This window comes from Paenibacillus sp. Dod16 (assembly GCF_049893405.1).
In the GTDB taxonomy this organism is placed as follows: domain Bacteria; phylum Bacillota; class Bacilli; order Paenibacillales; family Paenibacillaceae; genus Paenibacillus_AQ.
The window spans coordinates 57,672-115,342 of sequence record NZ_JBNDYG010000032.1 but is presented as its reverse complement, the minus strand read 5'-3'; the positions used below and the strand labels follow the sequence as shown (position 1 = coordinate 115,342).

The window sequence follows — 57,671 nt, the reverse complement described above, 5'->3', positions numbered from 1 at the left end:
CAAGCCACGAGATAAGCCCTATTTGGCTAACGTAGATTTCGTTTTGCACCACAATATAAGGAAACGACACCTCCTCGGAGTCACCCTGCGCTCTTAGCGCATTCTCGGATGAGATGATACTTTTCACCTGAGACTCGGTAAGGTTCAAGAATTCGGCCGTTTGTTCAAGGGTCATTAATGGGCTATCCGTTTGCATCGAATAGGCTTCATCCGTTACAGCTGGCACAGACTTTACACCCTCAGTCCTCTGAAGTATAAAACTTGCCATTACGATGGATATCCCGATAATCAAAGAGCAGATCAATGCGCTATAATTCAATGGCTTCAAACCATATCACCTCGATTCCTAAATGGTATATTCCGGATATAMTCATCCATTTCCTCCACGATTACCCAAAAGGAAAGCAAAAACCTAAAATATTGTAAATACGCAGCCAACTAAAAATAAGATATGATATGGGCAAATCAGGAAGGGAGGACAGGATACATCTACTTAACGTCCAATTTAGAAGGAATCACTTCTTGCACATGACAAAGGAGGAACTTTAATGAGAATCCCCAAAATCACCAGCCTGTTCATGATGCTAACATTTCTGACGACGGCGTCGCTCTCCCCTTCCGGCGAGTTGGGGAGTACCGCGGAAGCAACGCCTGGGCCTTTGCGTGTTATGAGCTTCAACCTGCGTTATGCCGCCAATGACAGTCAACCTTGGGAGAAACGCCGCCCTGTCACCAAGAATCTCATCCTGGAGCATAAACCGGACGTCATCGGAACGCAGGAAGGGCTTCACCGGCAAATCCTCGATCTGGAGAATGATCTGCCGGGATATGGTCGGATTGGAGTCGGACGTGAAGGCGGGAGCTTAGGCGAGTATATGGCGATCTTTTATAATACGGAACGACTGAAGCCATTGGAACAGTCTCACTTCTGGCTGTCCGATACGCCGCAGACGATCAGCTCCGCCAGCTGGGGGAACCAGATTCCGCGGATGGCAACCTGGGTTCGCTTCCAGGATCTTCAGAACGGCAAAACCTTTTATATAGTCAACACGCATCTGGATCACCAATCCGAGGTTTCCCGGCAGAAGAGCGCCGAACTCATTGTCGACAAAATGAAGGCTTTTGCCTCGGATATCCCCGTTGTCGTAACCGGCGATTTCAATACCCGGCCGGGAAGCGATACGTATTCAATTTTTACAAGCAACGGGATGTCGGATGGACATGTCACCGCCAAGAAACGCACCAACGATGACCTGGGAACCTTTCATAATTACAAGGACCCTACGGGCGGCGGCGGCGGAAACCGGATCGACTGGATTCTGCACAGCCAGAGCTGGAATGTCCTGCACAGCGAGATTATTAATTACAATGAAATCGGCCAATACCCTAGCGATCATTATCCCGTCATGATGGAAGGTACCCTGCAAAAATCCGATAAAACCACCGAAGAAACGGTACCTAAGCTGCCCTTGACCACCGCCCTGCACATCACCGAGGTGGTCGCTAACTCGAACGAGCAAGGTAATTACAATTATGTGGAGATTTACAACCCCACGGATCGGGAAATCGACCTGGAAGGATATCAAATCTACTATTATTACGACCCTGCTCTTCCGTTTGACAAATCCAAGTCCAACCGCTGGACCATTACGAAGGATCGCTACAGCACGGACACCATCATCCGTCCTAATGAAACCAAGGTGATCTGGATCAAGAAGCAGCCTTGCTGTTACGACCTGAGCATGGAGCAGTTCCTTGCCAACTATAATGCTGATGGCGAAGATTTCTCACCGTCTCAACTGCTGGCCGTCTTCACGCCGGGCAACAATCAGGGCCTGAACGGAACCTCCACCAGCGGACGCTCTTTGGGCATTTCAGCGCCATCCGGCACGCATCTTATCGGCGTACAGTTCAATAACGGGCAGCTGGATGCCGGGGTTAATGAATCGATCACGTATCGAGAGCCCGAGCCGCTGACGAGCATGATGCAGAAAAAAGAAACCCACCAGGTCCCTTCCCCAGGTCAACCGTAAAATAAAAGTCCCCCTTGATCGCTGGATACCCCAGCTAAGGGGGACTTGCTTATTAGATCGATGTAGCTTTATATTGAACCGCCAAACACTGCTTCGCGATATAAAAAATTTGACCCATATGCTCCGAATAATGCGTGGCGCATTGATGCAGTATGTCGAGATTGCTTCGTTCTTTACCGCGTACCTGTTGAACCTGTTCAAAGTCCGCACTCGACATGGATTTTACCGTATCGATCAGGAACTGAAACCGATTCTTTACAATCTGAATCAGATCATCCCGGCTGACAAAAACCTGCGTCAGCTCTTCCTCCCGGTTTCGCGTGATGTCTTTGTGCAGAATCCCTTTCATGACCCGCTCTTGAATGTTGCCTTCGATGTGCCTGATCAACGTCGAAATGCTCAGACTGGAATGGTTGGGCCGCCAATTGACTTGCTCATCGTTTAACTGCACCAGCACTTTTAAGGTACGGCTGCGGATGTTTTCAAATTTGTCCTCCAGCCACTTCCGGTTGAACTCATGATCCATAACGCAACACTCCTTTTTCGGTATGATAAACGACTTGACGTCACTTCTTCATGGCTTTCCAGATGTATTTGTGTTCACGGACTCCAAGCTGCCCGTCGATCTGATTCTCCCGTATCTTGGCCTCGAGTTCACCCTTCATTTCCGGCAAAGTGAAATCGGGATTACCCGGCACATCCGACAGAAACAATGCAAATTCGCGGGCATTCGGGAAGTAAGTAATCGCTTCATTATACTCCTCAATCTCGACATTCATGTAGCCATTCTCCGACAATCGCCTTCGTACGGCAGTCACATCATTATGTATGCCGATAATGGTGCCGCCTGAAGCTAATATCCTGGGATGTTCGAGGATCGAGGTGGGACCTCTGCGGTCATAGATGAGATCAAACTGGGCGTGTTGAAAGGGCAACTCGGTCTTCGTTGTGGCAAACACAAATTCCACATTACCGATTCCGCTGCTTTCGAGTAAGGATTGGGAGATTCGGATCATCTCCGCGGAGTTGTCAAAACCAATGATGTTCTTAGCATGTCTGGACATCCGGAGCGTGAACTCGCCATGCCCGCAGCCTGCATCCAGCACCGATTGAAACTGCGGCAGCATCTCCACTAACCGCTCCTCAAACACCTCTTCCGCCGACCGGCCGACGACGGTACACACCGCTCTTCCTTTGTAGCCGCCATTTCTTCGTGCGATCATGTCATACCAGTCTATTCCCATACATACCTCCTCCGTCATAGGCTGCATTGCATCCACTATCCAAGATAGCCGAAATCTGTTATTACATGGTCATGAAAGAAGCCAATAGGCACCAATTTAACCGCTATATATCTAATGACTTAAAATATTACCATTTTGTTCCGTAATGTCAACGGTTACATTGAAAAAAATCCGTCAAAATCATACCTTTCATGGTCGATATTCCGATATTCTTCTCCTCTTCATCCAATACGTTCAAACCAGAGCTGTGCGCAGGTCAACTCTTTATTGCTGTGTAAATATTCATAAAACATTGCTCCTGTCATAATTTGTCGTCTACAATGGAGGAATATTAATCCAATACATAGATACATACAGGAGGATTTCATGATTCTAAAAAGGTGGCGTCGATTATTATCTTTTACCCTCATTCTATCGTTGTGCATGACATCCATGGCAAGCGCGGCGGAAACCAGTCAAGCCAAATATGGCTGGGCCAATGAATCCGTAGATTTCCTTAGATCTCATGGTGTTTTTGAAAATATGGAGCATCGGACAAAAACTTTAGGCAGGATGGTAACCAAATCCGATCTCACGCTCATGGTTCATCGGCTGTTTACCGATTTACGGGTCGAAAGCGATAAGAACATCAAGATACCCGGGGTCCCAAATGGACATCCCTCCTACCAGATGTTTAAAGATGTATACGGCAGCATACCGTCGGCGCCGAGCGGATTAATTGCCGCCGCCGACAAAATCAATTATCATGACGAAACCTTCAAGTTTATACCGGAGAAAGTGTTAACACGCTGGGACTTATTGATTACGCTGAATGCGCTGTTCGATGATATTGGATATTCTGTGGAGGTGTTGGAAAGTGAGGAGATTGCCAGGCTGCGGGAGATCAAAGATCTTCCCAAAAGGTATTTCAATTCCTACAACCAATACGAAAAATGGAAGTACGCCTATCAACCATTGGCACCCGAAATCGGATTGATGCAAGACAAAAAATGGGGGCCTTCCTTAGCCTCCGATCTCGATTACGTTAAAGCTTATGCGCTGCTCGGCTTTGCCGAGGCCGGCATCATGAAACCTGACGCGAAAGGGCATTTTCGTCCGAATCAAAAGGTAACGTTAGCCGAAACCGCGGTCATCCTGCATCGCATATACGATTATTATGATGGCAGCGACTATGTCCGGGAACCATCGGCAGATGATCTCATCCCGAATGGCACTAGAAACTTTATCTATGCGGGATCTCCGTCTGGACACGGAGAAAGTCCGGTTGCTGACTTTGCTTTAGTAAATCCCGATTCCGTACCGGAATTCTATCTGGCCGTGAAGGCTTCAGAGAAAATCGACTTGCAGATCAACATGAACGGGGAGCCATCCTTTTATACTTACGAACAATTAAGCAACCCTAAGCAGCCTGTTCGAATTGCTTTGAATGGCGCATCCTATGCGGAGTTCATTCCCATTATCCGAAGCAAGGGTCAGAAAGCCACCGATGACAATAATAACATTAAGGTTATGTATTATTATTCTGATACATTCCAGGACTTCACCCAATTATTGGGGTTTGAAGCCGATCTCTAGATAGGCTACTAAACGGGAGTGCAGAACTGTCACAAACAGTAGGCACTCCCTTTTTATCGTATGCAAGACAGATTCATGTTCTTAAAATGTTTGCCTTCCCGCTTTGCAGATCCTCAAATACCGGTCTTTGCACAGAGCTGATATCCTCTAGATCAATCTCATGCAATGCCTTGAATTCCAACTGCAACGACTCGTTGTTCACATCGTGATAAATAAGGATTCGGCCTTGCTCCTCCGTCTTCCCTTCCAATTCCACCGTCGCGTTAAAAATAAACATGACAAACACGACCTCGTTTCCGTCCGGGTATCGATACTGCATTCTGGGTCCGCTATAAACACCATAGAGTTCATGATCGCGGACGACCAGCCCCGTTTCTTCGAGCACTTCCCGTCTCATCGTCTCTTCCACGGATTCTCCGGCTTCCATACCGCCACCGGGAAGTCCCCAATTGCCGTAATCCGAGCGTCTCTGAAGCAATATTCGCCCATGATGATCCCGGATGATGGCGCCGCCAGTCACTACGATTTTCATATCAGCATCATCCTCTCCGCACACTTGTAGGCTGAGGGTTTACAGCATTAGCTTTGCTACCGATTCACCCTCCGACCACGGCATGACGCCGATTTCCTCAAAACCCGCTTTGACATAAAGCTGCCTGGCCTGTTCGTTCTTCGGATCAAAGCTTATCATAAGGACATCCGTCCGGTCAGGTTTGTTTCGGATTTCTTCAATTATGTCTCGCAAAGCCGCTTTACCGTAACCCTTCCCTTGAAAATTACCGTCGATCATCAAACGGTAAATCCAGTAGTTCCCGTCATCGGAGTCCAAGCCATATAACGCGAATCCGACCATCGTCTCTTCCTTATAAATGGCCATTGCTTCAAAATGTTCAAGAAATTGAGACTGGGCAATCGAATACAGATTGGAGGCGATAAAGCCTTCTTGCTCCGGCTTCGCTTTCAGTTTAATGCATTCGGTCCAATTATCCTTATCAATGGGCTGCAATCTAATCATATCAAGCTCCTTTGGATGGTTGTTGGTTTTAATACATGCCTACACCAAATGCTTTATCAAATAATAATGCTGATGCCCTCTTGGGGCATCGTCGATACGTGCAATCTCTTGAAATCCATGCTTTTGATAGAACAGTGGCGCTTGAAAGCTGAACGTATTGAGCTTGATGAAGGTGCATTTCTTTTCCCTGGCTATCTTCTCGATCTCCTGTAACAATCTTGAACCGTAGCCCCGCCCCCGGGATCGATCATCCACCCATAGAATATCGACCTCAATCCAATTCCAGCAAAACACGCTATTGATCCCGCCTGCGATATCACCATTCTCATTCTTTATATGTAAGTTGATCTCCTCGTAATTCTGCTGCAAATCTTCTGCAATATGCTGTGCATTATATTGAATCAGGTTCGTCCGTACCGCAAGCGCTTCTTCCGGACTGCTTCGTTTGATGTTGATTTCTGACACTCGCTCACTCCCTTTTCTCAGTACACTAAACCAAATAATACCATGTGGAGGAACCCTATTTCCGGGATTAAACAACTATAGATAAACTCTTCCTGCCTTCCGACCAATACAAGAGGTGGTGCTAATACAGTTTGGAACGATCAACTCAGGTGCACCTGAGTTCCATCTGCTCAATCAACTATGATCCTCTATCACTGCTACCTTATCGTCTCTAAACGCAAATACGGACTTTCCCTTCAGATGAATCTTCTCGCCGGCCTTCATACCGTTGGGGAGATCTTTAGCAAGAATACCCTCGTAGTCGATCTCAACCTGAGTCTTGTCATCTTCGAACGAATAACCAATGATCGTCTGACACCGATAGGAGAATAACGACTTGGACTGTTCGGCGATCTCTCGAAATTCCTCGATTCCTTTGGTCTCCACGTCGATTGATCCGCTTGATATGTTTCTGAACTCGATCTTCTCATGCAGAAGAGCAATCATCCCCTCGATATCAAAAGAATTATAGGCTCTCACATACTCATTAATCATGTCCTTCATTTTCATAGAATTCACACCACATCTCCCCTTCCGTCAGTTTGGGTTGCAACCACGATCTTAAAAAACTCCGCCTTTACTGTGCACACTTCATAGCAGATTATCATTTAATATACTGACTCTACTATAGTAAAAGGAGTGATTCAAATGGGTCGTGTCAGTGCTGTTCCAGAGCCGGATTTAGTATTAATCTACTGGTCAAGAAACCCTCTCGTTGCGGGTTCCCCGCGTAGAATCGTTGCTGCTCGTGTCATTGGCAATGCTTCTCCTTGCCGAGCTGATTTGACGCCGAATGCATTGCTAAGAACTGCCTTAGCCTGTTTGCTGGATAATGATGTAGGTTTCAAAATCGTATTCCGCCAAAGAACATCCAGCATTAGCGGTTACCTGTTATTACAGCGTAATTAATGGATTTCAGAAGGAGCGGCGATCATGCTGCTTCTTTTTTTTAGCTCTTTTCATGAATACTGTTAGAAGCTTGCAAGCAAGCCAATTTCGCCACAACGTAAAGCTGTGAGCATAAGAAAACCAGTTGCTATTGAGCAACTGGTTCAACATAAATACTTAACTTGGGTAGTTGTTTAACCAATTGAGTGCTTGTTTATAATCATCAAAAAATTTAACGGATTCTTTGGTGTTGGATTGCTGCAGGTAATTCATGATCTCCCCTTCTTCAAGAAGAAACGCAATGGCCTTGCTATGATTCAGGAAAGTGTCATTGAAGAACTTTTCTTTCCATACTTTTTGAACGGAGAAGTGGTTTGGGGTATATCCTTTTCTATCCACCAACAATTTGTATTTCAGTCCCTTACCAATAAACTGCTGACATGAATTTTCAAAGCCATTAAACCATTCAATAACATCATCCGTGTTTATCTTCCCTATCAGATGAGTAACAATTAAATCTCCAGTAACAACAGTACTGATATTCTTATCATTCAAAGTGGAATCATCTCCCTTAGTTTCTATTATGCGTAAACTTCCTATAAAATCAATGCAAAACTAAAACTTATTCTTACATATACTGGAAGTTTGGATTGCCCAGGAAATATCAATGCTCGTGACAGCTTTTCGAAATAAAAAAAAGCTCACAGGGCATTCCTTTCACCCTGCAAGCTTCCTCGTACTAACCTCTATTCACCTTTTTCATATCTAAGCCATATCTCTATCTCTTTTATCTCTATATTTATTTCAATTGGGCAACACTTACAGCAACCTTCTCCAGCTGTGCTCTACTTAAGGAATGATCCGGTGAGCTGATTGTCACAAAACGATCATCGATCTGAAAGCCCAGCATGTCCGTATCATCCGGTGTATACCATTTCGCTTTAACCCCATTGGACAATGTAACCGATTTGCTGTCATATCCATGAGAATAGTCTCTTGGGGAGATATATACCGTCATGTGTTTGAATAACATGTTAACGCCATCTTCCGATGCGCCTGTCTTTTGATACACATCGCCTTTTACCATCTGAGTTGGAGCATACGGCGATTGAAAACCATCAAATTTGGCGAATGCGCTTTTGATTTCTTTTCGCTCGGCATCACTGTATTTTACGTTGGTCAGCTCGGTCGTCTGACCGTTTCCAGGATTACTTCCGATCAGCACCTGGTTATTCTTCGCATCGTACTGCACGGGTACATCCAGCACATCGGCCATGGCGCGAACCGGCAGGTATGTCGTATTCTGATACGTGATCGGAGTCAATTTTTTGCCTGTGTTATATACGACTCCGTCCACTTTGATACCGATGCTGTGATTCAGGTAAGCCGAGATTTTCTCCAGGTTGGCTCCCGCATAGACACCTGCTGCTCCCGTTAATGTCATTCCCAGCACGGCAACCGCCACGATTGTTTTTTTCAACGGTTTCATTTCATCCATTCCCCTCGTTGTCTCACCAACCTTCCAAGTCGATGAGTCATAGTATGAAGCTCGATATCTTTATTTAAAATCGATGACATACGTCACTATCAACGCTTCTTTATCGTCAATCGTAATTCCCAGTCTTTTTCCAGATGGACTCCAAGTCAGCGGGTAGACCGGATGGGCCGATGGATGCACCGCCGAATAATAGGGCGCCATCCAGCTTACCTTTCCTGAAGCCGTATCAAATACATACACTCCGTTCATCCCGCTTTCATTCTCTGAATATACATCAAAGGCTAATCTGGCAGAATCCGGTGACCAGGACGGGTAAGAAATCAGATTGCCTTTTCCGATAAGGGATCCTTGCAAGCTGCCGGCTGCGTCATAGATCAGTAAATTGCTGCCTGAGTTCCCTTCCGTGTTGGTCGCTGTGGAGACGGCAATGTACTCTCCATCCGGCGAGATGGTGAAGCTCCATACATTTTCAATAAGCTGTACCGGCTTCGATTGCCCCGGTTCAACGACCTTCAGCACCTGGTTTACATCGATATAATAGATCCGGCCTTTACTCGCTCCGAACTGGTTGTAGACTTCAACATCCTCATCCTCAATGGCTATGGTAGTATAAGTCCCGTCCGTTGAAATGAGACGAATATCGCCTTTGCCGCTCATGGAGCCTGCTGCAAGAACATAGGTGTCTGTATCCAGCCACCCCCCAACCTCCATGTAATTGTCGCCTTCAACCGGTATGCTCTTGCCTGTACTCAGGTCCTTCAGGAAATTATCAGCCGTATACTTATCCCTCCATTTCTGAACAAAGCTATATTTACCGTCCGGCGAGATTTCTTCTTTGACAAGATGTTCGCCTGGATGCGACTCTTCATGATTCGTGAGCTCACGCCGCTCACCTGTACTTACGTTCACTGCTTCGGAGGAATAAGCATATTGCGGTTCTTCCGTTTCGGTCGCTTCCTTGATCAGCTTGGTTGTAAGCACCTTGACCTCATTCTCCGACAGCCATGTCTCAATGTTCGACGAGGCGATCCGGTGCGTCTGATTCACAACGACTTCCTGACTGGATGGACCACTCCCTCCTTCTACAACCGTAAGTTTGCGCTCTCCTGATGCCGTCTCTCCAGCATTCGATACAGGGGGCTGACCGATTATATTGTTGCCTGGCTCCACGATGGTCAGCCGATCCTGGGATTGGCAAGCCGTCAGGGCTGCAGCAATAACAACAGCAGACATCAGCTTGACCCCATACTTACCTACTCTGTTTCTCATAACAGGTTCCTCCCAATGGCATATCCCCCAAGGCGCTTCGGCAGCTGCACAGAATGTGTCTTGGCATTCCGCCTCTTTCCCTGTTGAACTCAGTATAGAATGTGAATATCTCGATACGATATCGAGCTTGTAACGAACTTGTAAACAAAGAGGTAACCTTGAAAAAAGAAAGTCCAGACCTTATTCCAAGTCTGAACTTTCTTCTGTCGAAATAACCTCTGAGGATTGTGGCCGATTCATCGGCAGGGCAATCACAAACGTAGAACCGCCGGGACCCGATTCCGCAAGCTGAACGGAGCCATGCTGTTTCTCTGCCAGATTGCGTACCAGGGATAACCCTAGGCCCGTTCCTCCGTGAACCCTGGAGCGGTCGCTGCTCACCGTATAAAATGGAGCAAAGATCCGTTCTCTGGCACCATCCGGAATTCCGACTCCGGTATCACTTACCTTAATGATCATACGATCTTGACCATAAGGATCCTGGTCCACTTCGTTCGAGAGCGTAACGCTCCCTCCGTGCCTGTTATATTTAATGGCGTTATCCAGCAGATTCAGAACCATATGCATCAGATTCTCCGGATCAGCCCATACCTTACCATCCATTAAGGATGATTGAATCGTAATGTCAGATTGCTCTGCCTTAGCCTCTAACCGGGCTGCCGCCTCTTCCAGAATCGGCATGAGATCTACGTGTTCCGCATGGGTTTCGAATTCATAAATATCCATCGACGATAACTGAAGCGCCTTTTCTACCAAGCGGTATAGACGCTGTGCTTCCTTGCTGATCTGTCCTCTGGCTTCCTCAAGCAGGGCGGGATCATCGCGATACAGTTCAAGCAGATCCGCATAAGCCAATATCGAGGTCAGCGGCGTTTTCAACTCATGGCTGATATTCCCGATAAACTGCTTCTGCTGCTGTTCCAGCTCTTGCAGTCTTTCGATGGCATCCAGCAGCTTCAGCTTCTCCTCCGTGAGCTGGCTCACCGATGAGGAAATTCGCCCGCTCATTTCATATATGCCTTGCGCAAGCTCGCCGAGCTCATCCTTTCGCTTCACCGTCGGCTCACTAAGGTAGACGCCTTCACCGATCCTCTGCGCAGCCTGGTTCAGCCTGCTAATGACATGCACCTGCCGCCAGACATACAGAAAACCGATCAGGAAGCCGGCGGCCAGCACCGCAAGGCCCGTCACGATAAACAGGTTCTGGATCCGGTCATAGAAAGCGTGCTGCTCAGCCAGGGAGGCGTGGAATTGAATCGTTCCGATCGGCTCCTCCATATGCCGAAGCGGAGCAAGATAGAGCAGTTGGTCACCCTCGATTATATAGGCGGAACGTCCTTGCGCCGTATGTGCAAGCGCGTCTTGTACATCCATCTTCGGCTGGAACGGCAGGGAAGTCCCCGTGAATGTACCATCCAGCTTATACAGCGTCACCGGCATGCCGCTCTGGGTTCCAAGATCGACGGCCAGCCGTTGACCGACATTTTCCATAAATTCATCCGGCTTCGTCTCAGGATTCGTCAGTAATTCCTGATGAATTCTAAGATTGGCTGCTTCGGCCTCCTGTGCGAAGGATTGCTCCAGGCGCACCCGCTGATCCTCCCGTATCCCGGCAAGAACCAACGTGCTTAGAACAACCACAACGGCGATCAGCAGCAAAGCGAGAAGCAGCGCGACTTTCCACTTTAAGCCGAAACGCACCTTACCTTTGCTCATGATGGAATCTCCGTGCTTTTATATCCAATCCCATAAACGGTCTGGATCACTTCGTGCTGGTTCCCCAGCTTCTTGCGCAATCTCTGGACGTGAATATCTACCGTGCGCGTGCCGCCGGCAAAATCCATATCCCATACCTGTTCAAGCAAGGCCTCGCGCGAATATACCCGTTCCGGATTCCGGGCCAGGAGAGCCATGAGGTCAAACTCCTTCGGCGTGAGCTCAAGAGGCTTGCCTTCAGCGTGAATGGTGCGATTTAACAGATTAATGGTAAGCCCGGATATCCGGATGACATGCTGTTCCGGGACTTGCTGCCCAGCGGCCTCAGCCGTGCGGCTTCTTCGGGACAAGGCCTTTACTCTGGCGATAATCTCCCGCATATCAAAGGGCTTCGTCATATAATCATCCGCACCAAGCTCCAGTCCGAGCACCTTATCCACAATATCGTCCTTCACCGTCAACAGCAGAATGGCCGGGCGCTGCCGGTCCCCGAGCTTGCGACAGACATCGTACCCGCTAAGCTTCGGCATCATGACGTCCAGCACCATCACGTCGGGATCAAAAGATTCAACACGCTCCAGTGCTTCCTGCCCATCCCCTGCCGTCTCCACCGTATGTCCTTCTCTCCGCAGCGCATAAGCAACTGCGCTTGAGATACTGATCTCATCATCTACTACAAGTACCTTGGTCATTGCAGATACGACTCCTTTATTAGCCGATTCAACATTTACTAATTCCATGATGGTAACGTATCCGGCATCATAATTCAACATGCGGTTCCCTGCCGATTTCATTACAATTGTAACTATGAACGCTTTCTCCCGGTTGCCATAATAAAGCTAAACACTCAAGCTAAGGAGGATTCGGATGACAATCGCTACCATGAACCATATCATTAAGCGCTATGGGCATCAGCTTGTCCTGGACCATGTCCATTTAGAAATCAGGCAAGGCGAAATACTCGGTCTTCTTGGTCCGAATGGTGCAGGTAAAACCACATTGATCCATGCGTTATCCGGCTTAATCGGCATCGATTCCGGTAGCATCGAGCTGTTTGGTGAACGGCTAAGCGGCCCTATGCTGGAGGTCAAACGAAAAATTGGACTGGTCACGCAGGATATCACCGTTTTTGAGGATTTAACCGCCCAAGAGAATCTCGCCTTTTTTGGCGGAATATATGGGTTAAGAGGCGCAGAATTGAGAAGGCAAATCACGGAAACGCTCCAATTCGTCGGATTAACGGATCAAGCCCATAAACGTCCTTCCAAATTCTCCGGGGGAATGAAGCGGAGACTGAATATCGCCTGCTCTATTATTCACAGGCCCAGGCTCCTGATCATGGACGAACCTACGGTTGGAATCGACCCCCAATCCAGAAATCACATCCTGGAATCGGTACGCGAACTGCAAAAAAGGGGGACTACCATTCTCTATACCACCCATTACATGGAAGAGGTGCAGTCCCTCGCATCTCGCGTCGTGATTATGGATCAAGGCCACGTCATCGCGCAGGGGACGATAGATGAGTTGGTAAAGAACATCCACCATGAAGAGAAGATTAAGCTGGAAGTCGTGGAGTTGACGGAGGATCTGATCGATAACATCAAACAGCTGGATGGAGTCAAGCACGTGGTTTTGAATGGAACGCAAATTCAGATCATATCACGGGCAGGTGCAGGAAATCTGGATCGTATCCTGTCGTTGGCCAAAAGCGCGGGCGGCGTCCTATCCATCCATGCGGAGAAACCTACGCTTGAAGACGTATTCCTTACGCTTACCGGTAAGCAGCTACGTGACACGGAGGGAACTTAACATGCTTGTGTTCAGAATGACGTACTTCTCCTTCCTTCGCCTGATACGCGAACCCATCGGGCAGTTGCTTCTTGTGGGCCTGCCGCTGGTCGTCATTACCGTGCTGGGTGTCGTTATTGGACCCTATGAAGGCATGAAGGGTGTTCCTCCGCTGGACTTGACGGTCGTTACGACCATTATGGGCGTTCAATTTTTTGGCGGCACGTATTTGATGAGTTATTTGGATATCGATTTACTTAAAACCCGCAAATGGAGAATCTATTCGCTCCCTATTAACGTAGCGGTTTATTCAAGCTCTCTTATTCTTGCCTGCACACTCTTCAGTACTTTTCAAGGATTGGTCTTGGTGCTATTCACAACCTGGGTGTTCGGGATCGAGTGGGGATCGCTTGGCTGGGTCTTGCTGGTATTTATTATTTATTCCTTATTTGCACAGTCCGTACATCTGCTGCTGACATTATCCATCCATAACGTAAAATTGGCTGAAAGGGTATCTGAAGTCCTCGGAATCGGCTTCATCTTCTTGACCGGATTAATGTTCCCTCTTCCGGACCATCGTTTCTTTGAGTTCATGTCGTCCTATGGGAATCCGGTATCCCTCGGAAAGATGGCCATCCTGGAGATGCTTGTCGATGGCGGGCAAGGGAAAGCGTACCTTAGCATCCTATTGCTGTTATCCTTAACCGTGATATGCATGATGATCAGCGCATGGCTTGGGAGGAGGAAGCTCGCTTGACGATATTTAACTTCGCGCTCATTCGGAGCGTCCGCAGCTTGCCCAATCTTATCTTGCTGTTAGGCCTTCCCGCAGCCGTCGTTGTCCTCCCGGTGGGCGGTTGGCATGGCTTACCGCTAGGGTATCACTTCTACGGAATCCTGCTGTTATTCTCTGCCTCCAAACTCGTTCATATGATCATGGAGGATCGGAAGAATAAAATTCTGACCCGAATCGGCGTTGCACCTGTGACCCACCTCAAGTATTTATCACAGAATCTGCTTGCTTTCGCTCTGCTGCTTGTAGGACAAAGTGCCGTGATCACGTGCAGCGCCTGGTTGCTGCATGCAGATGTTTTTGGCAGTCTGATTCAACTCTTCAGCATTTTGAGTATGTTCTCGGTCACCGCGATTAGCTTCTCTCTCGCTTGGTGCTCCATGTTCCGCCAGCCTGAATCTTCTACAGCCGTTATGCTGGGAATCATCTTGATCATGGCGGTGCTCGGAGGAACCTTATTTCCCATTCAGGCTATGCCTGCATCCCTGCAGAAAATCGCCATGTTATCCCCTACCTATTGGTTCCATGAGGGAATCATGCTTGCTAAGAACGGAGGCTTGTTCGCGGAGCAACTCACTCCGCTCGGGATCCTGCTGTTGTTTGCGATCGCTTTTATGCTGATTGGCAGCCGGAGGAAACTGGCTTGAAAAATATGTTACGATATGGGGAAGAGAGAACGTATGCCATGGGAGGTTTTCATGAGAAGCTATACCGATTCGTGGTCCCCAAGCATAGCGGTCGTGATTTGGAGAATGTTTGCCCTGCTGCTTCTGGCCGCTCTGTGGTTTATGGGAGATGCCGGGACCGAAGGGTTCGTCCTAATCTTCGCCTTAGCGATCCTGGCAATAGCCCGATGGCGGTTTTCCCTTCCTTCATGGACAACACTGGTCGACCAGATTCTATGCATGTCCATCATTCCATTCTGGCCGGAGGCCGGCTTCGGACTGGCTCTGCCGTTATTTGAAACCATGCTTGCCGGTAAACCGCTGTTTTCCCTGCCCATCCTGGCAGCGCTTGTCATCGGCTATGTCGATCCGGACCTCCCGCTTCTTCTCATGCTCGTTCAAGCTTCATTTGCGGGGTGGATCGTTTTTTGTTGGTCCAAGCAAATCCATCAGTATCGATTGGAGGCAGATCAGGAGCGTCGCGATCGCTACGAATTGGAAATATTGAAAGGTGAGCTGCTCATGGCTAATGTCCAAACGGCTCAGCTTGCAGAGCTGAGAGAGCGGCATCGAATCTCCCAGAAGCTGCACGATGAGGTTGGCCATGAATTAACAGCCGCGTTGTTAGCTTTCCAAGCTTTTGAAACATTATGGAGGGAGAATGACCCGCAAGCGGAAGACCTGTTTGCCCAAGCCCAGATGCGTTTGTTGAGCAGTGCCCTGGAGCTGCGGGAAACGGTCCATAATATGCAACCTGTCCAAGCGATCGGCATTCGGAGCCTGGAGGATATCTGCGGTAATTTCAAAGCGATGCCTGTCCAGCTGCAAATTTATGGAGATACATCTCGTATAGCCGCCCATCTGTGGGTCATCCTGAATGCTTGTCTCAAGGAAGCCTTGACCAATGCGGTGCGTCATTCCAAAGCCAAACACGTTGAAGTATCGTTGGACGTCAATGAACATATCGTGCGGTTAAGCGTCCAAAATGACGGCGTTTTGGACTCCTCCTCGCTGCCTGGAACCGGACTCCGCAACCTAAGGCAAAGAGCCCAGGCGGCAGGCGGGAGCATCTCCATCAATACATCCGGCGGCTTTCAATTGGTCTGCGTATTACCTATGGGAAAGGGGGGCATTCGATGAACATTCTCATTGTGGATGACGATCCATTGGTATGTCAGAGTCTCCGGCTGCTTCTATCCAGAGAACCGGATATGGAAGTAACGGCCACTGCGAATGACGGCGCTGAAGCCATTCAATGCTGTGAAGAGGTCCTGCCGGACATCGTCCTCATGGATATTCGGATGCCTGGTATGGACGGAATCCAAGCGGCGAGGCAAATCAAGCAAAAATGGCCCCAAGTGCAGATTATGATGCTGACCACATTTCAAGATGAGCATAGTATCCGCCTGGCGCTGCTAGCCGGAGCCGAGGGGTACATGCTGAAATCGACGCAGGTTTCCAGTATGGCACAACAGCTGCGTGCTTTGGCTTCCGGTACTTCCGTTGTGGATGCCAATGTGCTGAAGACCTTGATGCTGCCCGAAAAAGAGAATCGTGCCGACCTTACCCTGCGGGAAAACGATATTCTCGAGCTGGTTGCCTTAGGCTGCTCGAATCGAGAAATTGCCGAGCAATTGTTTATCAGCGAGGGAACCGTGCGCAATACCCTCTCGATCATACTGGATAAATTGGAGCTCCGAGACAGAACCCAGTTGGCTATCTATTATTGGAGACGATCGTTATAGTCCTATTCTTTTTCGTAAAGATAGATCACTCCATTTCGAAATCTCATATAACGTTCCCCACGCTTATTTTTCGAAAATGTACATGGCACCATTCCTGGGCTGTACAAATCCCTTTCCCCGGTAACCTCTATTGTGCAGTTCCTGAGTCAAGACTTTCATGAAAGCGCCGTGACTGACCACTAATACGTTGCGATCACGGTAATGTACTTCGATCCAATCGATGATATGCCCAGCTCGCTTCCGTGTCTCGCTTCGCCGCTCCGCTTGCGAGCGGTGAGACAGATACCAAGCCAAGCGCCCCATCAGCAACCATATGTGGTAATGAAGCTTTAGATTTCCCAAAGGGTGAATCGATTGAACCTCAATCTCTCTTAACCGATTCGTTGCGATGATAGGGCCTGGATATATCGTTTCTGCCGTCTGAATGGCCCTTGGCAAATCACTGGATATGCAGACATTCCATTCCGAATAATCATAGTCCAGGTCGGATTGTTCAATTTCAGCGTTGTTGTAAGCTTCCACCCAAGCATTGAACTGATCGGACGTCATCCATTTCCTATCCAATATATGTATAACTTTGAAATGTCTTACCAATCCAATTTTCATAGGGCTCCTTAAGCAAGTTTATTCTCGACCATCTTCATATTCGGTGCATAAGTCAACCACGAGTCGCTATTAAACACCTGGAACAACTTGAGTTCAGCGGCATATTGGGCTTGAGCTTCTTCCACTGATAAACTCTCTGTACCATCTGCTCCACTACCTTAACCGGATCCTCCAGTTCCTGCCCAATGCCTTCTTCCTTCAAGGACTGAAAAAGCCGAACCTTCTCAGCAGCATCCATATTCTGATCTAAAAAATTCACTTTATCACTGACTCGGCATTCCACATTCCGTAATCCCAGCTGACTTAGAAGAATAGGGAGCTTCATGCCGATATTCCCGTCTTTTCCGCTATCTTTGGCGCTCGTTTCATACAATTTCTGTAATATGCCTAGACGGACGACTTCAGAATGCTGGATTCCATCGAAGCCATAATTAGCCGTATTAGCAATCCAATGAGGCTCAAAACAAATGACTCGTCCGCCGTCCAGTAAACTATCCATCATTTTCTGAAGAATCTCCCGAGGGCTTGCCATATGTAATAAAAATGCATGGCAGATCGCAACGTCATACTGACGTTCCACAAACATATCCTCAATATCTCCTTGAATGAATTCAGTAGAATAGGGCAGCTTATCAAACACTTCTCTTGCTTCCATAATCAAATCCTTGCCTTTATCTATCCTGTATAGGTTGAACCTTCGGGTAATAACGGGAGGAGCTTTAATCCTAGATACCCATAACCACAACCGTAATCCACAATGTTAATGGGAGTATTCATTTTCCATACATTCTTAACAAGAAATTCCAGATAATCATCGTTATAGTATAGCCCTCTTGTATTCCTCAGGTATTCGATTGTGGAATCCCAGTAATATTCGGACATCATCTTTAATTCCTTTCCGCATCAAGTTCCTCGACTAAATCTGTATCCTGCCTTGCCTTCCGGATCACTTCACGAATGAAATCAGCCTTGCCGCTGGTATAGGCCACGCGGTCATGTTTAAACTGGCTTTCCAGAACTTTTTTTAAGGAATAATATTGATCCCGTGTGTCCGGATGGTTCTTTAAATACTCTCTGAACAAAATCTGGTCGTTCCACTGTTGGCCTTGATACTTGTAAACATGAAGATGATGTGTCCCCGCCCGCCATTGGCCTCTTCGAAAGAAAAGCCGCTCCGGGAACTCCGGTTTAAACACATATTCATACCCGATTCTGGCCAGATTCTCTATATATTGTTCATTTATTAGCGCTAAACTCAAAACACCAGCCATCATATCAATGGTCGGTTTCGATCCTAATCCCGAAATTGCCGTACTCCCGATATGTTCGATGTGTACGTCGAGTCCCTTCAGGGCCAACCTAATTTTATCTTGTTCCCGTTCAAACTCATTCTTCCAGTCCGGATTGTACGGGGTGACACTGACTTCTTCCATGCGAATATTCCTTTCGATACATTATCTGACCATTTCGTAGTTCTTAGATATTCCGTCTCAACTTAATTTCAAACTCCGGCTTCGTAATATATTCCATATAGACGACCTCTCGATTAAAATCCAAATAAGCCTGAAATCGTGTGCGAATGGCCGGGGCCGTAATCAATTGAAGCACTTCATCCTTAGGGATCCAACGACTGTCCGTCGTTTCCTCCGAGATCCCCAGCTCGCCGCCCGTAGGCTTACACGCAAAATCCATCATCACTTTCGTTGGAACCACGGCAACTCCGCTGTGTCCCGGATAGGTTGATGTATTGGAATAGACCCCGATCAGGTGGGAAACGATGGTATCCATGCCGCTCTCCTCTTTGATTTCTCTGATCAAAGCCTCCATCAGATTCTCTCCGGCTTCCACCTGCCCACCTGGAAAAACCCAGCCGCTGCGCCCTTTCACCAATAGAATCTCATCGCGTTCATTCTCAACTATGCCGCCGACAGCGACGATATGTGTTGGCATCAACATGATAACAGCCTCCGATAGATAAGATATACTTCAGCTTTCACAGGTCCCTTAGATTTCGTCATAATTCACAACACTTCCGGTTGCAAAATCCTTGTCGATGATACGTAACAGATGCGCCCCGATTTCCTGTGTAGATAGAAGCTGCCCTGACTCATGCGCATGGGCGAAGGCTTTGGCCATTTCAAACTCCTGCTCATTTTTCCCTCTGGCCATTCTTTGCATATCCGTATCTACCATACCTGGATTAACCGCAATGATCTCTACCGGGTTTGGCCTGTTCCTTTGCTCGCTCCCTACACTTTGCGTAAACATATTGATTCCGGCCTTGACCGAACAATAGACACTCATCGTAGGTGCTGGATATATGCCAGAGCCTGAAGAGATGTTGATGATTTTCTTCCGAATGGACAACCCCTCCGTTTTCTTGATGAAGCCGGATGTCAGAATCATGGGGGCAACCAGACTGATTTGCACATTCATATGAATATCTCTTGCATCACATTGTTCAATGGCTTTCAGTGGTTCAAGCATGGACGCATTATTGATAAGGCAGATCATATCCGCGTGAACGGGATCCATCTCGTCAAACACCCTATCCACAAGCTCCTCCAGCCCCAACGTATCACTCAGATTATATACATGATGTCTGTATTTTGGATAGCTGCTCAATCTCTCGGACGTTCCTCTCGCGATTCCATGCACTTCATGGCCCTTCTCTAGGAGCATATAAGCCAGTTGCTCGCCGATTCCCCTTGAGGTTCCCGTAATGATGAATTGACTTCCACTCATTGTTTTAACCCTCCGTTATCCTAAAAAGTTAGCTTCGTACTATATTCCAGGAATAAATCGCAATTGAAAAGAAATCGTGTTATGAAGGATATGGTACGATTGCATTACATCCTGTGATGAAGGAGTTGGAATTATGAAGAATAGAGTCCAAAAGATTTCGCCAAACTTGTGGTTTGATCACCAAGCCGAGGAAGCAGCCCAGCATTACGTCTCTATTTTTAAAAATTCACAGATCGAGCGTATCACGCGCTACGGTGCAGAAAAAAATGACAACCATACATTTGCCGAAGGTGCGATAATGACTGTGGAATTCCTGCTGGAAGGCCAACATTTTGTTGCCCTCAATGGCGGTCCGCATTTTACCTTCAATGAAGCCATTTCATTAATTGTGCATTGCGAAACCCAAGAAGAATTGGACTATTATTGGGAGAAGCTTTCTGAGGGCGGCGACGAGAAAGCCCAAGTATGCGGTTGGCTGAAGGACAAGTTCGGTGTATCGTGGCAGATTGTCCCGGCTAACTTAAGCGAAATGATAACTGACTCCGATCCGGCAAAATCCGAACGCGTCATGAAGGCTTTACTCCAGACGAAATCAAAAATCGATATGCAGACGTTACAGCAAGCCTACGAGGGGTAGGAAGGCTGCCTTCACGGCGGTCTTTTTTACTCTAAAGAATCGAGGCATGGGAGCCGTGATTACATCCAATTCCAAGTTCATGCGTGATCCGTACATCACCCTTCACTTCTTTAAAACCCAGCTTCTTATAAAAATCGGCCGCTTTGGGGTTGTCCGTTCTTAACACGAGTTTACTGTAATGACTGCTCGCCTTATGAATTACCGCTTCGACCAGCCTTCTCCCGGCACCATGATGCCGAAATTCCTTTAACACATACAATCTGCGAATCCTGCCTATGCTTCCGTCAGAATACGGATCACGATTCAACCCGCAAATCCTTGTGCAAGAAAAACACCTCAAAAATTGGACTTGTTGAAATTACATTTATTTGATGGGTGTGGTGTGTTCATTTGCACTTTTCTCCATGTCCCTTCTTCGTTTGTTATTTTTGTAGAGTCTTATCAGCTCATCCTCAAAAGCTCCCCATAATATCACGATCACACCGCTTATTATTAGAATAATGGATCCATTTCTTGTTGCTGCTCCGCCCATTTCTTCTAAGGCTGTACCTAACCTGCCAGGAGGAGTTGACCAACTGCCTAATTTAAAAGCCAGAAATGCTGCCGGGATGTGTACACTTATGTAAAGTATGACTCCACTTATTAAAAAAAGCCCGCCTGCAACAACCTTTTTCATCATCTATCCCCCTGACTCATCGACTATTACTCAAAAAAAGTATAAAGTACCCCAAGCACTCGTATTTATAATCCCTTATCGTTTCTGCCCAATATACAATAAATGAGATGAGACTCCCAAAATGCTGGGGTTCTCCGCTTCCTGGTAGATCAGTTTCATGACTTCCTGGAATTCCTCTTCCCCACGAGACCGCCAATAATCGAACTGCTCTGCCTTGAAGGAGCCTGCTATACTTGACGAGCCTATCAATTTAATCGTCTTGAAGCCATGTGATTCCATGAACGGCTTGATATCCTCCAAGTTGAAATAATACGCACCGGTAAATCGTCCTTCATCACTATGATTGAATATCCCGGTCCTAACAAATTCCTTAATGCTGCTGATCGTATCATTCGGTTTCCAATGTTCCGGAAATGATAAGGATGTCATCAGATGCCGAATTCGGGTCATGAATGCCACAAAGACGCAGCCACCCGCTTGTGTAACGCGATACAATTCCCGGACGGCCGTAGACCGATCTTGTTCTGTCTGTAAATGGTATAGCGGTCCCATCATCAGTGCGGCGTCAAACAGCTCATCTTGAAATAGGCTAAGATCGTTGGCATTGGCACGGTGAAATCCTTTGAACTGGCCGGTTAACTTGAGTTCCTCAGCTTTAGCAGCCGCAATCTCGACTAATCTTGGCGTAAGATCTGTTAAGGTCACATCGTAACCGTTCTTCGCTAATTCCATCGAATACTTCCCAGGTCCCGCTCCGTTATCCAGCACGTGACCTTTCTCAGGCAGCATACTCAAGATATGATGCAGATTGACGATAAATTCAATGGGCTCCCTATCCAAACGCCCCCATTCATCGAAGGCATTATAATAATCGATCACTTTGTTCAACTAAGTCACTCTCCATTTACAAGCATCTTATAGCGCTAAAACGACAACCATGTTACTCCCCGTCTACTCCTTACTCGTTGCTTCAATCCATCGAACGATAACTTCTCTTAATTGTTCTTTCTTCTCCTCCAGATCGTTTAAATTCAATATTTTCACGATTGCCCGATCATTAGAAGCCCATTCCAATAGCGTATCCTCAGGCAGGGCTCCCTTGATGTCATGCGTTTGAACTTTTGCCCCACAATGAAAAATGATGCGAAAGAAGCCTTTCCCTTGTAAATTCAATGTGATCCGGTCTTCCCCCTGAACGCAGAAGCTGGGTGCATTCCATTTGATCTGCTCGGTTATTTGATCATCGACGCTTAATATGAAGCTTCTTACTTCCTCAATTTCAGCCTTTAGTGGATGCTCAAGATGGTGAAGATACTCCACGACTTGTTCGTGACCTGATAATTTGGCCATCCATTGCTCCTCCTCATGTATGATGGGATTCGAATAAACTCATTTTACTCATGCAGACTACGTTCATGATTTCCTTGCGGTCAAGATCGGCTGATAGAAACCAGATTCCGAAGGCATATGCCACATGAAGTCGGTAAATCCCGCTTCCTCCAATTTTGTGCTTAATTCCGATCTCAATAAAGCTCTATAGGATGTGCTGTTAACTTGAGTCTTCCATGCCCCGTCAATCTCTTGCACAATAAATTGGTTGGTTATATAGTGATGCCCGGCTTCAGCCCAATCCCACACTTGAAAAACGATCCGTTTTCCTTCATCCATAACTCGGGGCAACGTGGCACGCTGTCGATTCTGCAGGATCTCGTCATAGTCGCGAATGGACAATACAAGTAAACCATTGCTTCGAAGTTTGGCATAGAGATTGCGGGATGCCTCTCTTAAATCTTCATCAGACAGTAAATGGGGGATCGCATTGTCAGCAGACAGAACAACATCAAATTGCCCAGGGATATCTTGCTCCAGCGAACGGAAATCCGCGACGCCAAAATGAACATGAACCCCCAACTTGTCTGCTTCCTGTTTGGCTCGTTCAATGGATTTGGGACTAAGATCCGTAGCCGTTACGGTAAAATTATGCTGCGCTATTCCCAAAGCCTGTGTTCCTATTCCACATGATGCATCCAGGAGATGAATCGGATCCTCGTGTTCCACTTCGTGTAACGAACGAATAAATCGATTGAAGAAATCACCCTGCCATTGAACCGCCTCATACCAATCCTTAAATATCAAATGATATGTGTCCGCAAGACCTTCGTAAAAATCCAAGCTGGTGTCCTTCAATACAATCCCCTCCAACAAAGCATGTTTTTATACAAGTAATATTAATAACGGTAACTATGCCATAACCTTCTTTTCTCTTGGTTTATCCATTATGGTGGATGGACGACTCCAAAAGTTTTGCGGGTTTCTACTAATTTGTACGCTTTGATGTACAGGTATTTCTCTCATCAGTTCAATTGGAGTAAAGTGCTCCGGCAATAAGGCACAGTAGTCTTTCTCCATACGAGCTTCATAATTGTATTCACTATCAACAGGACTGTAAAACCAAAACATATTTTTGGCCATATAACCTTTATAAAAAATGCTCCAGTCTGTCTCCGTCGATTCACCATTAACCCAGACGGGCTGATTGGAAGAAAGGCGTTCCCGAAATTCCTCTAAACTAAGAGGAATTCTACTATCATCGGTAAGATAGCAATTCCATGAACCATCCATGCAGACCCATTTGCTCAGCGTATTAGAATAAACAAGTGTTACCACGTGGCTATCCAAATCATATGCATCATAGGATCTGCAATGAACTCTGCGAGAATGGAACCCTGGGCTCAAGAATACTTCATTCAAGACAGTAGCAATCACATAACAATTCATCTGGATAGGTTCTGAATCTGAAAGCCCCAAGACATGTAATGCATTAACTTGCTCCGGCGGCCTTACATTCCCATGTGGAAGCCGTTCATTTACCCATTGCGTTAGATTTTTAATTTGAGATAGCTCATCTCCCGTTCCTGCTACCCGTTCCAAAAGATACTTTTCTCTCAAAAGAATCAAATCTTCGTGTGAGCTAGGCCGCTGGTACCCATATGCTATACCCTTCTCGTCTGTCCCCATCTCGTATTCTGCTAATTGTAAGAGCTTCAGATAATATTCATGAAATTCTTTCATATACCCAAACAAGAATATCGCCTCAATTCCAAATAGAAGAATTTTCCTTCCCTCTATAATAGATGATTTGTGCTCGGGAAGGAACCAAAAAGAACCTCACCAATGGGAGGTTCTTTTTGGTTCCATTTACTCACGATTGACCCAGGATCCATCCTTGGTCCTGTACTTCTCAATTTCCACACTTCTACTAATTCTGATTATTCCGGAACCACTCCTCGAAATCTTCCCTACAGAAGAACTTGGCTAACTTTCATCGAGGTTGTCCGCATAACTGATACCCGTTTCCTTTCATAGTGACCAGCAGCCCCTGTCCACCTTGCAGCGTTAATTTCTTGCGCAAATTTGCAATATGCACCCTTAGCACCGACGAGAACGGGTCAAAAAACTCATCGACACATGCTCGCAATATCCTCGCGGATACGATATCCAGGCTTCGGCTAGCTAAATACTCCAATATATCAAATTCCTTGGCGGACAATGCGATCTCCCATTCCATCTATGTAGGCCTTCCGTGTACGGGAACGGACTCGAATGCGGCCGATATCAGTCTCATTCTTCGTTCGCCCATAATAGCGGCGGATGACGGCTTGAATGCGGGCTTCAAGCTCGACAAAATCAAAAGGGCTTGATGATATAATCATCGGCCCCCGTGTTTAATCCCAGTGCTCTCTGAACGACTTCATCCCGTGCCGTAACAATAACGATTGGCGTGTCGATATGTTGTTCACGTAGAAAGGAAAGGATCTCCATCCCGTCTTTGTCAGGCAAATTCAAATCAAGCAAAATAGCATCATACCGGTTGGCAAACCCTTTATCTTCACCTTCAAGCCCTTGGTTGGCAACATCGACATGAAACCCGCTTTTTTCAAGCCCGGCTTTCATGACATAGGATAATTCACGATCATCTTCGATTATTAGCAGACGCATCTCTTTTACCACCTCCCCACCATTATACGGTTGCCAATGTTAAATCTACGTTAAGAGGACCTTAAGATAAACTTACTGCTGTCATAAAAAAGACCCTGGAGCATCAGCGCTCCAGAGTCTATGAGATGGCATGGTTTTATTCGAAAATAATAGGAATAAGTACCGTAATCAAAAGGGTCAGAACCAAAAATGAAACAGAAAAAATAGAATACCCCGATTTCTTTCGAAACCAAATTAACCCGATCAAAATGGCAATGAGGGGCAACCCGAGTAAAAAACACAAGATGTATTTCATAGTAATGACGCCTGCTAGATAGTTCATGTAGATTATAATACCGATAGGAATCCAGATCACTGCAAGCAAGAGTCCGTAGGAGGTGGGGACAAACGCCTTTTGAAGTAATTTGTTCATCATGTATTTATCTCCGTGATTGATGTATTGTAGTTCTGGTTCATTCCTTCGTCCTCGCGGCTCTTTAACGTTTAATATGCCAGCGATGGGTGTACCACTTATAAGCAATAATCGCCAAAACCCGACCTCAGATATATCCTGTTTAGGTCGAGCCATGTGGTGTTCGATTTTTTTTCTAACGTGATTAAATTGCAATTCCCTCTCCCCGATGATTTAACCACGCCTCTCTCATCGCTTCATCCATTTCAATCGAGGAACTGATCGGAAACGGCGTTTGTCCGACCAGTTTACCGTCCTCATATGTACATCGATGATCATAGCAATTCGAATCATGTAGGATGAGTTCGAGCGAACCCGGTATATTAGCTGCAATTCCAGCATTTGCATCGTCGGTTATCCAGCTCACTGGTTTCCAATCCAATATTCCTTCAGCTGTTGCGATCGGTGTAGGGTAACTGTAATCCTCAGGCACCTCTGCTAGATATAAATACATACCACCCGTAATCGAGCCGTTGACCGACCAAGTCACTACCCCTTTAAAGGTTAGACTGTAATCTTGTATATTTGTCTCTTCCTCCAGTTCACGTAACATCGATTTTCGCAGGGTTTCGTTCGCCTCCAGCTTGCCTCCCACGCCATTCCAGCAACCCATCCAAGGCGGTGATTTACGATTCAACAATAAAACCTCATCACCGCGCCGAACAAAACAAATATTGTATTTGATCATCTGATAATGATCCCTCCTCTGGATCGTTGCCCTTATCTTAAGCTTTTGATTTTCTCTTCAATCGGCTTCTGTCCATCCTCATCCCAGACAATAGAGATTTCAAAAGTTCCTTCTTCAAAGAATAGGGGGAATCTTCGTTTAAACCAGGGCTGCATAGGTAGATCCATTGCTTCATCAATCGGTACCCACACGAGCTCACCTTCCGGTGGATCCGCTAACAGCTTGCCTTCAAAAGAGTCCGCCAAATAATTAAATACCATGTAACGATAGTTTGTCTGAGGAACCACGTACTCATCTAATCCTTTGTACACCAGGTTTTTCACGATCAGTCCTGTCTCCTCAAAAACCTCACGCACAGCACCTTCTGAAATACTCTCAGGAAACTCCACTTTCCCCCCAGGACCAAGATATCCGGGAAAACCCAGCTTGTCTGGGCGATTGATTAATAACACTTTATCATCTTTTTGGATCAGGCACATGGTATACATGCCATAGGTTATTGGGGGCCTAGACATTCTATCTCTCCTTATCCACAACGTTTCAGTTTACTTTGACAAAGCTCCATTTCCTGTTCGAGTAAGTTAACCATATCTTGTACTCGGTGATTTCATCTCTAAATTCATATACCTTATCCATATCCAGGTAGTGCCCAACCGCAGTAACGGGTATGCTTATACCCGCTTTGCTTTTAACGATTTTCGAAAAATCGATAAATAAGCCTTCCTTCGTCGATTCCAGAAGCATGGCGGCTATGTCATCTGGAAGGCCTTCTATTTTCCGCCGTGTTAATCTATGTAATTTGGAAACGATGACCCTAGACAACAGGGTCTTATAATCTTCAAGATCAGATACATACAGCTTATTGAACCATCCATCATCATGCGCATAGTAAGCAAACCTAGCTTTCGGTATTTCATGTAAGGGCTCGGCAAGATGGGCGAAGGTTAATAATTCCGCAATTTGAAGTTTTGTTAATTTAACCAGATCTTCTTCCCTCTCAAAATCAACCCAGCAAAAATCCCCATAATCGTATATGCTATCTTCCACTAATCCATCAAGTTCCTGAGACGTCACATAATCTAATCTGGAATGAATACTCCACTGGGCATCTTCGAATTTATGTTTAAGGAGAATCAGATTCTCTGGTCGGTTACTTACACATGACATGAATTCATAAAATTCAATTCCGTAGGAATAAAAGCACTGGTTATGTTGTTCCTTCCCATTCACATAGATCAAATCTCTGAGACTTTGTTTAGACATGATGACCTCTCTAATGCGATCAATGTATAGCCACTCCAGGCAACTACTCCCTCGAATACAAAAGTGCTCCGCCAGACCCCAGAATAACGAAATGTCGACCAGAAGGCGAAAATCCGCATTTTATTTTTCCATCCAGCCGGTTCAAATCGATCATCGCGGCTTGTTTAAGATACTCATAGTTAGGGACAAATATCTGATCCAATACGACGGAAGCCCTTGGCCACCAAGGGTGAATAACTTCCAGCATCCAACCATCGTGCGTGATGTGAATCCCATCGCCAGACTCAAATCCAAAAATAGGAATGTCCTGTCCGCTCTTCGGAATATGAAAACTCAAGTAGTTCTCGCTAATATGATCTTCGGTTACATCAGAATCCCGCTCTCTGTGAATCAAGGTTCCTGACTTGGCTTGCGTAATACTGTATCCATTGCTGCTGATTAGAACAAGATTCTCATCGGCATCCCACCCGCACGCAATACACCCCGCAGCTGGAATGATAACCTCATGACGCCAAGGATGTGGTGGTTTCGTAGGTTCTTTGGCTTGTGCCTGGTGCAGCAAATCGATCTCAAACTTCGTTCTGATTTCTTTATTTGAATGCTTAAAAGGGTTCATATCATACTCCCACATTGATTGTATTAAGGCGAATACGCTCCCAGATTCCTTCTCTGCTCGTTAAGGAAGACTAACCTCGCTCCACAAATAAACAATTTCACGGTTTAGGATGATGGTTCATCTCTTGTATTCTTGTGTTAAGTTCATCCAGTGAACGCTGCATGCGTTCCATTCTTCTCAGAGCAGAATACTGATTGCTGATTATTCCGGCCAAGCCAACTATCATAACGATAATAATAAAACCGATCATATTTAGAATGCATCCTTTCGTTCTTAGATTCATCTCTAATAATATTTGTTATCAGGCAGCATCGAATCGCGAACCCCTTTATCATGCTTGGGCCGGACAATAGATTTTGCCCATATTTTCTTCACCCTCTTCTTATTTCCTCCTAAATAAAACGACTACGAGTATCCCATATGTGTGGGTCCAATTTTACCGCTGGCGTAAAGGTTGTCGTCAATGCGTACCGCCCACCGGTTTCCGCAGATTGATAGGCGCCGAACAGAATCTCATGCACGTGCAGCTGCTGTTGCGCAGACTGGACAGGTTGTTCACCCGTACGAAGGCAGCGTACAAAATGAGCAATAACACTCTCATCTCGTTGTTCATGAATTCGACGATACGGCACATAACAGTTATCATTTCCACGCCAATGGACTGGCTCTGCATCCGGAATGGCATCTTCCAATGTGTGAACAACCAAAGGATACCCTCCGTCGTTTAGAGCAATAGTACCTCTTCGTCCGTAGATCAGCGTATTATTCTGCTTGAAGGACATTCCCCATAACGAGCGAACAACGGCATGTTGCCCGCCTGCAAATTGAAGGATGAGAGTCGCATTATCATCCACATCGCTATTTACTTTCTTACCACCGCCAACGATGCGATTAGGAATCAGCGTGTTGACTTCAGCCATCACACTTGTAACGGGACCTAACAAACCAATGAGACGGCTAACAGGATAAGCCAGACAATCCAGTACCGCACCCCCATGCGCTACAGATTTATTATAATACCAGTTATCCCGCCATGGGCCGGGTAGGGAGAGTTGTGCTTCCGCTCCTGTGATTTTTCCAATATATCGCTCATCCATGTAATCGACAGCAGCTAGAAAGACGGGATTCAAGTCAAAAGGTAGGCTCATAAAAATAAGCCCCTTCTCCTCTGCCAACGTAACCATACGTTTACAATCTTCGAATGTGGTCGCCATCGGCTTCTCGTTCAGAACAGGCACTCCCCGCTCCAGCGCAGCCAGCACCGGCTCAGCATGCATGGAATGAGGGGTTGTAACCACTACACCATCCAGATCTTCTTGGTCCAGCATGAGTCGATAATCGTCATACCATCCGGGAATTCCATATGCCGCTGCCTTCTTCTCCGCATTCTCCAAATTTCTGGAGTATGTTGCTACAATCTGCACGCCTTCAAGCATTGCCGCCTGTTCAAAATAACGATCGCTGACATGGCCGCTGCCGATCATGCCAAGCTTCATCTTTTTCATGGACATCACCTTTAACTAAGATTTGGACGATCGGGAACAGCACGTGCTACTGCGCGTGTATCTGTCATTGTGATATGACCGGTTTATTATTGCACTCTCAGCCCTACCTTTTATAACCCCAAACACTCGTATAATGTTTCATTAAACATGGTCTGATCTTCACTATAATTCTCCGTATATTTGTTCAACATCCGAACCCCTACCGCATTGAACTCAGGGATAACTACGCAATGACAGCCGGCGGCTCCGGAAGCATAAAACCATTTTTCTTGATAGTACCATCCAAAAACCCGGTGTTGATCCTGAGTTTCAACTCTTAATTGGTTAATTAAACGAATTACTTCACTGGATAGGAGTTGTTGGTTATGAACGGTTCCCTGACATAGATGCAGATATCCCCGCATCGCCAAATCTTTTGCGCTGGCATACAAATTCCGGTCGCAGCCTTCATCGGATTCTATTCGAATGGATGCATACCCATCCGCAGCTTGAAAATCACATACCAAACGAGCTTGCGGCACAGACACCCACTCCGAATGGTTCAACTCCAGTGGTTGAAATACCCGGTCTGTTATTAATTGAGCGATCGTCTTGCCTGTGATCGCTTTTATTAGTTTTCCTGCGACTTCCTCGCGTTCGAGTCGCTGGGGGCCAAAGTACTTCGCATTGGTTTTGGTGGCTAAATCTCGGATGGTCACGCCCTTTAAATCGCTTATCGCCATATCCTTAACGATATCAGAGACAACCGTATCGATGGAGATGTTCCCTTCTGTAACCGCTATGGCTGTTGCCATGCCAACGTATGACTTTCTGATTGAATATAGATTAAACATCGAATCCCTGGTTACCGGCAATGCACCACGCTTAAAATGATGCTGACCGGAATACCATTCCGTTACGACTTGACCATCTTGAATGATGAACAAAGCGGAGGCAGAAGCACCATACTTCTCCTGAGAAGTTTGTGTATATGATATTAGTTTCTCGAAAGGATTGCCCATAAAAGTCCCCTTCTAACATCATAACCCGGCCTTTAGAACGTAGGTCGGGTCATATGTTGTCTGTTATTCTGTTATATTATTTCGTTGCATAGATCGATAACCATTGAGGAAGCGCTGCAAGCGGGTTCAGTTTCCAGTTACAAAAATCTTCCATCTCTTGATCAGACAAACGACTAGCCTCGCCTTTGGATTCATCCACCCAGAACCTACCGTCTACTGCGAACATTTCTTCCATATGTTTAACGGTAAAACCGGATGACATCATGGCGTTCAACATATCTTGAATACGCCACTTATACGTTGGTATTTCTCCAAAAGGCCCCGTGTAGTCATATGGATTCACCACATGGATCTTATCTGTAGAGCTGGTTCCAAATGGGCGCATAAATGGATGAATATCATACATGATGTAAGCCCCATTAGGTTTAAGAACTCGATGGATCTGGGTATACATCGAATTCAAATCATGAATCCATACATGGACCCCATTCGATGTGTAGACAAAATCATATTCATTGCTCTTGATGCTGCTCAGCTTCATGGTATCGTCACAGATGAACTCAATATCCCATCCATATCTCCGTGCTATAACTGAGCTGTTCTCGAGCTGCCGTTCCGAAATGTCACATGAAGTGACGTGAGCCCCCATGAGATGAAAAGCAAACACGGCATGATTATCTCCGCTTGAAGGAACACATATCCGTTTGCCCCGAAGGTCTGGGAATACCTTCATGATCATCGAGAATGTAGTAGTGTGAAACGCGGAAGCAGGTTGTTTTATGATGCTGGAAATGACCTCTTCGGTTCGATATCCTACGTACCACGAGTCTGACCATTCGTCCCAAGATCTTTTAACGATATCCGTTTGTCCCTTCATCTTGCAACCTCCCTGCCTGCCAAACGCAAGCGTATTCATAATTAAACATTTATTCGGCTATTATGCTACAACCTACGCCTGACAGGATACGGAGAATTTATATGTAATTGAACTCTACCACAGAGTATACATAAAGCTTAGACCTTTTGCTCCTTACCTCAATAATCCCTTAAACCAAGGGCGTTATCTGGAACCTTTTGACCACAACCTCTTCTTTGAAATGAATATCATGTAAATTCCTCGCCTGAAACTCCTCTAATATGCTTAAAAAGATTCGCCCGATCAAAATACTGTCACCTAGCGCATCATGTCGCTTTAGGCCCCGATCACTCACCTTATAGTACTTTGATAAATTCGATAAAACGGCTGTAAACCTCGTTCAATCTCGGGGCAGACTCTACATTTGTATTAGATATGCCGGTAAAACGCTCAACGGCTTCAGGAATGGGCTTTAGAGGCTGAACATACGAGTTGAAGGTTTGGGATTCCTGAACGATACCGTTCTCAATGATAACGGCACCCACCTGCGTAATATGTTCCGTTTCATGGTGGATGCACGTTGATTCCAAATCAAATACACAGTACCTTTGTTTCAAAATTTCGTTGACTGCCAAGCCTGAAACGGCATATTCTACATCGGATAAAAAGCGAATTCCCACCCCTTATCCCCCTCCAATTTATTGTGAAGTAATCTGATATGCCGCATAAAGCCATACAGCATCGAGTTACCTTATCCCTCTATTTCCCTATAAATGCTCAGCGCTTTCTTCATCTTCTCTGTGTACTCCATGGATTGCCTCGAATTGAATAGCGTAACATCCCGATTGCCGCTGGAGCTGAGCAGATCATTGTCACTTAAAACCTGAATGAGTCTGTTCACGGTTCCTTTACTGCCATCTATCATGCGAATGTGATCCGGCAGCAGATCCGATAAGATGCTTTTGTAAAATGGATAGTGGGTACAGCCCAAGACAATAGTGCCGTACTCATTCATATCGAAGGATTCGAATTGCTTGGTAAAGTAATCCTTCATGACCTTTTGATCGAAATTCAAAGCCTCACAGTGCTCTACCAGCTCCGGAAGAGGCAGGGAGTCCACGATATGCATGCTGTCGACTCGTCGAACCAGATCCCTGTACTTCGATTCCTTTATGGTCAGCGGTGTGGCAAGCACCAGGATTCGCTTCCCGCTGGAACGATTAATTTCGACGGCCGGCTTTACGGCCGGTTCCATCCCGATAACCGGGATCGGATAAGCCTTTCTCAGATCGGAAATCGCCATGCTTGTAGCCGTGTTGCATGCAACGACGATGGCTTTGACTTCTTCCTTCATGATCGATTCCATCGCATGATGGATGTAAGATTTCACGTCTTCCTTGGCTTTGGTACCATAAGGCACATGGAGAGTGTCCGCATAAAACAAAAAATCTTCCTGCGGCAGCTCCTTCATTGCCTCCGATAACACGGTTAAACCGCCTAAACCTGAATCAAAAAAAGCTATTCTCATGTTTTTCACCTATCGTTGTATGTTTTTCTGTCAGCATCATTACGTAAATGTCCTTATACATTATACTCCACTCCAACAATCCTCGCAGGGCCATCTGTATGAATGGAATCGTAAATGGGATCTAGTTCAAAATACAGAACGACCCAGCCTTATTGTAATCTCAGAGGCCGGGTCGCGTGCGTCGTTCTATGCAATTCCGAGAAAAATACGCAATTTCCTTCGCGAAGATTAAGTAATGCGTGTATTACTCAAAACATTTCAACAGTGCCAAAGCCTCTTCATGATCGGGTTCCAGAACGAGCGCCTCACGCGTGTATTCCAGAGCCTCTTCGTCGAGACCAAGCTCATAGCAGCAGATCGCCAAGCAATATATAACCGTTGGCACCGGCTCGTCTTCGTCCGTTTCCACGGATTCCTTCAGGAAGAACCTTGCATCCTCGTACATATCCATCTCGAACAGCACCAGCCCCGCGTCCAATGCCAGATCATAACGCTGCTCCATCACATAGTACGACGACCACATTTTATAGATGCCTGTTCGAATATCCAGCATTTCTTCGTCATTGGCATCCGGCAGCAGATTCGAGATGCGCTTCGCGCTCTGAATGAAGAACTCGGCGTCATACCCACCCAATCGCCAAAAAGACAATATTTGCTGCATGCCCATGCTTTCAATATTCCGGTCGATCCATTCCTTCATACTGAAAAATTCATCAGGCCCGAAGCGTTCGATAAATTGGCGGTAAGCGATCCGAGTATTCGCATAACTCATCGGTGCTTCCAGCATGAGGATACAGCCGACGTTAATATTTTTATAATGCTGCGTGGGGAAAATCGCATGTGCGCCCCTTTGCTCAAACACATGCTGCAGCGCATGATAATTAGCCGTTAATGAGAAGCTGCCATGGTAAATTAATTGCGGTGGTTCGGCAAACTTCCAATTATCGATATGATGATCTCCTTTATCCGCCGTGAGAAGCATGAAACCCGACGTTGATAACTGATTCAGACGCTCCATGCAGGTCAATCCTACCTCCGGAAACAGGATATGCGAATCCTCCAGCTCTTGCTGGTAGTAGGCAATGACATCACGGTACGGGTAAGTGTCCTCCTCGTATCTGGGCGCACGGCGGTGCTCGTAGGCCAGTTTCATTCGTTCCAGTGCTTCAGCCGGCTTGAGCTTGTCGTGCTGCTCGGGAAACTCGATGACAACATCGCTCTCGTAAATCTTTCCTTCCCCCACATAGATCAGTTCTTGCGGAATACCGTCAAAGAAATAGTTCGCGACAACCAGCAGCGGCTGCAACAAATCTCCAGGACGTATCGTTGTCTTCGATACCACCAGGTTCACTTCCGTGTCATGCACGGCATCGAACCTCGCGAAGTCCAGGAGCCCCTGTTCAATATAGGATTGCATGGCGGGGTGGTGACGCCATGCCGTAACATTTTTAATCGGCAAATCGGTCATAACATAGCGGAAAGGGGGCAGCGCTATACCCGCAAAATCTCTCAGCTCGCACAGCTTGTGCAGCACGTGATAACCGAGGCGCCCGGCTCCGGCTCCCAGTTCCAGAATCGTCACCGTTTCGGTTAGCTCGCCTTGATCGGCACGGTCCCGAAGGAATCCGAATATAATTTCGGCGTAAGCCGTAGCAATCATGGGATTGCTTGTAATATACTGCGGAACCTGATCATTATTCCAGGCTTTCATCCCCAGTTCTTCGTAATAATTCCGCTGTAGTTCCCAGATGGGTGCCTCACTGTAACGGAAGCGTTGTTGAATATTGTCCGTCATACTATATAACCCTGCTCTCTATGTATCATTAAAGTACAATCTGATGATGTGCATGCTTATGCACCGATCGACCAAGAACGTCTATTGAATCGTACCATATTTCTTAATTCTACCCAAACCTTCTCAAGATAAAATCCCGTGTATGCGCCTGGGCAAGATGGCGAATTCGCCATTCTTAGGCGTATAGGCACCTTTCCTTCCACACCCTAATATAGTGTAGGAGAACAGAAGGGCGGGATGTGCATGGGTACGAGCATGGAACGAGAACAATGGGCCATTTTCTTGGCAGCGATCTGCGGACAGACCTATACACAATTCAGCAACACGGACGGCTCATTTGTCCTTCCGCTAAATTATTCGCTCTATGACACCATTGAGGCCAACTCCTTAATCAGCGTGTCCGAGCGCTTTGGGTTTATTCTGGAATCACCGGATGAAATCATTATCGCCTTTCGGGGCACCAGTTCAACAACAAACTGGATCTCTGATGCCATCGCCTCCCAAAAAAACTTCAAATATATTAAGGACTCTTCTCTCACACACCGCGGTTTCACGAACATCTACGCCTCTGCTCGGGGCCAGGTCATGTCGGCACTTAACCGACTTCCTGCACACAAAACACTGTTCATTACCGGCCACAGCCTTGGAGGAGCGCTCGCAACCTTATGTGCAGTCGATGCGGCCGCCAACACGGACCACCCATCCCCTTATGTATTTACCTACGGGTCCCCTCGTGTAGGAGATCTCGATTTTACCAAGGCCTTCGCCAAGTATGTTCGAAACAGCTGCCGCATCGCCAACCTGTTCGACGTCGTAACGCATGCCCCGCCTCACATCTACAAGATGCCTAAACGGGAGAAGAAGTACTATTACAGCCATGTCCATACCCAATGGCCGTTGACCTTCCAGAATGGATCGGTGAGCGGCAATCATGTAATCGGAAGTTATTATGCGGAGCTTGCCAAGCTTCAGCCGGAATTTGCCGAACGCTTAAGTACAACGAATCCCGAATTCTGTCCAGTTGGTGAATCCCCCTTAGAGAAGGTATAAGCTTATTTTTCGGATCATAAAAGAAAGCGGATTTCCCTGAGAAGGGAATCCGCTCTTTTATTTCTGATCTAACCAAAAACAGATTACACATGAGTACCCGTTAACATCGGGAACAAAATCTCCATTTCAGCTTCATTCGGTCTTCTGCCATAATCCGCGATTTCGAAAGGCTCTGCATATTGTACGCTGGCTGCAAGGTCTTGGCCATATTGCTTCGCAAGCGAAGGCAGCATTTCGTCCGAGACGCTCAGGAACCGATCCCAATGCTTTAGAATAAATTCCCGCTTCTCTTCCCAGGTATCCGGTACGGCATCCAAGAAACCGCCCTGCCAAGGCGCAAACTCATAGAATTGGGAAGCATGGGCATCGCAGGCCAGCAATTTCTTCTCGATCACCCCTCCAGCATCGATAACAATATCCGGTTGGTACGTCGCCCGTGCCGCATAATCCGGCATCAGCAGGAATATCGGGGATTTCTTCAATGACGGCACTTCAGGGACGGCATTCGGTACGTTCGCAACAAAATCTGCCGCATCCCGCACGACCTTCCCGACATTGCGGTTATCCACATGACCGGGACCGTCCGGATGGAACGTAATGACGATATCCGCCTCCCAGCCGCGAATTTGACGGATCACTTCCTTGCGTACTTCGGGCGTTGGCATCAATTCGCCATCGGGAATGGGCAGAACGACGTATTCCAGCACCCCAAGACGCTTTGCAGCCTCATGAGCTTCCTGAATCCGACGTTCGACCAGCTGCTGCCCGCTCATTTCATGATGACCGCAGCATCCATCGGTTAGCGTTACGAACTTCACCCGATGACCCATCTCTGCGTAAGCTGCCGAGATCGCGCCAGCATAGATTTCGGGTTCATCCGGGTGCGCTGCAATGACAATCACATTGAGAATTTTAGACATCTGTTGCTTCCTCCTTGTAGGCTCTTGGATATACGATCGATATACCGATTACTTCGTCCGTTTCATCAATGGATGGTCTTCCTTCAACTCCAGCAAATCCCACAGATTGCCGTATAAATCCTTAAATACCGCCACCATGCCGTAATCCGCTTCTTTGGGCTCTCTTACAAACTCAATCCCCCGCGATACCATTTCACGATAATCTCTCCAGAAATCATCCGTATTCAAGAACAGGAACACTCTGCCTCCCGACTGGTTGCCTATAAATGGCTCTTGCTCCGGCTTGGACGCCTTGGCAAGCAATATCGTCGTGCCGACCGAGCCGGGAGGTGCTACGACCACCCAACGTTTATCTTGTTCAGGCTGGTATGTATCTTCAATCAAGGTGAAATTCAGCTTCTCGGTATAAAATGCGATGGCCTCATCATAGTCCTTCACGACTAATGCAATATGGACAATGGATTGTAACATGTCTTCTCCCCCACCCATGTGATTTTTCAATTTAGTTTCTTATAAATCTTCTTGTACGATTGGTACGCCCAGGAACCTTGTATACCATTCTACTGCTTTTCCATATCGTTGACATGAAAAAAACATAAAACGAAAAGTTACCCAGTGTGATTAACTGGTTCCACTAGGTTGCAGCTGCTCAACGGAGTTGGCGGACTGAATGATTTTTCTTATTCATACGATATGTTCTACTCTACCTTCCATTGTGGTTACGCACAAGCGTTCCTATTCATTATCGTTCTTAAATATTTCGCGCTAGATGATCCCTTCTAATTCCGTCAGCTTCTTTATGATGTAATCGGGCTGTATATGATCTGGCCTTATTTTGTTCAAGCGATTGATCCAAACGGCTCGGATTCCCAATGCTTGAGCCCCCTCAACATCACTTGTTAATGAATCCCCGACATGCAGGACCTCCGCATTCTTTAACTCATACCTTCTAAGTGCTTCTGCAAATATTTCCGATCTAGGCTTATATGACCTAACATCTTCGCTAGTGATCACGCCAGTGACCTTTAAATCGTGAAACCTTATCGCTGCCATCACATCCGATGTATCAATATTAGAAATGATATATATGGGCAATTCACACGACTTCAGAAAAGAGAGCGCATCTTCATAAATACCTGGCTTTTGCCAATGCTCAAATTGCTCCTGAATGATCTCCTCTGCAATGCAATCCGATTTGAAGTAGTCTATCGTCGCGCGTAAAGATGTTCTTCCCAGATTTCTTTGATTATCGAAGCTTTTCCCATAGCTTTCATGAAACATGTTTGAAAAGGACTTCCACCAGTATTGTCCTATTTCCTGAATGGTACAGTCCTCAGAGGAAGTCGCCTTGATTTTTTGGCATATTAACGGAATGATCTCATCATCTTCATGAACCACAGTCCCATAAAAGTCGAGGAAAATCGCTTTGGTTGTCACTGTTATTCCTCCCTCACGTTCTAATTCCATCACTTCATATGACTGTACTAACACCTCACTGAATCTAATTAATCCCTGCACAGGCTTTCCCCGCCACTTATGGATAAACACCCGAGGGCTCTAGTTCTACTAGCGCCCTATCGGAGCTTTCCTAGCCTCGAACGTAATCATCTGATCCGCTTTAACAGGTTTATTCAACCATGTATAGTCAGCCGACTTCGTGATCTCTTCATATCCCTGCTTCTCTAGCATGAGTTCAAATTCGTGGTATCCATACCAACTTAGAGGAAACCGCTGCAGCTCGGTCTGAACCAAATGGCCTTCCTTCCACTTTTCATACTTCAGAATCGAGACGATGCGCTGGTCAAGCAGATTGCATTCCGTACGTCTATCCTCCAGAACGATGACTGCGTTATCGGAGGTTTCCCAGCTCCTAGTCGAGGTGTGATTCGCGTCAAAATTAGTAGGAATAAACAAATCCACAATTAATCTGCCACCAGGTCTCAAGTGAGAATAAAAATGACGCAGTGCCGTAACAGCCTGCTCCCGACCCTCTATTAATTGAAAGGATCCGGCAGGGATGATAATGGCCTCATACGAATCCGTCAACGAAAAGTTATGCATTTCGTCTTCATACAGTTTAGTTGTTAGGCCCAATTCCTCGACTCGTCTTCTGCAAGAATCCAGCATAGCCGTTGAATTATCCACGCCTTCCATATCGATCCCTGCTTGAAGCAGCGGAATTAACACCCTCCCTGATCCACAGCCGACTTCCAGCACCTTTCCTTGTACGTCCTTCAGACGTTCTAAATAATACTCCACGTCACCAAACGAGAAACCTAATGGTTTACTCAGATCATACACTTCCGTACACAGCTCTCCATACAAACTATACATAGAATAAAACTCTCCATTCTATATGTGATTTCTTGTTAATGCCCTCCATAGCAGTATCATTACACTTCTCTTTTCTCATCCGGTAGATAGAGGATTCTTTGATAATCCCAATCTTTAGTATCCATATCGCCTACATCATAAATATCTACATCAATATTAAAGTACTGCCCTCCGTTGCAAATCACACCGGTATGGTTGTACCTTCAACGATTTTGGATCGTACAGTTTGAACCCTTAATCCCCATGTTAGGTGAAGCGAGTGAATCGTATGGGATTGCCGCCGTGTTTTTTCTCGTTCTAGTAGAATCTATTTCTTTAGAGGCATTCCTTACATCATATAAGAGAGTCGCAGGAAGAACTATACCCATTATATTTATAAATAATCTCTACTTAAAACGATTCCCAAGGCATATATTCTATTTTACATCCTAATTTCTATTTGGTAAAAAGCAGCAAAAGGACTCCCCGGCTCATGAGATCATGTCAGCAGGAAGTCCCCTATATTTGGTGCGTTTATGCTACGCTCTTAAAAAGGCAATATAATCCGTTATTAACCCTTTGTGTCCCAAATGCCGAAGCATGGTCGTGATATTGCCTCTATGATAGGTTCCATGATTTACGACCTGCTGGAGAATCTCCGAAATCGAATTCTGAAATGCCTCACCCGCTGTGTTGTGGTAAGTCACAACCTTCCCCATATCGCCAACCGACGCTAAATATTCATGGTGCTCGGTTTGGAGCCGGCTCATGTATTGATAAGCTGCTTCCAAATTCGCGAACGGTCTCGCGGCAAGCGACGGAGGGCTTTCCTCCTTGATCCGGGCAAACCAAACTTCCTCCGCAGCCGCAAGGTGACCGAAGACTTCGGCGATGGATTTGAAGCCCAGATTCACTTCCTGGAGAAACACGCCTTCCGGCAAGGATTGCAGATGGTTCCATAGTCTTTCGTTCGCCCAAATGTGATAATCGTACAATTGAAGATACGCTTCGTTCATTCTGCTCTCTCCTCTCTTGATCGCTTTATCGGAAAGTCTGAGTTTACGATGCTGGCCCTAGCACCTATCTCCTAGCACCTCGATAGAAAATTATACCATATATAACGAAAAAGCAGGCACGGAGATCAAACGAACATAACGCATATTCGAGATTACTCTTTAACGCTGCCAAGCACGATACCTTTGACGAAAAAACGCTGGAGAAAGGGATACAGCAGCAGAATCGGCAGTGAGCCGATAAATATTTGCGCGGCTTTAAACGTTCGGTTGGATACTTCGGAAAGGGCCGCGGCATCGTCTGCATTGATCGACGTCAGGTTGGTCTGTACGATAACGGTCTGAAGATAACTCGACAACGGGTATTTTTCCGGAGAATTCATCAGTAACAGTCCGTCAAACCATTCGTTCCATTGGCCGACGATCGTAAACAGCGTAACGGTAGCCATGGCCGGCAGCGACAGCGGCGCGTATATTTTCCACAGGCTGGTGATGTAGCTCCCGCCGTCAATGAAGCAGGATTCCTCCAGTTCCTTGGGCAGGCCGCGAAAAAAATTGAGCAGCAAAATCACGTTGAACACTGCTACAGCACCCGGGACGACCAACCAGGCATATTGCGTGCGAAATTTAAAATCCCGTGGTTCCTTCGACAGGGGATAAGCGATGAGCAGGGTTAGCAGCATACTGATCCCGGTCCCGAGAACGACACGCTGCACGGTGACCCACATCGCTACCATAAATTGCGGTTTGTTCAGCACGTACTGATAGGAGCTAAGCGTAAAATCAACGGGCCACAGCTTCACGATCCCCGCCGTCGCCGCGCCTTTGGAGCTGAGGGAAACCGCCAGAATATGAACGATGGGAAGAAAGCAGAGCAGCCCCAGACCGATCAGAAAAGCGTAGTTGAAGCCAAGAAAAAATTTGCGGCTGAGTGACGGTTTATGCATACGGGACACCTTCCTTCCTAAAATATTCTGTAATTGGCGAACTTGGATGCCAGGGCGTAGGACGTCACGATAAAGACGAACGAGATCAAGGATTTGAACAAGCCGATCGCCGTGGCCACCCCATACTGGGCACCCTGCATGCCGATCCGGTAAATAAACGTATCCAAAATATCCCCGCTCTCATAGACCTGCGGGCTGTACAAGTTGAATACCTGATCAAAACCGGCATTCAGCACATTCCCAAGCGAGAGGGTCGCTAGCAAAATGATGATCGGCATCATGCCGGGAAGCGTGATGTGCCAGGTCTGTTTCCAGCGGTTGGCGCCATCAACCGTAGCCGCCTCATACAGGGAAGGATTGATGGAGGTTAACGCTGCCAAATAGACGATGGTGCTAAAGCCGAATTCCTTCCAGATGTCCGTTATGACGAGGGTATAAGGAAACCATTGGTTGCTGCCCAGGAAAAAAATCGGCTCGATACCGAACCAGCCCAAAATCTGGTTCACGATCCCGTTCGTCGGCGACAAGATGTCGATAAAGATTCCCCCAAGGATGACCCACGATAAAAAATGCGGCAAATATACAAGCGTCTGCACGCCGCGTTTGATCAGCTCGTTCCTCAGCTCATTCAGCAGCAGGGCTACCAGGATCGGCACGACCAATCCTCCGATGATTTTCATGAAGGCGATAAACACCGTATTCCAAATGATTTGGCCGGTTTCCGGCAGATCGAACACATAGCGGAAATTGTCCAGCCCGATCCAATCCGAGCCGAAAAGGCCTTTGAACGGAACGAATTTCTGAAAGGCCATGGCGATGCCGATCATCGGCCAATAGCTGTAAATCAGCACGATGACGATGCCGGGCAAGATCATCAGATGAAGCGGCCACTGCCGCCGAAATTTTTTGCTTAACATGGCGATCCTCCTGTCTGTCAATGTGTATCCCATTCGCCTCAGCAGGTGGTGAAATGAGAACAGGGGCGGGTGTCAGAAACCTCCCTCCCCTGTTCCCGTTAGCCGGACCCCTTTTATCTGGCGGCCTTCCATGCATTAACTTCTTCCGTAATCTTGTCGCCGCCGAGCTTCTTCCAATTGGCCACGAACTCATCAAAGGCGTCGATGCTTGCCTCGCCCAAAATGATTTTGATGAACGTTTCCTGCTCCAGCCGGTCGAGCGTCGCTTTTTTATCCGCCATGGTCTCGGTCGGAGCGCCGACATAACCGTTCGAAATGACTTTGCCCGCATCGTTCAAATCGCGAAGCTGCTTCATGGAGCCTTCCGGCCCATTGGCGGCATAGCCGGACCAGCCCATCGGATTGTTGCCTGCGAGATATTCCTGGAACTCCTTGAACATGATTTTCGTTTCGGCGCTGGTGATGTCCGCGTCGCTTTCGGATTCCAGCGCTTTGGCCAGCTCCTCCTGCCGGATCAGGTCTTTGTTCGGATTGACGACCTCAACCAGCGAATATTTGTTGACCCCGATGGATACGCCGTCTTCGATGATTTGACCGTACTTGTCAAATTCCGCATTGTCGCTGTACAGCTTCTCATAATACTGGTTAGCCAACTTGACGATGACCTCGGGATGCTCGTACCCCTTTTTGACCACGTAATATTGGGATACGGCAAAAGGCATCTGCACCGTCGCCGGACCGCCTTCCAATGACGGGATCGGGTAGGACTTCCAATTCACCGATTCATCTTCTTTCACCATGTCCCAGAAAGGCCATGCCGGATACCAGCTGGGTCCGATCAGCATGCCGATTTTGTGGGTGGTCACGGTTTCAAAGACCTTTACGGTGTCCTTTACGCCGAACTCCGGGTCGATCAGTTTGTTCTTGAACATGTCCTGCAGCTTGGCCAGCGCTTCCTTCATCTCCGGCTGAATGCTGCCGAACTGCAATTGCCCCTCTGCGTCTTCGATCCAAATTTGCGGGAAACCGCCGAAGCCGTTAAAGAAACCTACCGAAGAGCTGTTTAATCCGATATCCTTGGTCAGCGCAAGTCCGTAGGTATCGGCCTTGCCGTTCCCGTCCGGATCCTGCTTGGCAAACGCCTCCGCTATGGCCACAAGGTCATCCATCGTGTTCGGTTCAGGCAGATTCAGCTTCTCCATCCAATCCTCCCGGACCCACAGCAGCGGAGCCGAGCCGCCGATGACCGGCTGGGTGGACGGGATCGCCAACAGCTTGCCGTCAAACGTCGCGGAAGGGAGAGCGTTTTTCTCGATCTCCATGACCTGCTTCAGGTCATCGCTGGCGTAATTCTCGAAAGCGGGCGTCAAGTCCGCCAATTGCCCGGCGTCCGCAAGCTGGCGCAGCTGCTCCGGCGTCACCTGCATGATATCCGGGAGGTCGTTCGAAGCAATCGCGATATTCATTTTGGATTCATACTGCTCCTGGCCCGTCACCACCCATTTATAATTGAGGTTGATGCCCATTTCCTTATATAGGTCGGTCCACACGTTGTTTTTAATATCCTGTCCGGACGGGAACTTCACTTCTTCTCCCACGAACCGGACGGCATCCAGCTGAATGGGGGGATCATACTTGCCGAACGGGTCGCCCGGCTCCAAGGCCGTGGCTTCGCTATCGGTGGATGAACCAGCCGCGCTGCCTCCGCCTCCTTCCCCTTTGCTGCTGCAAGCGCTTAAAATAAACACGAAAGCCAGCATACTGATCCACAATACGGACAAGATCTTATTTCTCTTCATGTTTGCGACCTCCTTGAATTCGATGTTTGTTTAGAGTATAAGGGAACAAAAAAAGAGCTATCTACTTTAAGCTCTTTACTTTGATATCTTCTCTTTACATGTTGTGCAGTTCTCTGTATTCCTGCGGCGTCAAATGGGTCGTTTTTTTGAAAAAGCGGTAAAAATACGGCGGAGAACTGAAACCCACCGCAGCGGCGATGACATGGATTTTGTCCGTTGTCTCCTTCAGCAGCTGCTTCGCTTTGGCCAGCCGTGCCGCATTAATCGACTCGGACAGGCCCTCACCGGTCACTTGTTTGTACAATCTGGACAAATACGAAGGGTTGTGTCCCACGGCCTCCCCGATTTGCGTCAAAGACAGGTCGCCGCTTAAGTGATCCTCGATATACCGTTGAACTTTGGCAATCACCTCATGCTGCTGATCCTGCTTCCCCTGCTCTTTCCGGTTGAAGATAATGTCCGCCAGCCTTTCGAAATATTCGGCCGCCTCCGTCCAGGAGTCATGCTCCTCCAGATGAGTCAATGTGATATAATCCACCGCCCCTTCTCCTTCCACGTTCTGGCAGAGAGCTTCCATATCCACCAGAGACGGCATCATCACGGACACCAGGCCGTAATACACTTCCATCTTCAGCAAATATTCAACCTCCGGCGGGAAGGAAGAGGTACCGGTCACCTCATGCAACAGCTGCATGAACTCCTCCCGGTCCCCATTGTCTAGACAGCCGCGCAGCAGCTCCATCCGCTTCAGATGCGAGCGAGAGCGCCCCAGAAAATTCCCCATGCGATCCGGGCGGTTACGCTCACCGGCTTCGGTCAACAGAGATTCGTGGCCGATCCCGAGGCCGCTGTCCAGCAGCTGCTTCAGTGATTCGAATTTGTCAGGCAGCCGTTCCCAATCAACCCACTCGCCAGCCATGGCAAACGAAGTCTTCAATTTCAAAAGCGTTTTGCAAACGTCCTGAATTTGTTCCAGCATCCCGTGGACAAAACGCTGGACCCGTTCCGCCGCCGGTCCTCCAACCTCCTCCGGATTCTCCTCCCCCTCCTCTTTGTGCTGCAAAATCCAGATCATCTTGGCCCTGCCGAACTCCACGGCCATGCCGTCGGTCATCGGGCCGAGCAGCTCGCCGATGATGTTCTGGACCGCGTACAGCATCAGCGATTGGGCCGATGGACCGTCTTGCCTTTGCCAGCCGTCTAGCCTGCATAACAGCAGCAGGCAAGACTTGCCGGGATCCAGCTTCATCTCCAGCTCCGCAAAGCGCTGCTCCAGCTCCTCCCGCCGAATAGGACAAGGTGCTTTTTGCATCAGCTCCAGCACGTACTGCTGCTGTAAAAACGGCAGCGCCATGCGCATATTCTCCCTCGCTTTGGCAATCAGACTGCCCTCTTTCATCTCCTGGTCAAGCAGCTCCACGGTCTTCTCGATCGCGCTCAGCACAGCATCGTTTCCCTCTGCCTTAAGAACGTAATCGACGCTTCCTTGCCGTGTGGCCTCCTGGATATAAGAAAAGTCGTCGTATCCGGTCAAAAAAATCACTTTGCAACGGGGCCACTGTCTGGATATTTCCTTTTGCAGGGCAAGACCGTTTAACCCCGGCATTTTGATATCCGACAAAACGATGTCCATTTTCGCCCGTTTTAGCCAGCTCAAGGCCTCCGATGAGGAATAAGCCTTATACACCTCAAGCTCTAGAAATTCCGCGCCAAGGCACAATTCCGCAAGCCCGTTTACGATAAAAGGTTCGTCATCCACGATCAGTATTCTGTACCTGCTCTTCATCCATCCCGCTCCTTTCTTGCTTTGGCAGTGCCATATCGATTCTCAAACCGCCTAACCGGCTTCTCGAAAAGGCCAATCCACCCGCAGGCCCGAATTTTAAACGAAGGCGTCGATGCACGTTGGATAAACCGGTGATCTCTCCTTTTACGTCCGAATTCGCGATCATGGATTGCAGGTTCCGCAGCTTTTCGTCCGTCAACGTCTCCCCGTTATCCTCCACGATGATATGCAGGACATGCCGTTCAGCGGCCATGGTCACTTGGATTTGCCCATCCGCTTCCTTCTCCTCAAGTCCGTGCTCGTATGCATTTTCGATTAAGGGCTGCAGAATGAGCAGCGGAACGTCCAATTGCTCCCAATCACCGGGGATGTCATCCCAATAAGCGGATATCCGGTTATGGAAACGGATGGACTGAATGTCCACATAAGCCTTGGCATGCCCCACTTCCGCCTTCAACGAAACTTCGTCGGCTGCGTTGCGGGTGATGAACCTGAAATATTCCCCCAAATGACTCGTAAAACGAACGATATTCTCATAATCCTGCATCTCTCCCATCTGATGAAGCGTAAAGAAACTGTTATATAAAAAATGAGGGTTGATCTGGGATTGGAGCTGCTTCAGCTCGGAACGCTGCGAGCGGATTTTCTGCTCAAACACTTCGTGGATCAGCACCTGCAGGCGCTTCACCATATGGTTAAACTGCTCGTACAGATAGTGGAACTCGTCATGATGCTTATGGCGCAGCTCCACCCGGGGACTGTCGAAATCGATGTTGCGGAATGCCCTCACCATCCGCTGAAGCGGCTGATGAATCCGGCTGTAGATCCAGCCCGAGAACAGAATAACCACCAGCAGGGAGAAGCCCGACAGCCCGAAAAAGATCATGCGGTATTTTCCGAGCGGGCCCAGAAATTCGGCTTCGGGCACATACACCACCAGGTCGGCATTCAAAAAGGCGGAGCGCTCCACGCTAACCCAATAGTTGGCCCCATCCGCCTTTACCTTCGTGTTGTAGGGAAGCTTCGAAAATTCGGTGGTTGTTAGCGCTTCCAAATCAATGTGCTCGGCCAACCGCGGACCGATTCCGCCTCCATCCTCCTGAGTCAGGACCCAGCTGTTGTCCACGCCGATGAGAACGGCCCCCCCGTCCCCCGTGGCCAGCTGTAGGAGCGCCGTTTGCATTTTCGGAACGGAGAGCTCCGCCGCAATCGCAAAATTAGGCGGATTGCCGTTTCGCAATCGTTCCGGGTATACCATCCCCAACAGAAGCTTGTTCTTCCATTCGAAAATGACCCGATCGGGATGCTCCTCAAGCGCCTTCATCTGCTCCGGCGGCATGGCTCCTTCGTATGACACCTGTTCAATCGTTTTCTCAATCAGCGGAATATAAGTTTTGGCCTCCTGAACGTATTGATTGGAGCTTTGCAGCAGCCGCATTTTGCCCTGGAGGCGGTTGATCGCCTGAAAATATTCGGAACGGCTCATGGCGGGCGCGATGGTACTCAGCTTTTGCAGGTCGGAGTCCTGCGACAAATCGTTCATCAGCAGCACCGTCGATCGCAGCTCCTGCTCCAGCGTGCGCATGAAAAAATTAGTTCTCGCATTCAAGGACTGGGTAATTTCCTGCTCCACGCTCGCAAGCCCGGACTCGTTCATGTACAGGGCAGCGGCGTAAACCGGCATAATGGCCAACAAAAAGCCGGCCACGATTTTGGGATAAATCGATTTGAACCACAGCAGCTTCATCGTTTGCCTCCACTTCGTTACCATGATCGCTTCGCCTAACCGATGAACAGAATAAAAACGGACCATAACGGTTACACGATTGTTCACGACCGGTTAGCCCGGCTAAAGCGAGGACGTCCGACAACTTCGGGATATCCGCTTTCGCCGGGTTGAACCTGTATCGTTAAGATTCTTTATGTCTGGGTGGGACGGACCGGTTAGCCTTCCACCATCAAGCTTGCGATCTCTCCTCTCGTCGAGTCGGGACCGACCTGAATGCGGAACTCGCCGGGCTCCACCACCGGCTTCAGGTCAAGACCGATCATTTCCAACTGCTCGCTGCCGATGGTGAACGTTACTTCCTGCGTCTCCCCGGCCTTCAGGAACACCTTTCGGAACCCTTTCAAGGCCTTCTCGGGACGGGTAACGGAAGCGGCCAGATCCGAGACGTAGAACTGAACAACTTCCGAGCCGTCCCGTGCTCCCGCGTTGGTCACGTCGATCCGGACCGTGGCTTCGCCGCCTATGGGAACGACGGCCGGCTCAACCGTCAGACGGCCGTAACGGAATTCCGTATAGCTTAAACCGAAGCCGAACGGATAGCGCGGCGCTAGATCCGTCTCCAGGTAACGCTTGCCCCGAGTCCGTCTGGCATTGTAATTGACCGGCAGCTGGCCAACCTCCTTCGGAATGGACAGCGGCAGACGGCCGGACGGGTTGATATCGCCAAACAGCATGTCCGCAATGGCGCTGCCTCCCTCTTGGCCGGGATACCAGGCTTCCACGATGGAAGGGATGTGCTCGTCGATCCACGGCTCTGTAATCGGCCGTCCGTTGATATAGACAACAATCACGGGCTTTCCGAGCTTATGGAGCTCCTGCAGCAGCTCCAGTTGCACGCCCATCAGCGTCAGGGTCGAGCGGTCAATGCCTTCCCCGCATTCCATATCGCTCTTTGCATGCCCGGTCACGACCGAGGCACCAGTTCTCAGATCGATGGTACCCTCCCCGAAATCCCGTGCGCTGGAGCCGCCAAGCACCATTACGATGACATCGGCCTGTTCCGCGCACGCCAGCGCGTGAGGGAACCCTTCCCTTGAATCGCCTTGAATACGGCAGCCCGGGGCATATAGAACGCGGCTGTCTCCCAGCCGTCGGCGGATGCCGTCCAGCACCGTTACGATCTGCCCCGGCTGCTGGGGGGAGGTATAATCGCCAAGCTGATGGTACGGCGCATGGGCGTTGGGGCCAATGACGGCAATGGTTCCGCTGCTCGAATCCAGAGGCAGCAGGCCCCCCTCGTTCTTCAGGAGCACGATGCCTTCAGCCGCTGCATGGTAGGCTAGTGCGGTATGCTCGTTGCAGCCTATGACCTGCTCTGCCCAGGCTGGATCTACATAAGGCCGATCAAAGAGTCCCAGACGAAACTTCAGCTCCAACACGCGTCCGGCTGCCATATTCAGATCGTCTTCAGTGATCAGCCCTTGCTCCAGCGCTTGGTGAAGATGTGCCCGGAACATGGTCCCTGACATCTCCATGTCGACACCGGCCTTCAGCGCCTGGGCCGCCGCCTCCACGCCCGATCCGGCCGTATTGTGACCGCATGCTAACATATGGATCGCGCCGCAATCGGTAATGACGAAGCCGTCAAAGCCCCACGCCTCGCGAAGTACATCTTGCAGCAGGTACCGGCTGGACGTGCAGGGGACTCCGTCGATTTCATTATAGGCCGTCATGACCGACAAGGCACCCGCTTCAACGGCTTTGCGGAACGGCAGCAGATCGACTTCGTGAAGCTCCCGTTGTCCTATGTGGACGGGGGCCCCGTTGCGTCCCCCTTCGGAAGCGCCGTAGCCTGCGAAATGCTTCAGCGTAGCCAGCAGGCTGATATGTGAATCAAGGCGCTCGCCTTGCAGTCCCTGCACGGCGGCAACCGCGAATTCGGCCACCAAATGGGGGTCCTCGCCGAAGGTTTCTTCGGTACGCCCCCACCGGGGATCCCGTACCACGTCCAGCACCGGCGAATAGGTGGCCGCTCCCCCCTGAGCTCTTGTCTCGGCGGCAACGGCGCGGCTTATGCTGCGGAACAGCTCCGTGTTCCAGGTGCTTCCGATCGTGAGCGGTACGGGGAACACCGTCGCCCCGATTGCCATATGTCCGTGGGAGCATTCTTCCCCGAACAAAATCGGAATCCCAAGCCGCGAGTGCTCCATCGCATAACGCTGAATCGCATTAACCGCTTCTGCCCCTTCCCGCGGGGACAGTCCGTTCGTCAGCGTCACTCCGGTCCAGGGATCGGCCCGCAGCGTACCATACAAGGAACCGATTCCTCCCTCCGCAAGCTGCGACTTGAACTCCTCGGTTAGCTTGATCGTGCCGTCGTCGTTCCTTATGTAAGCTTTCCAACCGAACGGCTGGATCAGCTGTCCGATTTTTTCCTCGACCGTCATCCGCTCCAGCAAGTCCTCGACCCGCCGCGAAACCGGCCATGCAACGTCCTTATAGTCCATGGCGCACCCCCTTTCTTTTCCTGTTTAATTCGTTCTTACTGATTACATGCAACCGTTCGATGAATGTTCCCGCATCCTATTAGGGTTCGGATTTAAGGCGATTTCCTATTGTCTTCAACGCCAATATCGCCAAAGCAGCAGCCCTGCCGAAATTTCCGATTGAAGAAAAAGGCTCTCCGGCACGATCCGATCGGCCGGAGAACCTCCCTCTATGTGTATCATGCAGAGGCTGCTCCGCGCCGGAACGATCCAGGTCAACAGGAAGAACTCTCTTTCAACCTTTTCATGGGCGAGCACGCTTCAACTTGGTTGACTCTGCCGGATGCGGACCTCCTCCGGCCGGTAAACCGTCTGCACTTGTCCCCCGGCATCGGTCGTAAACATCACGGTCCGCTCCCGCTCCAATTCGAAGGCATAGACCTTTCCGGTTGCCGGGTCCTTTACCTCGATCTCTGCGCTTGCCCCATGCTCGGAGACGAAGACGTACAAGCTTCCTTGTCCGAACGCCAGCTTGCGGCCGTAGATGCCCGGAAGCTCGCCTCCCTTCAGCCATTCCAGCTCAGGCGAAACGGCTGCGGAGCGGATAGCTTCCGCATACAGCGCCTGGATCGGCTCCCAGCGCTCGTTCATCTCGACCGGGAGCGGGCACCAGATGAACCGTCCCGATCCCAAGCTCACCGTGACGGGTGCTAGCGTCCCATCCAACCGGCCCGCCGGACGATCTACCGCCAGCGCGTTAATCTTCCGCTCGCCGAACGAAACGGCGAAATGCTCTCCCGCGAGCTCCAGCGTTTCTTCCCGAAGAACGTTGGCATGGACGGTTTCACCGATCTCCTGCTGCAGGCGATGCGGCGCCGGCCCCCAATATGCATCGGTGCGAAGCGGACCTGTCCACAATACCGTGCTCCCTTCCCTTGCCAAGTCGAGGAGCTGGGCAAACGCGGCATCGTCGAAATTATGCGCGCTCGGCACGATGATCAGCTTCGCCGGATAGCGTTTCAGGTCCCCCAGCTGATATTCGCCGATGCCCCGCGGATGGACGTTCATACCGAATGTCAATGCGCGCATGGCCCTCGTCGTCGCTTCGTAAGCCAGCTTGCGGCTGGAAAAATCATTCGAATACGGGTAAACGACGGCGATATCCTCCAGCTGACGTTCATCGTCGAACAGGCCGGCTGCTTCCTTCATGAAGCGCCCGAAGTCATAGGACACATCGGCTTCGGGCTTCTGCGTTCCGTCCGCTCGAAGCGCCCCGATGTTGGATTCGTTGGCATTATCCATGAAGTAGTTAATATTCCAAATCCACTGTACGGCACCCGCGCCCCCGGTCGAAAATGAATACGCGTACTTCCGCTCCAGGATGCTGCGAAGCTCTTCCTCCGTCCGCTTGGCAATGCCGTCCGGACGCTGGACGTGCATGATGCCGGTCTCCTGAATCAGATTCGGCTTGTCCGGCGTTTTCGTAAATATGCCGTCCCAAGCCAGGTGATCGTTCTGCCACCAGGAGTGGACCGTCGTGTAATCGACGGCGGGACCATAGAACGAAGGCGACGGGCGCTGGGAGCAGATGCCCTCATCCTGCCCGACCGTTACCAGCTGGCGGGGATCGGAGCGGCGAATGGTGCCGATAAGCTCGGACGCCCAGCGATTATGCATGTCCATGGTGAACAGCGTGAAATCGATCCACGGTCCCCACTTCTTCGGCTGCAGTACGCTGTTGAACAGCTTGTCGTCCGGACTGGGCGCAGGCGCCGACTCGAATGAAGGCAGCTCGCCCGGCGTCATGTTCCAGCGCTCCTGAAGCAGCGCCAGATCATCCCCGTGTCGCTGCCGCAGCCACTCGGACCAGGCCTTGCGTTCGAACCGATCTCCGATCGATACAGGCCCCTCGAAGATTCGCTTCGGATCGAACAGCGAAGGCTCGTTGATCAGGTCCCAATGCACGTTGGTCGTGCCCCTGTGACGTCCGACGATGGAGGCGACGAAGCGCTTTTGCGCCTCCACCGATCTCGGATCCAGATAGGGGTTCACTCCTTCCCAGGCTTCGGGCGCAAACGAGAAGAACGTAAACGTCACTTCCAGCTCATGCCGCTTGGCTGTCAGGATAAAGGCATCGATCGCCCGCATGACGTCCTCGGCCGCATGGCCGTCGGCAAACATGATCATCCGGTAACCCGTCCATATGCCCGTCCGGATCAGGTTGATTCCTGCCCGCTTCATCTCCGCCATATCCGCATCCCAACGCTGCACGTTCGGCAGATGAAGGAATTTGCGCGCGACGTCGGAGGTCATGTACGTCATGCCAACGATCGGAACCGTCCGCCAGCCGCGGCGGAAGTAATCACGCCCGCATTCCAGCCGCTCTCCCGCCTGCAGCAGCGGACGATCGACGCCCCATACCGCCTGGGTCAGGGTGCGGCGCTCCCCGGAATCGGACTCGGCTTCGCAAACGATCCGGTACAAGCCCGCCTCGAGCCGTACGGGTACGGACAAGCGAAGCTGCTGCAGATCCCGCTGCTGCATGCCGGCTTCCGACTTCTCGTGTCCGGTCCAGACGGTCTCGCCGTTGTCTTCCTTGATAACACTCACTGCAAATTGCCAGGTCTGCGCCGGAGCGGACGTCCGGGACAGCGTCTGCAGCTGGATCGTCAACCACATCTGCTCGCCCGGCTCGTAGGAGGCATAGTTCGGCTTCAACCAAAGCTCCGTCACGCCTGTTCCCGCGTATTCGGCCAGATCCTTCAGAACGTCCATCCCTTTAGACTCCCAGAACGATGCCCTCAGCTGCTGGTTGATCAGAATCCAGCGCCCCCCGGCATAATCGCCCTTATGCTGCTCCAGCATGACGACCGGTGCGGACCGCTCGCGTCGATCACGGTCCACGCCGATCAGGAGCGGTGAGATGACGGCGTCCATCGGACCGCATGCCCCCATCTCGGCCGGAATGTCGCTCGCTTTGGTCGGGTGCAGCGTCAAGCCCCAGGTCGGCTCCATGCCGAACAGCTCCTCGCGCCCCTGCAGGATCGGAAATTCGGCGGAGGCCTTCAACTCCCGGACGCGCGATACGTCAACCGCCAGCGCATCATGGATATCCATTCGCTGATGATAAGCCAGCTGCTCGCGTTCGGCATGCCAGCTTCCGTTCAGCTCTCGAACCGGCCTGCGGAAAGGCACGCCCCCGGCATGAACCAGACCGCCGCCGGCCTTCAGGTGGCCTTCGATGGCTGCCCAAGCCGCTTTCGGGAAGTACGACCCGTGCAGATGAATCAGTGTGTCCCAGCCGCCTTCCGTCAGCCGCTCAGCCACATCCGCGGCACCGGCGACCACCGCCCATTCCCGCAATCGCTCCAGTGCCTCTGCGGACGGACGTTCGCCTTCGTAAGGAAAATGCTCGTCGTAAAATACCAGCGTTCTCATCGCTTACTCCTTTCTCGTCCGCGGCTTGCCGTCGACGTATACGGATGTTCCGCGCGTTCGAGCCCAGTCGGCAATCCGGGAAGGGTCGCCGGTCCAGAGGCGGTTCACTCCCCATTCATTGGTCTGCGGCCGCTCCTCGCATTCGATGCGGATGACCGGGAACAGCTCGGTCGGAGCCGGTCCAGAGGCGGTTCACTCCCCATTCATTGGTCGACAGCTCCTGTCCCGTTGTCAGCAGCGTCACCCGTAATACCGGCGTCACCAGATCCGCCAGCCTCAGCACCGGCCTCCCATCCCAGAAGCGGATGATGAGATACAGCTTGTTGTCTTTCATTGTCTGCCGCCCATAGGTGATGAACTCGGTGAGGTTCCCTCCGTCGGAGCCGTAGATGGCCTCGCCGTGAACGTCCAGCCACTCCCCGATCTTCAGCGCCCGCTCTACGAAGGCCGGCGGAAGCTGTCCGTCGGGCTGCGGTCCGACGTTAAGCAGCAGATTGCCGCCCACGGTACCCCCTTTTTCCGCGCACTCGCACAGCATGTCGAGCAGAACGTCGGCCGGACGCCAACGTTCGCCATTCGTGTATCCCCACAGCCTCCACGTGGTAACCTGGCTGGATTCCCACAGCCGCTTCTGATCCGGGACGATGACATGCTCCGGCGAGCCGAAGTCGCCCAGCACCTCAGAATCGCCCGAACCGCCGCCGCCGTCCGCATGCAGCTTCTCCTCCTCGGACAGTCCAAGACGGTTGTTGACCAGGATGTCCGGCTGAATCGACTTCATCCGCTCCACCAGCTTGATGCTGTCCAGGTCCTCCGCGGTTCGCGGCCAGACCCCGTCAAAAAAGAAATGATCGATGCGCCCGTATTTCGTGACCAACTCTTCCACTTGGGCATGCAAATACTGCTTCATCGTCTCCCAGCCCTCGGGATCCTTCTCCGGTCCGTCGAAGTAAGCCGGGATCCGCCAATCGATCCAGGAATAATATAAGCCGACCCGAAGCCCTTGGGCCCGGAACGCATCGGTAAATTCGCGCACCAGATCCCGGCCGGGCGCCTGCTTCGCGCTGGAATAATCCGTCGTGGCCGTATCCCACAGGCAATACCCGTCATGATGCCGCGTCGTTAAGCAGGCATATCTCATCCCCGCCTTGCGCGCGGTGTATGCCCATAGCTCGGCGTCAAAAAACACCGGATTCCACTCGCAGGCCTTCCGCGCGTATTCGGCCTGGTCCAAATGCTCCCGGAACAGTACCTGCTCGCCGCGCCCGTATTGGGCATATGGCCCGAAATGAATAAACATGCCATACCGGCTTTCCGTAAACCACTGCCAGCCTTCCCGGATGGCTTGAGCTTGCTTGATCATGAACAACGTCCTCCTTATTCTGCACGGCTCTTGCCGTGAGGTCAGCCTTGATGGATATTACGCTTCTGGCTCTTTGAGCAGTCTCAAGGCTTCTTATGACCTATACTCTAGCCCGAGAATCCCTGTCTTGAACACTTTACTTTTGAGAGAAAACTTTGATTTTGGCCAATATCGGAGAATTGAAGTCCTAAACGGTAACATTGATCACTTTCGAATCCGCTAGGAATCTCCATGGAATTCCTTTGGTACTCTTAACAGAACGCTCCATGGCGGTGCACAAAAAAAAAAAGCAATCCCTCCCCGGTTATTAAACCGGGTAAAGGATTGCCCTATTCCATTATTTCTTAGTGTTCGTGTGCCTGAACTTACGACTGACCGGCTCTCCATTCATCGAATTGCCGTTTGTATTCATCAACGACCTCATCGATTCCAGCGGACTTCATGGCGGCCAGCATTTTATCGTAGGCGTCCTCGTATTTCACGACCCCGTGCATGACCGGATATACGCTGGTCTTCAGCTCGGCGATGCAGTTGGCGTACTGCGAAGCAACGTTGGTCGGATCGAAGGTGAAGCCGATCGTGATGCTGTTCACGGCGTCGTCCGATACCGTTGTGCGGCGCTCCAGACGCGCTGGGTCCGTATTCGTTGGATAACGGTTCATCTCGACGTGGCCAAGCAGCCAGTACGGAAGCTCATAAGCCGGGGAACCGTTCTCGTTCTTGGCCAGATAGTCCTTGGTATTCTTGCCGGTATCCTTCCAATGCACATCCTTCACGCCGCTTTGAACGAGATCCATGTTCTCTTGGCTGCTGTATACCCAGTTCAAAAATTGAATGCCGGCCTCCGGGTGCGGAGACGTGGCCGAGATCCCGTTGGAATTGCGGATCGCGTAGGATCTGAATTTCGGCTGGTCGGCCAAATAATAAATATCCAGCTTCGCATCCGGGAACGTTTGAAGAATGGCATCGCTCAAGCCGACGTCGCCCGGACGGTACAGATAACGTCCTGCCAGCTCCTCTTGGTTGATAACCTCTGTCGGCGTCGTGAGCAGATCGCTCATGATCAACCCTCGCTTATAAGCCTCGTTCATGAACAAAACGTCTTTTTTGAACTCCTCGGTTTCGAACCAAGACTTCACGTTCCCCTGCTGGTCGATATAAATCATGTTGTCGGCCACGGTAAACGGATAGGTGTCGTAGGTTGTATGCAGGAAGTAGGCTGGCTCCTCCAGCATCTTGATATATACGTTCTTGTTGTCCTGCGGCCAGTTCTTCTGCAGCGTCTCGGCTGCATCGAGCAGCTCTTCCGGCGATGTCGGCGGCTTCAGGCCGTTTTTCTCTAGCAGATCGGTGCGGATCGTGAACATGCCATCGTTATAAGCGGTATCCGCCCAGAAGTTCGGCACGTACGTGGTCTTGCCGTTGATTTTCGACGACTCCCAGATCCAGTCCGGCATGGAAGCTTTCAGCTCGGTGCCATACTGGTCCAGCAGATCGTCGATCGGAATGATACCGCCGCTGCCCGCAAGCACCGTCGGTCCTTTGGTATCGTGCATGATGGCAATCAGCTCGAATTCCTCGCCCGTCGACATCATGAGGTTGGTCTTCTGATCCCATACGTCCCACGCGATGTACGTCGGTTCGTACGTAAGGTTCAGTCCGTCGGCCTCCAGCTTCTCGTTGATCGCTTTGACCGCCGCATCCAAATCCTGCGGCGCGGAGCCCGGAAGCAGATACCGGACCGGCAGCTTGTCCCCGCCGTCATTCTCGCCGCTCGCCGATCCGTTCTCGCCGCCGGCATCGCCCCCGCCGGAGCAGCCTGCGATCACGGATACCATGAATATCGCAGCCAACCATAGTGCTAGCGCTTTCCTTTTTTTCATGCATGTGTCCCCCTGTCTTCATTTGGTTTAGTCATGCGGTACGATTCCTATCTTAAGGAGACATTAGGGATGACGTATACTTCAAAATGATCGTTTTCGCCATTTTAAAACACATTAAAAGGTTGTTCAGAAAGTCATCTTTTGATCACGAGGCAGGTAAGGAAGCAGTCTAAGGCGTCGAATCTTGAATTCAGCCGGGCCTTCCGTTGCTCACGTAGGATTGCCTACGCTCCGCTACTCAGTCCCTAGCTTCATCCAACCTTCTCGGTGCTGAAAAGTCGACCTTTTGAACCCGCAATTAATCTGCCCGTCACTGCGCCTTTTTCGTCTCGATCGCATGCAGGCTGCGGAACTGGGCCGGCGAGATCTGGTAGTGCTTTTTAAACAACGTGTAGAAATAGGTCGTATTCAGAATGCCCACCTGCTCGCTGATCGATTGGACCGACTCCTCGGTGCTTGCGAGAAGCTCCCGCGCCTTCTCCAGACGAACGGCATTCAGGTAATCGTTGAACGACAGCTCGCAGTGCGCCTTGAACAGCTTGCCGACATAGCTGCGGGACAGCTTCACCTCGCCCGCCACCTGCTCGAGCGACATATCCGGCCTTGCATAATGCTTGCGTACGTACATCTGGATAAAATCAACCACCTCCGCATGCCGGACCGCTCCCGATTCCTCGGACAGGCTGCAAAGCCTGAGAGCAAGATCCTTCAGGGCATCCGCGGTTTCCTGCAGCGTCTGAAAGCGGGTAATCCGCCGCGTAAAGTCGAGGAAGAGATCCGCGCTTTCCCGATTTTTCACCGTATGGACATTGAGCTGCTTGTACAGGCCGCCGATGAATTGATTAATGAAAAACATGACTTCATGGTAGTTGTAATCGCGAATTTCCTTGATCCACTGATCGATTTCCTTCTCCAATTTATCCCG

General features: G+C 49.2%; 60 protein-coding genes and 1 pseudogene (2 of these 61 cut by a window edge). 10 read left to right on the top strand and 51 right to left on the bottom strand.

Annotated elements, in window-relative coordinates:
• A protein-coding gene (locus ACPV3A_RS22545; protein WP_426201288.1) for a hypothetical protein crosses the window boundary here: on the bottom strand, window positions 1–226 show its 5' portion. Its footprint begins 32 nt before the window's first position; 226 of the gene's 258 nt are visible here — the first part of the coding sequence; it begins with the start codon at window positions 224–226; its stop codon lies off the left edge, out of view.
• Between the two features lie 322 nt (window positions 227–548).
• Here ACPV3A_RS22545 and ACPV3A_RS22540 point away from each other — a divergent pair, with 322 nt between their 5' ends.
• Window positions 549–2,033, top strand: coding sequence for an endonuclease/exonuclease/phosphatase family protein (locus tag ACPV3A_RS22540; protein WP_426201286.1), 1,485 nt, complete (start codon window positions 549–551; stop codon window positions 2,031–2,033).
• Between the two features lie 52 nt (window positions 2,034–2,085).
• Here ACPV3A_RS22540 and ACPV3A_RS22535 read toward each other — a convergent pair whose 3' ends face one another.
• Together ACPV3A_RS22535 and ACPV3A_RS22530 are read right to left on the bottom strand one after the other, a co-directional pair.
• The gene (locus ACPV3A_RS22535) at window positions 2,086–2,559 is read right to left on the bottom strand and encodes a DinB family protein (protein ID WP_194543744.1); all 474 of its coding nucleotides are present in this window, start codon (window positions 2,557–2,559) and stop codon (window positions 2,086–2,088) included.
• Between the two features lie 40 nt (window positions 2,560–2,599).
• A complete protein-coding gene (locus ACPV3A_RS22530) occupies window positions 2,600–3,277 on the bottom strand; it encodes a class I SAM-dependent methyltransferase (RefSeq protein ID WP_339294476.1) in 678 nt (225 codons plus the stop codon).
• A gap of 366 nt (window positions 3,278–3,643) precedes the next feature.
• Between ACPV3A_RS22530 and ACPV3A_RS22525 the strand changes: the two genes are divergently transcribed.
• A complete protein-coding gene (locus ACPV3A_RS22525; RefSeq protein WP_426201283.1) occupies window positions 3,644–4,852 on the top strand; it encodes an S-layer homology domain-containing protein in 1,209 nt (402 codons plus the stop codon).
• Window positions 4,853–4,925: 73 nt separating this feature from the next.
• On the opposite strand, the gene ACPV3A_RS22520 is transcribed toward ACPV3A_RS22525, so the two are convergent.
• The 4 genes from ACPV3A_RS22520 to ACPV3A_RS22505 form a co-directional block, all read right to left on the bottom strand.
• Window positions 4,926–5,384 carry an NUDIX domain-containing protein gene (locus ACPV3A_RS22520; RefSeq protein WP_426201281.1) on the bottom strand — a complete coding sequence of 153 codons (459 nt, stop codon included), beginning with the start codon at window positions 5,382–5,384 and terminating at the stop codon, window positions 4,926–4,928.
• Window positions 5,385–5,423: 39 nt separating this feature from the next.
• The gene (locus ACPV3A_RS22515; RefSeq protein WP_220684445.1) at window positions 5,424–5,867 is read right to left on the bottom strand and encodes a GNAT family N-acetyltransferase; all 444 of its coding nucleotides are present in this window, start codon (window positions 5,865–5,867) and stop codon (window positions 5,424–5,426) included.
• Between the two features lie 39 nt (window positions 5,868–5,906).
• On the bottom strand, window positions 5,907–6,332 hold the full coding sequence (locus ACPV3A_RS22510) for a GNAT family N-acetyltransferase (protein WP_426201279.1): 426 nt from the start codon (window positions 6,330–6,332) through the stop codon (window positions 5,907–5,909).
• Window positions 6,333–6,506: 174 nt separating this feature from the next.
• The gene (locus tag ACPV3A_RS22505; protein WP_426201277.1) at window positions 6,507–6,890 is read right to left on the bottom strand and encodes a nuclear transport factor 2 family protein; all 384 of its coding nucleotides are present in this window, start codon (window positions 6,888–6,890) and stop codon (window positions 6,507–6,509) included.
• Window positions 6,891–7,019: 129 nt separating this feature from the next.
• Here ACPV3A_RS22505 and ACPV3A_RS22500 point away from each other — a divergent pair, with 129 nt between their 5' ends.
• The gene (locus ACPV3A_RS22500; protein WP_426201275.1) at window positions 7,020–7,280 is read left to right on the top strand and encodes a hypothetical protein; all 261 of its coding nucleotides are present in this window, start codon (window positions 7,020–7,022) and stop codon (window positions 7,278–7,280) included.
• A 156-nt stretch (window positions 7,281–7,436) separates the two neighbouring features.
• Here ACPV3A_RS22500 and ACPV3A_RS22495 read toward each other — a convergent pair whose 3' ends face one another.
• The 5 genes from ACPV3A_RS22495 to ACPV3A_RS22475 all read right to left on the bottom strand — a co-directional run bounded on the left by ACPV3A_RS22495 (window position 7,437) and on the right by ACPV3A_RS22475 (window position 12,434).
• Window positions 7,437–7,868: an STAS/SEC14 domain-containing protein gene (locus ACPV3A_RS22495; protein ID WP_426201318.1), complete on the bottom strand. Its 432-nt coding sequence runs from the start codon at window positions 7,866–7,868 to the stop codon at window positions 7,437–7,439.
• Between the two features lie 190 nt (window positions 7,869–8,058).
• On the bottom strand, window positions 8,059–8,748 hold the full coding sequence (locus ACPV3A_RS22490) for a stalk domain-containing protein (protein WP_426201273.1): 690 nt from the start codon (window positions 8,746–8,748) through the stop codon (window positions 8,059–8,061).
• A 69-nt stretch (window positions 8,749–8,817) separates the two neighbouring features.
• A complete protein-coding gene (locus ACPV3A_RS22485) occupies window positions 8,818–10,026 on the bottom strand; it encodes a WD40 repeat domain-containing protein (protein ID WP_426201271.1) in 1,209 nt (402 codons plus the stop codon).
• A gap of 180 nt (window positions 10,027–10,206) precedes the next feature.
• On the bottom strand, window positions 10,207–11,742 hold the full coding sequence (locus ACPV3A_RS22480; RefSeq protein ID WP_426201269.1) for a sensor histidine kinase: 1,536 nt from the start codon (window positions 11,740–11,742) through the stop codon (window positions 10,207–10,209).
• A complete protein-coding gene (locus ACPV3A_RS22475; RefSeq protein WP_426201316.1) occupies window positions 11,739–12,434 on the bottom strand; it encodes a response regulator transcription factor in 696 nt (231 codons plus the stop codon). The genes ACPV3A_RS22480 and ACPV3A_RS22475 overlap by 4 nt, the downstream gene beginning before the upstream one ends.
• Before the next feature lie 175 nt (window positions 12,435–12,609).
• On the opposite strand from ACPV3A_RS22475, the gene ACPV3A_RS22470 reads away from it, so the two are divergent.
• Genes ACPV3A_RS22470 through ACPV3A_RS22450 form a run of 5 tightly spaced genes read left to right on the top strand, consistent with a single transcriptional unit; the run spans window position 12,610 to window position 16,736 of the window.
• A complete protein-coding gene (locus ACPV3A_RS22470) occupies window positions 12,610–13,554 on the top strand; it encodes an ABC transporter ATP-binding protein (RefSeq protein WP_194543755.1) in 945 nt (314 codons plus the stop codon).
• Window position 13,555: 1 nt separating this feature from the next.
• Window positions 13,556–14,290 (top strand): ABC transporter permease, encoded by a 735-nt coding sequence (locus ACPV3A_RS22465; protein ID WP_426201266.1) that lies wholly within the window; start codon window positions 13,556–13,558, stop codon window positions 14,288–14,290.
• Window positions 14,287–14,973, top strand: coding sequence for an ABC transporter permease (locus ACPV3A_RS22460; protein WP_426201264.1), 687 nt, complete (start codon window positions 14,287–14,289; stop codon window positions 14,971–14,973). Before ACPV3A_RS22465 ends, ACPV3A_RS22460 begins: the two co-directional genes overlap by 4 nt.
• A 51-nt stretch (window positions 14,974–15,024) precedes the next feature.
• Window positions 15,025–16,131, top strand: coding sequence for a sensor histidine kinase (locus ACPV3A_RS22455; RefSeq protein ID WP_426201262.1), 1,107 nt, complete (start codon window positions 15,025–15,027; stop codon window positions 16,129–16,131).
• Window positions 16,128–16,736 (top strand): response regulator, encoded by a 609-nt coding sequence (locus ACPV3A_RS22450; protein WP_426201260.1) that lies wholly within the window; start codon window positions 16,128–16,130, stop codon window positions 16,734–16,736. Before ACPV3A_RS22455 ends, ACPV3A_RS22450 begins: the two co-directional genes overlap by 4 nt.
• A 63-nt stretch (window positions 16,737–16,799) precedes the next feature.
• Here ACPV3A_RS22450 and ACPV3A_RS22445 read toward each other — a convergent pair whose 3' ends face one another.
• The 5 genes and pseudogenes from ACPV3A_RS22445 to ACPV3A_RS22425 form a co-directional block, all read right to left on the bottom strand.
• Window positions 16,800–17,285: a histidine phosphatase family protein gene (locus tag ACPV3A_RS22445; protein WP_426201258.1), complete on the bottom strand. Its 486-nt coding sequence runs from the start codon at window positions 17,283–17,285 to the stop codon at window positions 16,800–16,802.
• A 65-nt stretch (window positions 17,286–17,350) separates the two neighbouring features.
• Window positions 17,351–18,224 (bottom strand): annotated as a pseudogene (locus ACPV3A_RS22440) (class I SAM-dependent methyltransferase).
• Between the two features lie 5 nt (window positions 18,225–18,229).
• Complete coding sequence (locus ACPV3A_RS22435) at window positions 18,230–18,775, bottom strand: GrpB family protein (protein WP_426201256.1); 546 nt, start codon at window positions 18,773–18,775, stop codon at window positions 18,230–18,232.
• Between the two features lie 43 nt (window positions 18,776–18,818).
• The gene (locus tag ACPV3A_RS22430; RefSeq protein ID WP_260066025.1) at window positions 18,819–19,298 is read right to left on the bottom strand and encodes an NUDIX hydrolase; all 480 of its coding nucleotides are present in this window, start codon (window positions 19,296–19,298) and stop codon (window positions 18,819–18,821) included.
• Between the two features lie 48 nt (window positions 19,299–19,346).
• Window positions 19,347–20,087: an SDR family NAD(P)-dependent oxidoreductase gene (locus tag ACPV3A_RS22425; protein WP_426201253.1), complete on the bottom strand. Its 741-nt coding sequence runs from the start codon at window positions 20,085–20,087 to the stop codon at window positions 19,347–19,349.
• 133 nt (window positions 20,088–20,220) lie between these two features.
• Between ACPV3A_RS22425 and ACPV3A_RS22420 the strand changes: the two genes are divergently transcribed.
• On the top strand, window positions 20,221–20,724 hold the full coding sequence (locus ACPV3A_RS22420; RefSeq protein WP_426201251.1) for a VOC family protein: 504 nt from the start codon (window positions 20,221–20,223) through the stop codon (window positions 20,722–20,724).
• A 31-nt stretch (window positions 20,725–20,755) separates the two neighbouring features.
• Here the strand turns inward: ACPV3A_RS22420 and ACPV3A_RS22415 are convergent, their stop codons facing one another.
• The 19 genes from ACPV3A_RS22415 to ACPV3A_RS22325 all read right to left on the bottom strand — a co-directional run bounded on the left by ACPV3A_RS22415 (window position 20,756) and on the right by ACPV3A_RS22325 (window position 35,102).
• Window positions 20,756–21,064 (bottom strand): GNAT family N-acetyltransferase, encoded by a 309-nt coding sequence (locus tag ACPV3A_RS22415; protein WP_426201249.1) that lies wholly within the window; start codon window positions 21,062–21,064, stop codon window positions 20,756–20,758.
• Window positions 21,065–21,088: 24 nt separating this feature from the next.
• Entirely contained in the window at window positions 21,089–21,400 is a 312-nt protein-coding gene (locus ACPV3A_RS22410) for a hypothetical protein (RefSeq protein WP_426201247.1), read from the bottom strand.
• 75 nt (window positions 21,401–21,475) lie between these two features.
• Window positions 21,476–22,288, bottom strand: a complete 813-nt coding sequence (locus tag ACPV3A_RS22405; RefSeq protein WP_220684433.1) for a class I SAM-dependent methyltransferase — start codon at window positions 22,286–22,288, stop codon at window positions 21,476–21,478.
• Between the two features lie 63 nt (window positions 22,289–22,351).
• Complete coding sequence (locus tag ACPV3A_RS22400; protein WP_426201245.1) at window positions 22,352–22,750, bottom strand: DUF1801 domain-containing protein; 399 nt, start codon at window positions 22,748–22,750, stop codon at window positions 22,352–22,354.
• A 63-nt stretch (window positions 22,751–22,813) separates the two neighbouring features.
• Entirely contained in the window at window positions 22,814–23,587 is a 774-nt protein-coding gene (locus ACPV3A_RS22395) for a class I SAM-dependent methyltransferase (protein ID WP_426201243.1), read from the bottom strand.
• 54 nt (window positions 23,588–23,641) lie between these two features.
• The gene (locus tag ACPV3A_RS22390) at window positions 23,642–24,484 is read right to left on the bottom strand and encodes a hypothetical protein (RefSeq protein WP_426201241.1); all 843 of its coding nucleotides are present in this window, start codon (window positions 24,482–24,484) and stop codon (window positions 23,642–23,644) included.
• A gap of 238 nt (window positions 24,485–24,722) precedes the next feature.
• Window positions 24,723–24,968 carry a winged helix-turn-helix domain-containing protein gene (locus ACPV3A_RS22385; RefSeq protein WP_426201239.1) on the bottom strand — a complete coding sequence of 82 codons (246 nt, stop codon included), beginning with the start codon at window positions 24,966–24,968 and terminating at the stop codon, window positions 24,723–24,725.
• Window positions 24,969–25,087: 119 nt separating this feature from the next.
• Window positions 25,088–25,399: a response regulator transcription factor gene (locus ACPV3A_RS22380; RefSeq protein ID WP_426201237.1), complete on the bottom strand. Its 312-nt coding sequence runs from the start codon at window positions 25,397–25,399 to the stop codon at window positions 25,088–25,090.
• Window positions 25,400–25,535: 136 nt separating this feature from the next.
• Complete coding sequence (locus ACPV3A_RS22375; protein ID WP_426201235.1) at window positions 25,536–25,814, bottom strand: hypothetical protein; 279 nt, start codon at window positions 25,812–25,814, stop codon at window positions 25,536–25,538.
• A gap of 181 nt (window positions 25,815–25,995) precedes the next feature.
• Window positions 25,996–26,538 carry an NUDIX hydrolase gene (locus tag ACPV3A_RS22370; protein WP_426201233.1) on the bottom strand — a complete coding sequence of 181 codons (543 nt, stop codon included), beginning with the start codon at window positions 26,536–26,538 and terminating at the stop codon, window positions 25,996–25,998.
• 32 nt (window positions 26,539–26,570) lie between these two features.
• Window positions 26,571–27,053: an 8-oxo-dGTP diphosphatase gene (locus ACPV3A_RS22365; protein WP_426201231.1), complete on the bottom strand. Its 483-nt coding sequence runs from the start codon at window positions 27,051–27,053 to the stop codon at window positions 26,571–26,573.
• Between the two features lie 25 nt (window positions 27,054–27,078).
• The gene (locus ACPV3A_RS22360; protein WP_426201229.1) at window positions 27,079–27,801 is read right to left on the bottom strand and encodes a hypothetical protein; all 723 of its coding nucleotides are present in this window, start codon (window positions 27,799–27,801) and stop codon (window positions 27,079–27,081) included.
• A gap of 43 nt (window positions 27,802–27,844) precedes the next feature.
• Window positions 27,845–28,417: a hypothetical protein gene (locus ACPV3A_RS22355; protein ID WP_426201227.1), complete on the bottom strand. Its 573-nt coding sequence runs from the start codon at window positions 28,415–28,417 to the stop codon at window positions 27,845–27,847.
• A gap of 392 nt (window positions 28,418–28,809) precedes the next feature.
• A complete protein-coding gene (locus ACPV3A_RS22350; protein WP_426201225.1) occupies window positions 28,810–29,922 on the bottom strand; it encodes a Gfo/Idh/MocA family protein in 1,113 nt (370 codons plus the stop codon).
• Between the two features lie 110 nt (window positions 29,923–30,032).
• Complete coding sequence (locus ACPV3A_RS22345; protein ID WP_426201223.1) at window positions 30,033–30,923, bottom strand: serine hydrolase domain-containing protein; 891 nt, start codon at window positions 30,921–30,923, stop codon at window positions 30,033–30,035.
• 76 nt (window positions 30,924–30,999) lie between these two features.
• On the bottom strand, window positions 31,000–31,800 hold the full coding sequence (locus ACPV3A_RS22340; RefSeq protein WP_426201221.1) for a class I SAM-dependent methyltransferase: 801 nt from the start codon (window positions 31,798–31,800) through the stop codon (window positions 31,000–31,002).
• A 335-nt stretch (window positions 31,801–32,135) separates the two neighbouring features.
• Window positions 32,136–32,459, bottom strand: a complete 324-nt coding sequence (locus tag ACPV3A_RS22335) for a 3'-5' exonuclease (RefSeq protein WP_426201219.1) — start codon at window positions 32,457–32,459, stop codon at window positions 32,136–32,138.
• 71 nt (window positions 32,460–32,530) lie between these two features.
• Window positions 32,531–33,307 carry a glutamate racemase gene (gene murI / locus ACPV3A_RS22330; protein WP_426201217.1) on the bottom strand — a complete coding sequence of 259 codons (777 nt, stop codon included), beginning with the start codon at window positions 33,305–33,307 and terminating at the stop codon, window positions 32,531–32,533.
• Window positions 33,308–33,551: 244 nt separating this feature from the next.
• Window positions 33,552–35,102, bottom strand: a complete 1,551-nt coding sequence (locus ACPV3A_RS22325) for a tetratricopeptide repeat protein (RefSeq protein ID WP_426201215.1) — start codon at window positions 35,100–35,102, stop codon at window positions 33,552–33,554.
• 243 nt (window positions 35,103–35,345) lie between these two features.
• Here ACPV3A_RS22325 and ACPV3A_RS22320 point away from each other — a divergent pair, with 243 nt between their 5' ends.
• Entirely contained in the window at window positions 35,346–36,152 is an 807-nt protein-coding gene (locus ACPV3A_RS22320) for a lipase family protein (protein ID WP_194543780.1), read from the top strand.
• Window positions 36,153–36,235: 83 nt separating this feature from the next.
• On the opposite strand, the gene ACPV3A_RS22315 is transcribed toward ACPV3A_RS22320, so the two are convergent.
• The 15 genes from ACPV3A_RS22315 to ACPV3A_RS22245 all read right to left on the bottom strand — a co-directional run.
• On the bottom strand, window positions 36,236–37,072 hold the full coding sequence (locus tag ACPV3A_RS22315) for a PIG-L deacetylase family protein (protein WP_426201213.1): 837 nt from the start codon (window positions 37,070–37,072) through the stop codon (window positions 36,236–36,238).
• 48 nt (window positions 37,073–37,120) lie between these two features.
• Complete coding sequence (locus tag ACPV3A_RS22310; RefSeq protein WP_426201211.1) at window positions 37,121–37,543, bottom strand: VOC family protein; 423 nt, start codon at window positions 37,541–37,543, stop codon at window positions 37,121–37,123.
• 294 nt (window positions 37,544–37,837) lie between these two features.
• A complete protein-coding gene (locus ACPV3A_RS22305; RefSeq protein ID WP_426201209.1) occupies window positions 37,838–38,509 on the bottom strand; it encodes an HAD family hydrolase in 672 nt (223 codons plus the stop codon).
• A gap of 129 nt (window positions 38,510–38,638) precedes the next feature.
• Complete coding sequence (locus ACPV3A_RS22300; RefSeq protein ID WP_426201207.1) at window positions 38,639–39,406, bottom strand: class I SAM-dependent methyltransferase; 768 nt, start codon at window positions 39,404–39,406, stop codon at window positions 38,639–38,641.
• Window positions 39,407–39,924: 518 nt separating this feature from the next.
• Entirely contained in the window at window positions 39,925–40,401 is a 477-nt protein-coding gene (locus ACPV3A_RS22295; protein ID WP_339294504.1) for a DinB family protein, read from the bottom strand.
• Window positions 40,402–40,553: 152 nt separating this feature from the next.
• Window positions 40,554–41,345 carry a carbohydrate ABC transporter permease gene (locus ACPV3A_RS22290; protein ID WP_426201205.1) on the bottom strand — a complete coding sequence of 264 codons (792 nt, stop codon included), beginning with the start codon at window positions 41,343–41,345 and terminating at the stop codon, window positions 40,554–40,556.
• Between the two features lie 17 nt (window positions 41,346–41,362).
• Window positions 41,363–42,262: an ABC transporter permease gene (locus tag ACPV3A_RS22285; protein WP_220684415.1), complete on the bottom strand. Its 900-nt coding sequence runs from the start codon at window positions 42,260–42,262 to the stop codon at window positions 41,363–41,365.
• 113 nt (window positions 42,263–42,375) lie between these two features.
• Window positions 42,376–44,061, bottom strand: coding sequence for an extracellular solute-binding protein (locus ACPV3A_RS22280; RefSeq protein ID WP_426201202.1), 1,686 nt, complete (start codon window positions 44,059–44,061; stop codon window positions 42,376–42,378).
• 94 nt (window positions 44,062–44,155) lie between these two features.
• On the bottom strand, window positions 44,156–45,847 hold the full coding sequence (locus tag ACPV3A_RS22275; protein ID WP_426201200.1) for a response regulator transcription factor: 1,692 nt from the start codon (window positions 45,845–45,847) through the stop codon (window positions 44,156–44,158).
• Window positions 45,813–47,681, bottom strand: a complete 1,869-nt coding sequence (locus tag ACPV3A_RS22270; RefSeq protein ID WP_426201198.1) for a sensor histidine kinase — start codon at window positions 47,679–47,681, stop codon at window positions 45,813–45,815. Before ACPV3A_RS22270 ends, ACPV3A_RS22275 begins: the two co-directional genes overlap by 35 nt.
• Window positions 47,682–47,791: 110 nt before the next feature.
• Window positions 47,792–50,083, bottom strand: coding sequence for a glycoside hydrolase family 3 N-terminal domain-containing protein (locus ACPV3A_RS22265; protein ID WP_426201196.1), 2,292 nt, complete (start codon window positions 50,081–50,083; stop codon window positions 47,792–47,794).
• 300 nt (window positions 50,084–50,383) lie between these two features.
• Window positions 50,384–53,500: a glycoside hydrolase gene (locus tag ACPV3A_RS22260; protein ID WP_426201194.1), complete on the bottom strand. Its 3,117-nt coding sequence runs from the start codon at window positions 53,498–53,500 to the stop codon at window positions 50,384–50,386.
• Window positions 53,501–53,615: 115 nt separating this feature from the next.
• Entirely contained in the window at window positions 53,616–54,863 is a 1,248-nt protein-coding gene (locus ACPV3A_RS22255) for an alpha-L-fucosidase (protein ID WP_426201192.1), read from the bottom strand.
• 365 nt (window positions 54,864–55,228) lie between these two features.
• Window positions 55,229–56,746, bottom strand: a complete 1,518-nt coding sequence (locus ACPV3A_RS22250) for a DUF3502 domain-containing protein (RefSeq protein ID WP_194543793.1) — start codon at window positions 56,744–56,746, stop codon at window positions 55,229–55,231.
• A 310-nt stretch (window positions 56,747–57,056) separates the two neighbouring features.
• Window positions 57,057–57,671, bottom strand: the 3' end of a protein-coding gene (locus tag ACPV3A_RS22245; protein WP_426201190.1) for a helix-turn-helix domain-containing protein. The gene runs 1,671 nt beyond the window's last position; only the last 615 of its 2,286 coding nucleotides appear in the window; the start codon falls outside the window, past its right edge — the gene reads right to left on this strand; its stop codon occupies window positions 57,057–57,059.

Coding starts and splice junctions, on each gene's coding strand:
- ACPV3A_RS22290 (WP_426201205.1), bottom strand. CDS start 41,345: ATGCATAAACCGTCACTCAGCCGCAAATTTTTTCTTGGCTTCAACTAC.
- ACPV3A_RS22260 (WP_426201194.1), bottom strand. CDS start 53,500: ATGAGAACGCTGGTATTTTACGACGAGCATTTTCCTTACGAAGGCGAA.
- ACPV3A_RS22455 (WP_426201262.1), top strand. CDS start 15,025: ATGAGAAGCTATACCGATTCGTGGTCCCCAAGCATAGCGGTCGTGATT.
- ACPV3A_RS22515 (WP_220684445.1), bottom strand. CDS start 5,867: ATGATTAGATTGCAGCCCATTGATAAGGATAATTGGACCGAATGCATT.
- ACPV3A_RS22535 (WP_194543744.1), bottom strand. CDS start 2,559: ATGGATCATGAGTTCAACCGGAAGTGGCTGGAGGACAAATTTGAAAAC.
- ACPV3A_RS22490 (WP_426201273.1), bottom strand. CDS start 8,748: ATGAAACCGTTGAAAAAAACAATCGTGGCGGTTGCCGTGCTGGGAATG.
- ACPV3A_RS22430 (WP_260066025.1), bottom strand. CDS start 19,298: ATGTTGATGCCAACACATATCGTCGCTGTCGGCGGCATAGTTGAGAAT.
- ACPV3A_RS22400 (WP_426201245.1), bottom strand. CDS start 22,750: ATGGCCAAATTATCAGGTCACGAACAAGTCGTGGAGTATCTTCACCAT.
- ACPV3A_RS22375 (WP_426201235.1), bottom strand. CDS start 25,814: ATGATGAACAAATTACTTCAAAAGGCGTTTGTCCCCACCTCCTACGGA.
- ACPV3A_RS22500 (WP_426201275.1), top strand. CDS start 7,020: ATGGGTCGTGTCAGTGCTGTTCCAGAGCCGGATTTAGTATTAATCTAC.
- ACPV3A_RS22365 (WP_426201231.1), bottom strand. CDS start 27,053: ATGTCTAGGCCCCCAATAACCTATGGCATGTATACCATGTGCCTGATC.
- ACPV3A_RS22380 (WP_426201237.1), bottom strand. CDS start 25,399: ATGCGTCTGCTAATAATCGAAGATGATCGTGAATTATCCTATGTCATG.
- ACPV3A_RS22370 (WP_426201233.1), bottom strand. CDS start 26,538: ATGATCAAATACAATATTTGTTTTGTTCGGCGCGGTGATGAGGTTTTA.
- ACPV3A_RS22280 (WP_426201202.1), bottom strand. CDS start 44,061: ATGAAGAGAAATAAGATCTTGTCCGTATTGTGGATCAGTATGCTGGCT.
- ACPV3A_RS22465 (WP_426201266.1), top strand. CDS start 13,556: ATGCTTGTGTTCAGAATGACGTACTTCTCCTTCCTTCGCCTGATACGC.
- ACPV3A_RS22450 (WP_426201260.1), top strand. CDS start 16,128: ATGAACATTCTCATTGTGGATGACGATCCATTGGTATGTCAGAGTCTC.
- ACPV3A_RS22300 (WP_426201207.1), bottom strand. CDS start 39,406: ATGTATAGTTTGTATGGAGAGCTGTGTACGGAAGTGTATGATCTGAGT.
- ACPV3A_RS22275 (WP_426201200.1), bottom strand. CDS start 45,847: ATGAAGAGCAGGTACAGAATACTGATCGTGGATGACGAACCTTTTATC.
- ACPV3A_RS22340 (WP_426201221.1), bottom strand. CDS start 31,800: ATGAAGGGACAAACGGATATCGTTAAAAGATCTTGGGACGAATGGTCA.
- murI (WP_426201217.1), bottom strand. CDS start 33,307: ATGAGAATAGCTTTTTTTGATTCAGGTTTAGGCGGTTTAACCGTGTTA.
- ACPV3A_RS22310 (WP_426201211.1), bottom strand. CDS start 37,543: ATGTTACAATCCATTGTCCATATTGCATTAGTCGTGAAGGACTATGAT.
- ACPV3A_RS22255 (WP_426201192.1), bottom strand. CDS start 54,863: ATGATCAAGCAAGCTCAAGCCATCCGGGAAGGCTGGCAGTGGTTTACG.
- ACPV3A_RS22445 (WP_426201258.1), bottom strand. CDS start 17,285: ATGACGTCCGATCAGTTCAATGCTTGGGTGGAAGCTTACAACAACGCT.
- ACPV3A_RS22410 (WP_426201247.1), bottom strand. CDS start 21,400: ATGAAAAAGGTTGTTGCAGGCGGGCTTTTTTTAATAAGTGGAGTCATA.
- ACPV3A_RS22355 (WP_426201227.1), bottom strand. CDS start 28,417: ATGAACCCTTTTAAGCATTCAAATAAAGAAATCAGAACGAAGTTTGAG.
- ACPV3A_RS22525 (WP_426201283.1), top strand. CDS start 3,644: ATGATTCTAAAAAGGTGGCGTCGATTATTATCTTTTACCCTCATTCTA.
- ACPV3A_RS22485 (WP_426201271.1), bottom strand. CDS start 10,026: ATGAGAAACAGAGTAGGTAAGTATGGGGTCAAGCTGATGTCTGCTGTT.
- ACPV3A_RS22265 (WP_426201196.1), bottom strand. CDS start 50,083: ATGGACTATAAGGACGTTGCATGGCCGGTTTCGCGGCGGGTCGAGGAC.
- ACPV3A_RS22480 (WP_426201269.1), bottom strand. CDS start 11,742: ATGAGCAAAGGTAAGGTGCGTTTCGGCTTAAAGTGGAAAGTCGCGCTG.
- ACPV3A_RS22360 (WP_426201229.1), bottom strand. CDS start 27,801: ATGTCTAAACAAAGTCTCAGAGATTTGATCTATGTGAATGGGAAGGAA.
- ACPV3A_RS22350 (WP_426201225.1), bottom strand. CDS start 29,922: ATGAAAAAGATGAAGCTTGGCATGATCGGCAGCGGCCATGTCAGCGAT.
- ACPV3A_RS22540 (WP_426201286.1), top strand. CDS start 549: ATGAGAATCCCCAAAATCACCAGCCTGTTCATGATGCTAACATTTCTG.
- ACPV3A_RS22320 (WP_194543780.1), top strand. CDS start 35,346: ATGGGTACGAGCATGGAACGAGAACAATGGGCCATTTTCTTGGCAGCG.
- ACPV3A_RS22475 (WP_426201316.1), bottom strand. CDS start 12,434: ATGACCAAGGTACTTGTAGTAGATGATGAGATCAGTATCTCAAGCGCA.
- ACPV3A_RS22470 (WP_194543755.1), top strand. CDS start 12,610: ATGACAATCGCTACCATGAACCATATCATTAAGCGCTATGGGCATCAG.
- ACPV3A_RS22385 (WP_426201239.1), bottom strand. CDS start 24,968: ATGGAATGGGAGATCGCATTGTCCGCCAAGGAATTTGATATATTGGAG.
- ACPV3A_RS22435 (WP_426201256.1), bottom strand. CDS start 18,775: ATGGAAGAAGTCAGTGTCACCCCGTACAATCCGGACTGGAAGAATGAG.
- ACPV3A_RS22295 (WP_339294504.1), bottom strand. CDS start 40,401: ATGAACGAAGCGTATCTTCAATTGTACGATTATCACATTTGGGCGAAC.
- ACPV3A_RS22285 (WP_220684415.1), bottom strand. CDS start 42,262: ATGTTAAGCAAAAAATTTCGGCGGCAGTGGCCGCTTCATCTGATGATC.
- ACPV3A_RS22325 (WP_426201215.1), bottom strand. CDS start 35,102: ATGACGGACAATATTCAACAACGCTTCCGTTACAGTGAGGCACCCATC.
- ACPV3A_RS22520 (WP_426201281.1), bottom strand. CDS start 5,384: ATGAAAATCGTAGTGACTGGCGGCGCCATCATCCGGGATCATCATGGG.
- ACPV3A_RS22345 (WP_426201223.1), bottom strand. CDS start 30,923: ATGGGCAATCCTTTCGAGAAACTAATATCATATACACAAACTTCTCAG.
- ACPV3A_RS22425 (WP_426201253.1), bottom strand. CDS start 20,087: ATGAGTGGAAGTCAATTCATCATTACGGGAACCTCAAGGGGAATCGGC.
- ACPV3A_RS22250 (WP_194543793.1), bottom strand. CDS start 56,746: ATGAAAAAAAGGAAAGCGCTAGCACTATGGTTGGCTGCGATATTCATG.
- ACPV3A_RS22315 (WP_426201213.1), bottom strand. CDS start 37,072: ATGTCTAAAATTCTCAATGTGATTGTCATTGCAGCGCACCCGGATGAA.
- ACPV3A_RS22420 (WP_426201251.1), top strand. CDS start 20,221: ATGAAGAATAGAGTCCAAAAGATTTCGCCAAACTTGTGGTTTGATCAC.
- ACPV3A_RS22530 (WP_339294476.1), bottom strand. CDS start 3,277: ATGGGAATAGACTGGTATGACATGATCGCACGAAGAAATGGCGGCTAC.